Genomic DNA, 57,671 nt, shown 5'->3' with positions numbered 1-57,671 from the left:
CCTATCGGAGCCCGGGAGGACGTCGCGGAGAACAGGCGCATCCCAAGCCTGGCCACGACCCGCTCAGAGGCGTCGTTGCCGATCTGAACGATGCTGATGAGCCGTTCCAGTCGGCATTCCCGGAAGGCGAACGGGACCGTCGCCCGCGCAGCCTCGGTGGCCAGGCCGCGCCTCAGGACGAGCCGGCGAAGCTAGCGCAGGTGCTCGCCGAAGAACGCGTCGATCCGCGTCCACGCGTCGGCGGCGTCCGCCGGGTTCGGCCCGACACCCATGACGCGCTGCAGCGGCCGCGTGATGGCCGGCAGGTCGTCGTAGGCGTTCATGAATCGGTGCCCGGAGTTCGGATACTCCTTGACGTCGTGCGGGACGCCGTAGGCGGTCAGGGCGCATTCGAGCTTAGCGCTCGCACCCTCCAGGGAGCGATCGCGGGCGCCGTAGCTCGCGACCACGGGGCACCCGCCGCGCAGCACCTCCGGCGCCTGCGGGAGCTGCCCGTAGCAGGGGGCGCTCGCGTCGAAGCCCCGCGTCACCGTCTGCAGGGCGAACGCGCCGCCCATGCAGAACCCGATAATGCCGACGTGGTCGGTCACGTCGGGCTCGGCGAGTAGCCACCGGCGGGCCGCCTCGATGTCGGTGTACGCCTGGCCGGACCCGCTCGTCGCGGCCCGGAACGTCGGGACGAGGCAGCGTGCCGTGCCGCCCGCGGCGTACAGGTCCGGAGCGGCGACGACGTACCCGAGCGAGGCGAGGTGCTCGACCTGCCGCCGCGTCACGTCCTGCAGACCGAAGGCCTCGTGCAGGAGGACGACGCCCGGCCACGGCCCCGACCCGGCGGCCGGGCGCGCGACGTAGGCGGTCATCGAGGGCGTCGCGCCCTCGAGCGTGGCGCCGGCACCGATCGCGGCGGTGGACGTTCGGACGGGCGCCTCGGTCATGCCCTCACCTTCGCACCGGTGCGGGGCGGGCGCGAGCGCGCCGCCGGGTGCACACTTCTCGCCATGAGCGCAAAGAAGAGCCTGCTGTGGAGCGCGGGCGCCGGCCTGGCCGGGATCACGGGACTGGCGGCGCACGACGTCCTGCAGAAACGGCATGCGCTGCTGCGGGCCTTCCCCGTCCTCGGCCACGGCCGCTACTTCGTCGAGACGATCGGCCCGGAGCTGCGGCAGTACATCGTCGCGTCCAACGACGAGGAACGCCCCTTCAGCCGCGACCAGCGCCGCTACATCTACAGCGCCGCGAAGGGCGTCAACACGTACTTCGGGTTCGGGACCGACAACGACCTCGACGGCGCCGAGGGCTACCCGATCGTCAAGCACCGCACGTTCTCGGCGTACGCGCCGCCGACCCGCTCGGCCCATGCGCACGACGACGGCGCGGTCGTCCCGTGCGCGAAGGTCCTGGGGGCGGCGCGCGGTCGGCGCCACGCCTTTCGCCCGGCCTCGGTCGTCAACATCTCCGCGATGAGCTACGGCAGCCTGTCGAAGAACGCGATCGAGGCCCTCAACCGCGGGGCCGCCGCCGCGGGCTGCCTGCACAACACCGGCGAGGGGGGCCTGTCGCCGTTCCACCGCAAGGGCGGCGACCTCGTCCTGCAGATCGGGACGTCGTACTTCGGCTGCCGCGACGACGACGGGAACCTCGACGTCGACAAGCTCGTCGCCCTCTGCGCGTCCGCCCCGGTCCGGGCCATCGAGTTCAAGCTGAGCCAGGGCGCCAAGCCGGGCCTCGGCGGCGTGCTGCCCGCCGCGAAGGTCACGCCCGAGATCGCCGAGATCCGCGGTATCCCCCAGGGCCAGGACTGCATCAGCCCGTCCCGGCATACGGCGTTCGGCGACGTCGACAGCATGCTCGACGTGCTCGAGCGGATCGCCGAGCTCACCGGGCTGCCCGTCGGCATCAAGTCGGCCGTCGGCGACCAGGGGTTCTGGGACGACCTGGTGGACGCGATGCGCGACGGCACGCGCGGCGTCGACTTCGTCACGATCGACGGCGGCGAGGGCGGCACGGGCGCCGCGCCCCTCGTGTTCAGCGACAGCGTGTCCCTGCCGTTCAAGGTGGCGTTCTCGCGCGTCTACCGGACGTTCGCGGCGGCCGGCCTCGCCGACCGGGTCGTGTTCGTCGGGTCCGGTCGGCTCGGGCTGCCCGACAACGCCATGGTCGCCTTCGGGTTGGGCTGCGACCTGATCAACATCGCCCGCGAGGCCATGCTCGGCGTGGGCTGCCTGCAGACGCAGAAATGCCACACGGGTGCGTGCCCGACGGGGGTCGCGACGCAGAACCCGTGGCTCGTGCGCAGCCTCGATCCCGACGACAAGGCGCCTCGCGTCGCCCGGTACATCGAGACGCTCCGCCGCGACCTGCTCAAGGTCTCCGAGGCGGCGGGTGTGCCGCACCCCGGCCTCATTTCCCCCGACGACATCGAGCTGCTCCAGGGCCACGACGAGCCCGTCACCCTGCGGCAGGCGTACGGTTACGAGCCGGGGTGGGGTCTGCCGGGTGAGGCCGACCGCGAGGAGATCACCGCGATCATGAGGGCCATGTTCGCCGGGGACGCCGACGAGCACGACGAGGAACGCCGGGACGCAGGCGGGCAGGAGAACCTGGCGGTCGGCCAGGACGACACGGTCACGCAGACGTGACGCCGCGATCCCGCGGCCGCACCCGAGGTCCAGACCGATCGGTCAGACCAGCAGCGGCCCGCCGTTGCGTGGGCTGCCGTCCTTGATGGCGATGAGGTTGGCGGTGACGTAGGAGATGAGGTGGCTCTGGTGCCACTCGCTCGGGAAGTGCGTGACGAGCCGCGACGACTGCAACCTGGCGGTGATGCCGGGCACGAAGCGCCGGTAGGCGTCCGAGGTGTAGTAACAGAACGAGTTCTCGTTGTAGAACGACGTGGGTGGGGTGCTGGAACGCACCGCGCCCGTCGGTGCTCGGCGTCATCGACAGCAGCAGCCCGCCTGGCGCGAGGACCCGGTGCAGCTCGTTGATGAGCGAGACCTTGTCCACGCCGTGCTCGAGGAAGTCGACCGCGCGGATGACGCCCACGGAGTCGTCGGGCAGGTCGAGCCGCTCGGGCAGCGTCGCGACGATGTCGACGTCCGGCCCGGGGTACTGATCGACGCCGAGGTAGCCCGCGGGGCGGTTGTGGGCGGCCCCGAGGTCGAGCGCGTGCAGGCGGTTGCGCCGCGCCCAGGCGAGCGCGTCGCCCTCGATGTAGGTGTCGTAGAGCCGAACCGTCTCGGTCTGGATGTAGGCGTTCGTCTCGGCGTCCCGCTGCGTGTTCACCCCGTGCATCCGCTGGAGGTAGAGCACCTCCGGGATGTAATGGAAGGCCCCGACGCGGTAGAGGCGGCACATGAGGTCCTGGTCGTCGAGGACCACGCGGGAGGCGTCGTAGTCGCCGCTGCGCTCGTACGCCTGCCGGGTGAAGGCGCGGACGTGGTTCGGCGCGAACCAGATGTAGGAGACGTTGTGCGGCGTCGGCGGCAGGGCGCGCGCAGCACCGACCGCCCGTCGACCTCGACATCGTCGTACTCCCACCCCGCGGCCTCGTCGAAGCGGGATTCGTCGCGCCCCCCGTCCTCGGTGATCTGGGCGGTGTCGCTGTAGACGAGCGCCGCCTCCGGGTGGGCGCGGAACGCGTCGTCGAGGCGCTCGAGCGCGGTGCTCGCGAGGAGGTCGTCGTGGTCGAGCTCCACGAGGAGCTCGCCCCTGGCCTCCTCGCAGGCGCGCCGTTTGGCGGCGCCCACGCCGGTGAGGTCGTCGGCGACGACGAGCCGCACGCGCTCGTCCGGGGTCTCCGGGCGCCAGCGCGCGTTGCCGTTGAGGACGATGACCCACTCCCAGTCGCCGCGCGTCTGGGCGCGTAGGGAGGCGTAGCACTCGTCGAGATAGCGCGTCTTGTGGCTCGGGGTGAAGACGCTGAACCTCGGCGGGGTCACTTGGTCGGGGTCGCCGTGGCGGTCGCCTGTTTCGCCAGCGTGGGGTCGAGCTCGACGGCCTTCGCCTTCGCGGCGTTCGCCTTCTGCGCGTCGCCCTTCTTCGCGTAGGCGAGGTAGAGGCGGTAATAGGCGGTCGACGCCTTGGGGTTGATCTTGACGATGTTCTCGTAGATGCCGATGGCGTCGTCGGGCTTGGTGGCCTCGACCGCGATGGCCTTGTTGTATGGCGCCGGCGTGAACTTCGCGACGGCCGCGATCGCCTTGTCATAGGCGGCGACGGCCCCCGACGCATCGTTCTGCGTCTGCGCGATCAGCCCGAGGTTGTAGTGCGCGTACTTGTTCGTGGGGTCGACGGCGAGGACGTTGTTGAACGTCGTCTTCGCGGCGTCGAACTGCTGGCCCTACGCCTGGGTGATGCCCTGCTTGAGCAGCGTCACCACCTGCGAGTTCGTCGTCGCGGAGGCGTTCGCGGACGGGCTCGCGGAGGCGCCGCCCGGTCGCTGCCCGTGGAGCAGGCGGCGAGCGCGAGGACGGCGAGCCCGGCGGCGCCGGCCTGCCACAGTCGGAGAGTGTGTCGCGTGGTCATGGTTCTGTCCTTTTGGTCGGAGGAGCTGACTTACTTCGTGCAGCCGACGTAGACCCTGTAGGTGCCGGCGTTGATGCCGTTCCAGTCGTATTTCCACCCGGTCGGCGGAATCCCGCCCACGGGGCGGGAGATCGAGGCGGAGGCTCCAGAGCTGGTCTCGAAACCGCCGGAGACGGCGAACATCCCTGGCGGACATTTGACGATGAGGCCGGCCTGTCCGGCATTGGTCGTTTCGGCCGTCACGACGGTCGCCTGGGATCCGAAGAACGACGACCCCTTGACGCCCTGCGAGCCTTGAGACCCCTGCGCGCCCTGCGGCCCCTGGGACCCGGTGGCACCCTGCGCCCCCTGGACGCCGGCGCCGGTCTTGCCCTGCGCGCCCTGGGGCCGGTGGCTCCGGTGGCTCCCTGCGGCCCCGCCGCTCCGGTGGCACCGGTCGAGCCGGTCGCGCCCGTGGCGCCCGTGGCGCCCGTGGCGCCCGTCGAGCCGTCGGCGCCGTCGGAGCCCGAGGAACCGTCGGCGCCCTGGGGGCCGGTGGAGCCGGTCGCGCCCTGGTAGCCCTGCGGGCCCATGTCACCCTGCGGCCCCTGGGGGCCCACGGTCCCGTCGACGCCCGACATCCCGTCGATGCCGCCGGTCCCGTCGGCCCCGAACTCGCCCTGCGCCCCCTGGACACCCTGCGCGCCCTGGAAGCCCTGGGGCCCGATGTCGCCGGTCGCGCCCTGGGCGCCCGTGGCCCCCTGGGCTCCCTGCGCCCCGTCGATCCCATCCGTGCCGGAGGCGCCCGCAGACCCGTCGGTGCCATCGGTGCCGTTCGTACCCGACGCGCCCTGGGCTCCGTCCAGGCCGGCCGCGCCCTGCGCACCCGTCGCACCCAGGAAACCCTGCGGACCCATCGCACCCTGCGCCCCGGTCGCACCCTGAGCACCGTCCGTCCCGGCCGCACCCTGCGCACCGGTGGCGCCCTGAGCCCCATCGGTCCCGTCCGCACCCGAGGAGCCCTGCGCACCGGTCGCACCCTGCGTCCCGTCGGTCCCGGCGGCACCCTGAGCGCCGTCGACACCATCGGTCCCGGCCGCGCCCTGCGCACCCGTCGCACCCTGGAAACCCTGGAACCCCTGCGGACCCATCGCGCCCTGCGCCCCGGCCGCACCCTGAGCACCATCCGTCCCGGCGGCACCCTGCGCACCGGTCGCGCCCTGCGTCCCGTCGGTCCCGTCCGTGCCCGTGGCACCCTGGGCGCCGTCGACCCCATCGGCCCCGGCCGCGCCCTGCGCACCCGTCGCACCCTGGAAATTCTGATATCCCTGCGGACCCGCCGCGCCCTGAGCGCCGGTCGCACCCTGCGCGCCGTCAGTCCCGGCCGCACCCCGAGTGCCATCGGCCCCCGCGGCACCCTGGGCGTCGTCCGCCCCCGTCGCACCCTGAGCCCCGTCGCTTCCCGCGGCACCCTGGGCGCCGTCCGTCCCGTCGGCACCCTGAGCACCGGTCGCGCCCTGGAAGCCCTGCGGCCCCATGGCACCCATCGCGCCCTGACTCCCCGTGGCACCCTGGGCGCCGTCCGTCCCGGCAGCGCCCTGCGCGCCCGTCGCGCCGTCGGCTCCCTGAGCGCCGTCCGCCCCGTCTCGCCCTGAGCGCCCACGGCGCCCTGGAATCCTTGCGGCCTCACGGCATGCGCGGCGCCCTGAGCGCCCGCCGCGCCCTGAGCTCCATCGGCCCCGGCGGCACCTTGGGCACCGTCGGCGCCGGCGGCACCCTGCGAACCCGTCGCACCCTGGGCACCCGTCGCACCGTCGGTGCCGTCCGTGCCGTCGGTGCCGGCAGCACCCTGTGCGCCCGCGGCGCCCTGGGCACCCGTCGCGCCATCGGCCCCCTGGGCGCCTGCACTGTACGTCCTCGGCACCGAGCGGCACGAGTCCCGGCGCCCTGGGCCCCGTCGGCCCCGTCCGCCCCCTGAGCCCCGGTCGCCCCTGGAAGCCCTGCGGCCCCACGACGCCCGCGACGCCTTGTGCACCTGTGGCGCCCTGAGCACCGGCCGCACCCTGGAGACCCTGATAGCCCTGCGGCCCGGCCTCGCCCTGAGCGCCTGCCGCGCCCTGGGGACCCGCGGCACCCTGGGGGCCGTCGACCCCGTCCACGCCGTCGATGCCATCAACCCCGTCGATCCCGTCGGCACCCTGGAACCCCTGAGGCCCCTCGGCGGCGGCGGACCCGGCGCCGAGGCTCAGCGATCCGCCGGGGGCGCCCGGCGCGCCCTGGGCGCCCGTCGCCCCGCGGCTGCCGCTGCCGGTGGCGCCCTGCGCGCCGCCGGAACCCTGCGCCCCCTGCGCCCCCCCGGGCGCCCTGCGCGCCGGCGGGGCCCGGAACCCCGCTGCCACCGTCCTGGCCGGAGGATCCGTCGACGCCCGCGGCGCCGCCCGTGCCGTCCGAACCGGACGCCCCGTCCGCGCCGGCCGCCCCCTGGAAGCCCTGGGCGCCGTCCGCCTCGGGCGAGACGGTGTCGATGAAGGCCTGCGGTCCGGCCGCGCAGACGGTCGCGGGAGCCCCCGGGGAGCGGTAGTCCTGCGCGCCGAGACCACGCGAACGGCCGACGTAGGCGTCGATCCCGAACGGGTTCGGGCAGTATACGGCCCCGCTGTCACCCCACTGGAAGCCCTGGGAGCCGCACGCGTCCACTCCCCCATCGGTAGCCCTGGGGGCCCGAACCCTCGGCCCGGACCCGCCCCGCGCCCACTCCGGTGGCGGTGGAGACGGCGACGATCGGCGTCCCGAGGGGCAGCGCGGCAACGGGGTCGGCGCCGACGACGGCGGCGCCGGCGAGCGCCGCAGGCACGGCGAGCGCGGCCCGCACGGTGCGACCCGCGGTGCCGATGCGATCCGGCCGAGCCACGTATTGCCTCCTCGTTCACCGCGGTGGTCCTGACCGCGGCCGCGCCGCCTCGCACCGCGGACCGCGGTGGGGCGTGACGGGTTACGGGCGTCCACATCGGCCGCGACGCGGCCGAACTCAGCGGGTCACCCGATCACCGCAGGCGATCACGCACACTCGCGGCGCTCCGCGTCGGCGGCGGTCGAGGTGGAGGCTCGCGCCGTGGGCGCCTCTCCCGGGCTCGCGGGTCGGAGTCCGTCGCCGCTCCTCGGAGCGCCGATGCCAGGATGAGCGGCATGGACACCGCCCTGCTGGTCAAGGCCCTCGGTGGGCTCTTCGCGATCATGAACCCGTTCGTGGCCCTGCCCATGTTCCTGTCCCTGACAGCGGGCTACGACGCCGCGCGCCAGCGGTCGACGGCCGTGCGGGTCGCGCTCTACAGCCTCGTCATGGCGGTCGTCGTGATGATCGGCGGCACAGCGGTGCTCGGGTTCTTCGGGGTGTCGGTGAACGACTTCCGCGTCGCCGGCGGCATCGTCCTCATGACCATCGCGCTCGGCATGCTCGGCGGTGGGAACACCGCGCACAGCGGAACCCCGGCCGAGCAGGAGCACCAGCAGAAGCAGGCCGCCGTCGGGGACGTGTCGTTCTACCCGCTGACGTTTCCGATGATCCTCGGCCCGGGAACGATCACGACGATCATCGTCTTCTCCGGGCAGGCCCACGGCCCGGCCGGGTACGCCGCGGTCGGGGTCGCCCTCCTCGTCGTGCTCGCACTGCTCGCCGCCGTGCTGTGGTTCGCGCCGACGATCGGCCACCACATGTCGCAGACGATGCGCGTCATCATGACGCGTCTCATGGGCATGATCCTCGCCGCCATCGCGGTCGGGATGGTCGTCGCCGGCCTCGAGGGGCTCATCCCCTCGCCGGCGGGCTGACGGTCCCGGCGTGCGGAGCGACGCGGCAACGCGCTCCCCGACCCCGGCGAGTCGCGGCGCGCCGGAAGGCGCGCGCTCCGAGGGCCTACGGCGCCTCGCGCGGCTCCGGCTGCTCGCGGGTCCCGGGCTCGCCGTCGTCGTGGGAGGCCGTCGTGCGGTCAACGACGTCGGCAGGGTCAACGACGTCGGCAGGGTCAACGGCGTCGGCGGCGTCGGCAGGGTCGGCGGCGTCGGTCACCTCGTCCATGGCGACGACCTCGTCCTCCGCCTCGTCCGCCGACGGTCCGGCGTCCGAGGGCCCGGCAGCGGGCGACCCGGGGGCCGACCGGTGCAGCTCGGCCACCCGGGAGAGGAGGCCGCTGACGAACGCCGGCGAGCCGTCGGTGGACAGCGCGGTGGCCAGGTCGGCCGCCTCCGAGACGGCGACGGCGTCGGGCACGTCGTCGTTGTGGAGGATCTCCCAGGCCCCGACGCGCAGGATGGCGCGGTCGACGGCCGGCATCCGGTCGAGCGCCCAGCCGCGGCTGTACGTCGCGAGCACGTCGTTGACGGCCCCCCAGTTCGCGACGACGCCGCGGACGATCTCCACCGTGTAGTCGCGCAGCGGGCTCTGCGTCGTCGGGTGCGCGACGCGGTCGTCGAGCAGCGTCCCCGCGTTGATGCCCTTCTGTTCCGCCTCGAAGAGCAGCTCCAGCGCCGACCGGCGCGCCTTGCTGCGCGTCGAGGTGAGGATGCCGCGCTCGCCGGGCAGGGAGGGGACCGTGCGGATCATGCGCGCGCCCTCGGCCGGGAGCGGCAGGCCGCCGCTCCCGCTGAGTTCGGATGGAGCCATCAGGAGACGCGCGACAGGTACGAGCCGTCGCGGGTGTCGACCTTCACCTTGGTGCCGGTCTCGAGGAAGAGCGGCACCTGGATCTGGGCGCCCGTCTCCAGCGTCGCCGGTTTGGTCCCACCCGTGGAACGGTCGCCCTGCAGCCCCGGCTCGGTGTAGGTGATCGTCAGCTCGACGGAGGCGGGCAGCTCGACGAAGAGCGGGGAGCCCTCGTGCGTCGCGACGATCGCCTCCTGGTTCTCGAGCATGAAGTCGGCGGCGTCGCCCACGGTCGCGGCGGGCACCGTGATCTGGTCGTACGTCTTGCCGTCCATGAAGACGTAGTCGTCGCCGTCCTTGTACAGGTACTGCATGGTGCGCTTGTCGACGTTGCTCGTCTCGACCTTGGTGCCGGCGTTGAACGTCTTATCCACCGTCTTGCCCGAGAGGACGTTCTTCAGCTTCGTGCGCACGAAGGCCGGGCCCTTGCCGGGCTTGACGTGCTGGAACTCCACGACGGTCCACAGCTGACCCTCGAGGTTGAGAACCAGGCCGTTCTTGAGGTCGTTCGTCGATGCCACGTTCGTCTCTTTCGTCGTGGCGGAGGGCCCACCGGGGCGGCGGCGGTGCGCTGTGCGCACTCGGGTCACGTCACCCCGCTCGCTCGGGGGCGCGGATCCCGCACCGGCCCGGCGGCCCGTCCGCGCGATGCGTCCGGATGATCGCGGACCAGTCTATCGGCGCGACACCCGTGCTCCGCTCACCCGCCCGACGGCGGGCCCGCCGGGACCGACGTGTGCGCCGGCCCCCGGCCGACCGCCGCGTGCGAGCGCGTGCCGTGACAAGGTGAACCCATGCGCGCGAGGAACGTCCACGAGGGGGAGCACCGACTCCGCCGGGCGTCCGCGCGGATCCCGTCGCGCCCCCGCCGCGCCGCGACCGCCCTCGCCGTCGGCGTGCTCACGGCGGCGACCGGCCTGGCGGGTTGCTCGCCCGCGCCCGCCCCGTCTCCCCCGGCCACGCCGAGCGCGACGCCGACGCCCACGACCCCCGTCTCCGTCAACACCCGGGCCCTCGCCGGATCGCTCCTCCCGGCCGACGTCTCGGACGCGGCGACGGCCCGGGTGGCGGCCCTGCTCTTCCGCGGCCTCGTCCGCTACGACGCGAAGGGCAAGGCCCAGAACGAGGTGGCCGAGTCGATCACGACGTCCGACGACCGCGTCTACCGCGTGAGCCTCGAACCGGGCTGGACCTTCTCGAACGGATCGCCCGTCACGTCCTCGAGCTTCGTCGATGCGTGGAACCTCGCCGCCCGGCGCTCCTCCGGTTTCTACCGCGCATACGCCTTCTCGCCGATCGTCGGCTACGACGCGGTGCGCGCCCCCGCCGGACCCGCCGCCCGCGAGGACCTCGCCGGGCTCGACGTGCTCGACGCCCGGACGTTCACGATCACCCTCGACGACCCCGACCCGACGTTCCCCGAACGGCTCGGCGACCCCGCCTTCGCCCCCCTGCCCCCGGCGGCGCTCGCCGATCCCGCGTCGTTCGCCGCCGCCCCCGTCGGCAACGGGCCCTACCGCCTGCAGACCGGCCGGTGGCCGGCCACCGGCCCGGCAGCGTCCGCCTCGACCGGCGCCTCCTCTTCTCCCGCCGGCACCGGAAGCGCCCCCGCGACCTCGTCGACCCCCTCCGTCCCCCCCGAGGCGCCCGCCACGTCGGCGACAACGCAGGCGGCGCCGACGACGGCCGGCGCGAGGAGCGGGTCGCCGACCGTGCCGCCCGGCACTCGGGTGCGGCTGGCGCCGAACGCCTCGTACACCGGCGGCGAACCGGCCCGCAACAGCGCTATCGACCTCGTCGTGTACGCCGACCTCGACGCCGCGTACCGCGACTTCGTCGCCGGCCGGCTCGACGTCCTCGACGGCGTCGCCCCCGACCGGCTCACCGAGTACCGGCAGGTCGCCGAGAAGCGCGCCGTCAACCAGCCCGTCGGCGTGACCGACTCCCTCGTCTTCCCCCTGCAGCGCGCGCCGTGGACCGGCGAGGCGGGTCGGCAGCGTCGGCTGGCGGTCAGCCGCGCCGTCGACCGGGCCGCCATCGCCCGGGACACCTTCGCCGGCACCCGCCTCGCGGCCACCGACCTCGCCGCCCCCGTCGTGGAGGGGTCCTCGCAGGACCTGTGCGGCGCCGCCTGCACGCACGACCCGGCGGCGGCCGCCGAGCTGCTCCGCGAGGTGGGCGGCCTGGACGATCTGACCATCGCGTACGCGGGCGACGGTGATCACGGCGCGCTCGTCACCGCCCTGTGCGCCGACGTCACGACGGCGCTCCGGATCGGCTGCCGGGGCAAGCCGTACCCGAACGAGATCGCCCTGTCCGAGGCACTCGCCCTCGGCACGGAGACGGGCCCCCACCTCCAGACATGGCGGATGAGTCGGCCGGCGCTCGCGGCCTTCCTCGACCCCCGGTTCGTGCCCGGCGCGGCGCCCAACACGAGCGGGTACGCCGACGACGTCGTCGCCACCCACCTCGGCACCGCCGCCACCGCGTCGGCGGCGGGCCAGCCGCAGGCCTTCCAGGACGTCGAGCGCGAGATCATGGCCGACCTCCCGATCGTTCCCCTGTGGTCGGTCAACGCCACCGGGGCGTCGTCCGCCGACCTCGGCCCGGTCCGCACCGACGCCTTCGGCGCGCCGATCCTCGGCGAGATCACGCGCGGCGGGGGGTGACACGACGACGGGACGCCCGCGTCGCGGACGTCCCGTCGTCGTGCGGCCGGGCCTCACCCCGGATCGGGGGTCACTTCGCCTCCCGGCGCGCCGTGAGCCACAGCCCGAGCGCCGTGAGCAGCACGACCCACAGCCCGACCGACGTCCCGATCCGCTGCCACTCCAGCGCCGTCAGCGTCGCACCCTCCACCACGGGGGCGAGGGTGCGCTCGATGGCGATCCACGGCACGATCCGTTCCGTCGGCCCCCACAGCGTCGCGATCTGCAGGACGATCGGGAGGAGGAAGTAGGCGAGGATCCCCAACGCCCCGCTGGCGAGCACGAGGCCGAGCGCGAAGCCGCACAACACGTCGATGACCAGGGCGGCGGTCGAGCCGGCGAGCACCGCCGGCTCCACCTCCCACGCCCCGGCCGACGGACCGGAGGCCAGCGCCCCCGCCGCGGACAGGGCCCACAGGAGCAGGACGTAGGCGAGCGTCACGAGCACGACGGCGACGATCTTCGCGAACACGATCCGATGCCGCCGGGGCTCGAGGGCGAACGTCACCATCGCCGACCGGTGGGTCCACTCCCCCGCGGCGACGAGGACGCCGAGCAGCGGGAGGAACAGCGCCAGCGGCAGCTGGGCCACGCGGCGGATCGTGTCGAACGTCGACGGCCCCTCGAACACGACCGCGAGGACGACGGCGGCGACCGTCAGGGCGACGACGACGAGGTGGAACGCGGCCCCCGCCCGCGTGTCGACCATCTTGCGCAGCTCGACGGCGACGAGCCGCGCGAACCCGATGCCCATGCGGGCCTCGGCCGGCGGACCGGCGACGCCCCCCGGGGGCACGGCCGGGCCGGCAGGGGTCGATGGGGCATCCGGGCCCGCGCCGGGCGTGGCCCGCTCGGTGTGGTGCGGCGATGCGGCGGTACTCATGCGACGGCTCCTGTCGGGTCCATGGACCGGTCGGTGGTGCGGTCGGTGGCGGTGGTGAGCTGGAGGAACGCCTCCTCGAGGCCGGAACCCGTCGCCTCGCGCAGCTCGAGGAGGACGACGCCCGCGGCGGCCGCGGCGACCCCGACCTGCTCCGGCGTGGCGTCGACCCGGACGGCACCCCCCTCGTCGCGGGCCGTGAGCCCGGCTGCGGCGAGTGCGTCCGCCAGGGCCCTGGGGTCGCGGGCCCGCACCAGCGCGCCCCCGGCGCCGACGAGGTCGGCCTTGGTGCCCTGGGCGACGATGCGACCGCGCCCGATGACGACGATGTCGTCGGCGACGACCTCCACCTCGTGCAGCAGATGCGACGAGAGCAGGACCGTGCCGCCCCGGTCGGCGAAGGTGCGCAGCCGGCCCCGCATCCAGTGGATGCCCTGCGGGTCGAGCCCGTTGGCGGGTTCGTCGAGGACGAGGACCTCGGGCTCCCCGAGGAAGGCCCGGGCGAGCCCGAGCCGCTGCTTCATGCCGAGCGAGTAGCCGCCCACCCGGCGCTTCGCCTCGCTCGGCGTCAGCCCGACGAGGTCGAGGACCTCGTCGACCCGGGAGGCCGACAGCCCGAGCGTCGACGCGTCGACGCGCAGGCTCTCCCGGCCGGTGCGGCCGGCGTGCACGGCGCCCGCGTCGAGCAGGAGCCCGACGACCCGGCCCGGGTTGCGCAGCTCGGCGTAACGGGCCCCGAGGATCCGGGTGGAGCCCGAGGTGGGCCGGGTGAGCCCGACCATCGCGCGCATCGCCGTCGACTTCCCCGCCCCGTTGGGGCCGAGGAAGCCGGTGACCCGGCCCGGGCGGGCGACGAAGGACACGTCGTCGACGGCCCTCAGCGCTCCGTAGTGCTTCGACAGGTTCTCGACCTCGATCATGACTCCAGTGTGTGGCCGCCTCACGGGGACCCGCGTCAGCGCATGGTCGGCCCTCGCCCCCGCCGACCACGACTTTCGTCGCCCCGGCTCGCCACGCCCGGCCGAGGGAGCGCACCCTGTCGGCCACCTACGCTGGAGGCGATGCACGCTGTCCGCGCCCCGAGAGGACGTCGCCCGCCCGGCGACGCCCCTTCGCCTGCCCGGGCATCCGGACCCCACTCGCGCCGCGCGCTCCGCCCGGCCCGGGCGAGAGGCCGGGGCGAGACGTGGAGCTCGGTGTGGCGGCTCAGCGCCGCCGCCCTCATCGGCGTGTTCATCGCGATCACCAACGTCGCCATCCTCGCCGACGAGGGCGACCTCGAGGCGGTCGGCGGCGGGGCCATCCTGCTCGACATCGTGGTGGGGCTGGTCTGCGTCGTCCTCGTGGTGTGGCGGCGGCGCCATCCGCTGCTGGTCGTGTCCGTCCTCGGCCTCGCCAGCGCGGTCTCGACCTTCGCGGGCGGACCCTGGGCGCTCGCCGCGGTGTCGGTGGGCACGCGCCGCCGCTGGACGGACCTGCTCGTCGTCGCGGCCACCTCCATCGCCGGAACCCTCGTGTACAACCGGCTCTACCCCACCGACGAGTCGGCGCCCCTGTGGTTCACACCGGTGTTCGGCCTCGTCCTGGTCATCGCCGTCAGCGCGTTCGGGTGGTACATCGGGGCCCGCCGCGACCTGCTCGCGTCGCTGCGCGAGCGCGCCGAGACCGCCGAACGCGAGAAGACGGCCTTTCTCGCCTCCGCCCGCAGCAACGAGCGCGCCGCCATCGCCCGCGAGATGCACGACGTCCTGGCGCACCGCATCTCCCTCGTCGCGATGCACGCGGGGGCGCTGTCGTTCCGGCCCGACCTCGACGCCGCCCAGCGCGCGCAGATCGCCTCGACGATCGAGGCCAACGCGCAGCTCGCCCTCGCCGACCTGCGCGACGTGCTGGGCGTGCTGCGCAACCCCGACACGAACCTCGGCGGGCCCCCGGACCGGCCCCAGCCCACCCTGGCCGACGTGGAGGCCCTCGCGCAGGAGACCGTCGAGGCCGGGACCCCGGTGGCGTTGACGACGCATGTGCAGGGACAACCGCCGACGACGCTCGGGCGCCACGCCTACCGGATCGCGCAGGAGTCGCTGACGAACGCCCGCAAGCACGCGCCGGGGCTGCCGGTGCAGCTCACCGTCTCGGGCCGGTCCGGGCTCGGCCTGCGGGTCGAGACCGTGAACCCTCTGCCCCTGCGGCCGGTCCCGAGCATCACCGGCGCCGGCGTCGGCCTCACGGGGATGGCCGAGCGGGCCGCCCTCGCGGGGGGCAGCCTCGAGCACGGCGCCACCCCCGACGGCCGCTACCGCGTCGTCGCGCGGTTCCCCTGGGCGGACCCGGAGCACCCCGCCGCGCCGTCCACGGACGGGACGACCCGCGGCACCCCCGTCGACCACCTCGCAGACAAGGACCCGACATGACCACCACCGACTCCGAACGCCTCAGCGTCGTCCTCGTCGACGACGACGCGCTGGTGCGCACCGGGCTCGCCCTCATCCTCGGCGGGGCGCCCGACCTCGAGGTGGTCGCCGAGGCGAGCGACGGGGTCGAGGCGATCGCGGTCGTGCGTCGGCACCGGCCCGACCTCGTCCTCATGGACATCCGGATGCCGAGGCGAGACGGCATCGAGGCGGCGATCCTCCTCCGCGGGGAGCCGAACCCGCCGAAGGTCGTCGTCCTCACGACGTTCGACACCGACTCGCTCGTGCTGTCGGCCCTGCGGGCCGGTGCCGACGGCTTCCTCCTCAAGGACACGCCGCCCGCGGCGATGATCGAGGCGATCCGGTCCGTCGCCGCCGGGGAGCCCGTCCTCTCGCCCACGGTCACGCGCCAGCTCATCGAGTCGGCGACCGCCGGCGACGGGGACACCCGGCGGGCGGCCGCCCTCGCCGACCTCGCGCGCCTGACCGAGCGGGAACGGGAGGTCGCCACGGCCATCGGCCGCGGCCTGTCGAACGCCGAGATCGGCCGGGAGCTCTACATGAGCGTGGCCACGGTCAAGGCGCACGTCTCGCACGTGCTCGACAAGTTCGGCGCCGACAACCGCGTGCAGATCGCGATCCGCGTCCACGACGCGGGGCTGACCTGACCGGGGGCGACGCCCCCGCGCCGACCTGCGCCCGAGCGGTCAGTCCCGGGACGGGGCGGCGACGGCGTCGTACGCCCGGCGCAGCAGGTCCTCGTCCGGGCCCTCGAGCCGCTCCGGAGCCCCGACGGCCGACAGGACGACGAAGCGCAGCATCGCGCCCCGGGTCTTCTTGTCGCGGCGCATGACGGCGAGCAGGTCGTCCCAGGCGACCCCCTCCGGTGGCGCGTACGTCGTCGGCAGCCCCACGGCCTCCAGGACGGTCCGGTGGCGGGCGACCGTCGCGTCGTCGAGCCGCCCCGCGAGACGGGCCAGCTCGGCCGCGTAGACGAGCCCGACGGCCACGGCGTCGCCGTGCCGGACGCGGTAGCCCTCGACCTGCTCGATCGCGTGGGCGAACGTGTGGCCGTAGTTGAGGATCTCGCGCAGCCAGGACTCGGTGAGATCGGCCGTGACGACCTCCGCCTTGACGGCGATCTTGCGGGCGACGAGCTCGGCGAGGACCGGCGAGCGGGGGTCCGTCGCGGCCGCCGGATCGGCCTGCACGAGGTCGAGCACGACGGGGTCGGCGATGAATCCGCCCTTGATCACCTCGGCGAGCCCCGCGACGAGGTCGGCTCGCGGCAGGGAGTGCAGGACGCGCAGGTCGACGAGCACCCCGGCCGGGGGGTGGAAGGCGCCGACGAGGTTCTTGCCCTCGGGGGTGTTGATACCCGTCTTGCCGCCGACGGCCGCGTCGACCATGGCGAGCAACGTCGTCGGCACCTGGACGACCGCGACCCCCCGCAGCCACGTCGCGGCGACGAACCCGGCGAGGTCCGTGACGGCTCCCCCGCCGACCCCGACGACGGCGTCGGTGCGCGTGAAGCCCGCCCGGCCGAGGACGCCCCACAGGTGGACCGCGACGTCGGCCGTCTTGGCCGCCTCACCGTCGGGCACGACCTCGGTGTGCACCTGCACGCCTCGCGCCGCGAGGCCGTCGGCCACGGACGTCGCGAGGTGTTCGACGGCGGCCGCGTGGACCACGAGGACCCGCGCCACCCCCGCCCCGAGCAGTGCGGCGACCTCGGCCGGCGTGTCGCTCGCGCCGACGACGACGTCGTAGCCGTCCGGTCCGCCGACGCGGATGCGGCGGGTCCCGCCCTCGGACCGCCTCATCGGTTCCCCCTGTCCGCGCGGACGAGGTCGAGCACCTCGTCCGCGACCTCGCGTGCCGTGCGGCCGCCGGTGTCGATCCGCCACGACGCCAGCGCCTCGTACACCGGCCGCCGCTCGTTCATGAGGATCGTCCATCGGCCCCGCGGGTTGAGTGCGAGCAGCGGCCGGCCCTGGTCGAAGCCGGCGCGCCGCGCGGCGTCGCGCAGGGCCACGTCGAGGAAGACGACGCGGTGTCCGGCCAGGTCGGCGCGGGTCCGCTCGTCGAGGACGGCGCCGCCGCCGAGCGCGACGACTGCGGGGCCGCGGGCCAGGGCCGCGACGACGGCCACCCGCTCGTGGGCGCGGAACGCCTCCTCGCCCTCGTCGACGAACACCTCCGCGATGCTCGCGCCGGCCCGCTCGACGACGAGGTCGTCGGTGTCGAGGCGGGGCAGGCCGAGGTCGACCGCGAGCAGGGCGCCGACCGTGGACTTGCCGGCTCCGGGCGGGCCGACGAGGACGAGCGAGGGAGCCGTGCCGGGGTTCACCACGTGCGCATCCCCTCCGGGATCCCGTCGAGGTAGGCGCGCACGGAGGCGGCCGTGCCGGTGACGCTGTCGCCACCGAACTTCTCGGCCACCGCGTCGGCGAGCACCAGGGCCACCATGGCCTCGGCGATGACCCCGGCGGCGGGCACGGCGCACACGTCGGAGCGCTGGTGGATGGCGGTGGCCGGGTCGGCGGAGCGGACGTCGACGGTGTCGAGGGCGCGGGGCACGGTGCTGATCGGCTTCATCGCGGCCCGAACGCGCAGGACGTCACCCGTGGACATGCCGCCCTCCGTCCCGCCGGCGCGGCCCGACCGGCGCCGGATCACCCCCCCGGCGTCGCGCTCCATCTCGTCGTGGGCGGCCGATCCGCGGCGACGCGCGGTGGTGAACCCGTCCCCCACCTCGACGCCCTTGATGGCCTGGATGCCCATGAGCGCGCCGGCGAGGCGCGCGTCGAGACGGCGGTCCCAGTGGACGTAGGACCCGAGGCCGGGCGGCAGTCCGTACGCGAGGACCTCGACGACCCCGCCGAGCGTGTCGCCGTCGGCGTGCGCGGCGTCGATCTCGGCGACCATGGCGGCCGAACCCTCCGGGTCGAGCGAGCGCACGGGGTCGGCGTCGAGGGCGGCGACGTCGTCGGGGCCGGGCAGGACGGCGTCCGGGCCGACCTGCGCCGAGCCGATGCCGACCGTGTGCGAGACGAGCCTGATCCCGGCGGCCTGCTCGAGGTAGGCCGACGCGAGCGCCCCGAGGGCCACGCGGGCGGCCGTCTCGCGGGCGGAGGCGCGTTCGAGCACGGGCCGGGCCTCGTCGAAGCCGTACTTCTGCATGCCGACGAGGTCGGCGTGACCAGGCCGGGGCCGCGTGAGGGGCCGATTGCGGGCGATCTCCTTGGGGGCGTTGACGTCGTCGGAGGCCGCGAGGGCCGACTCCGGGACGGGGTCGGCGCTCATGACCGTCTCCCACTTGGGCCACTCACTGTTGCCGATGACGACGGCCAGGGGCGACCCGAGGGTGCGCCCGTGGCGCAGGCCGCCGGTGATGTCGACGACGTCCTGCTCGAACTTCTGGCGCGCCCCGCGCCCGTGCCCGAGGCGGCGACGGGCCAGGGCGGCGCGCACGTCGTCGGTGGTCACCTCCACCCCGGCGGGCATCCCCTCGAGGATCGCCGTGAGGGACGGTCCGTGCGACTCACCGGCAGTCAACCAACGCATGGCCGACATGCTCCCACGGCGCCCGCGCCGCCCGACCCGCCCGTTCAGTCGGTGGAACCTTCCCCGACCGGGCGTCAGGCCCCGGGCACGTGCGCGACGGCGCGGCGCATCGCGTCGACCGGCGGGGTGTGGCCGGTCATGAGCCGTACCTGCTCGGCGGCCTGGTGCACGAGCATCGGCACGCCGGAGGCGACGCGCGCCCCCGCCTCGGTGGCCCACGAGGCCAGCGAGGTGGGCCAGCCCCCGTAGACGACGTCCATGAGGACGGCGCCCGCGAGCCGGTCGGGCTCGAGCCGGGGCAGGCCGAGGCGGGTCCCGGTCGGCAGCGTCGACACGACGACGTCGGCGTCGCACAGGGCCCGGACGAGGTCGGCGGCGTCGGTGAGCCGGACGACCCCGACGTCGAGCCCACGCCGGCGGGCGAAGTCGAGGGTCTGCGGGCGCGGCGCCCGGCGCACCGCGAACGACAGCTCGCGGGCCCCGAGGCGCGCGGTCGCGTCGGCGGCGGACCGGGCCGTGGCCCCCGCCCCGAGGACGAGGACGCGACGCGGGTCGGCGACGCCGGCCTCGAGCAGGGCCTCGAGGAGGCCGGCGGCGTCGGTGCTGTCGGCGTACCAGCCGTCCTCGGCGCGCACCAGCGTGTTCGCGGCGCCGACGTCCCGCGCGTGCGCGGAGGCCGCGACGCCGGCGGCGAGGGCCGCCTCCTTGAGCGGCATGGTCACCGAGAACCCGACCCACTCCGGCCCGCATCCGGCGAGGAAGCTCGGCAGGTCGGGTTCGCCCGCCCCGCCGACCGCGAACCGGTCGTAGGCCCACTCGCGCAGGCCGAGCGCCGCGTACGCCGCCTCGTGCAGCGCCGGCGACAGGGAATGCTCGATCGGCGACCCCAGCACGGCCGCGCGGCACGTGGGCGCGACGGGGGACGCCTCCGGACTCGGGTGGGGCACGACGCCCACGGGCGTGACCTCGCTCTCGGTATCGGTCGGGGCACCCGGACCGCCGGCGGTCGCCGGCCCGGCGACGCTCAGCACTGGCCCGGGTGGGCCTGGCACCACTTCTGGAACAGCGCGACGTTGGCCTGGTGCTGCTCGCCGGTGACGGCGAAGCGGGTCGCACCGCTCGAGGGGTCCACCGTGACGAAGTACAGCCACGGACCGGCGGCGGGCGCCTGAGCGGCCTTGATGGAGGCGGCTCCCGGGTTGCCGATCGGCCCGGCGGGCAGGCCCGGGCGGACGTACGTGTTGTACCCGTTCTTCGCGGCGCGCTCGGCGTCGGTCGTCGTGATCGACTTGCGCTGCACCCCGTAGTTGACCGTCGAGTCGAACTGCAGCGGCATCTTCTTCGCGAGCCGGTTCTCGATGACCCGCGCGACCTTCGGCCGGTCGGCGTCGAGGCGTGCCTCGGCCTCGACGAGGCTGGCGACGATGACCGTCCGTTCCATCTCTGCGTCGTTGACGCCGAGCTGGCGCAACTGGCTCGTCGACTTCCCGACGAGGGCGCGCAGCTGTTCGGTGGCGGATGCCCCCGGCGTGAACTCGTAGGTGGCCGGGAACAGGTAACCCTCGACGTTGCCCTGCGCCGAGGCGGGCAGGCCGAGGCTGTCGGGCGAGGACTTCGCCGCCGCCTCGGCCTTGGTGTAGTCGGCGACGGGGAGGCCGGTGGCCTTCGACAGCGCGGCGTACACCTCGCGCTTCCACAGGCCCTCACGCAGCGTCACCTTGACGACCTGGCGCCCCTCGCCCCGCAGGAGCGAGAGCGCGTCGACGGCCTTCATCTGCGACCGCAGGTTGTACTGGCCGGGCTGGACCTCCGGCCCGGGGTGCTCGGCGAGGGCGTCGGTGAAGGCGGACGTCGTCATGACGACGCCGGCCTTCTGCAGACCGTCGGCGATCTGGCTGTAGGTGTCGCCGGGCCGGACCGTGTACGTCACCTGCCCGGTGCCGGGCCCCTCGTAGTCCTTGCTCGCCGTGAGAGAGCTGATGATCGGGAGCAGACCCGCCGCCGCCACGCCGATGCCCGCCACGAGTACGAGGACCGCCACGGCGATCGCGACGAGGCGGGTGCGACCCCGCCGGTTCCGCCGCGGCCGGTCGCCGATGACGCCCTCGTCGTCGTCTTCGTCGTGGCCGTCGCGCTCGTCGTATCCGTCGCGGTCGTACTCGTCGTAGAGCTCACGGTCGTCGTAGCCCGGTTCGTCGGCACCGGGGTGGTCGTGGCCCGGGTGGTCACGCTCGACGTGGTCGTGACGGTCGCCGTGGCCGGACGCGTGCTCGGCGCTTCCGCCGGAGCCGGCGTCGACGAAGACGTCGTCCCCGGACTCGTCGTAGCCGCGCTCTCCCGGCCCGTCGTCGAACCCCTCGCCGGTGCGGCCGCCCGAGGCCGGCTCGTGCCCGGGAGCGTCGTCGCGTCTGACCATGGTTCCCACTCTGCCTTGTCGGGGGGCCGGAGCCCACATCGGAGGTTTGCGTGTCGCTGCCGGTCGGAGCGATCGGGGCCGCCGTCAGCGAGCGCCGCGGTGCCGAGGCTTGCGCCCGGTCACGGCCTCCCCGGGGGCACGCCCCGACGCCCGTTCCGCGTCGAGGGCGTGCTGGAGGATCACCACGGCGGCTGCCTGGTCGACGACGTCGCGGGAGGTCCGTTCGCTGCGGCCGCTCGCGCGCAGGTGGCGCTGCGCGTCGACGGTCGTGAGGCGCTCGTCGACGAGCCGCACCGGCACCGGTCGCACGGCGGCCGCCAACCGGACCGCGAAGGCGCGGGCCGTCTGCGCCGCCGGGCCCTCCTGACCCGACAACGACCGCGGCAGGCCGACGACGATCTCGGCCGCCGGAGGCCGGCCGGCCGGGTCGTCACCGGACGCGAGGGCGGCCACGGCCGCCACCGGGTCGGGGGCCCCGTCACCCGCGGGCACGGTCGCCACCGGCGTGGCGAGGATGCCGTCGGGGTCGCTGCAGGCCACCCCGATCCGCACCGACCCCACGTCGACGCCGAGGCGGACGCCGGTGCGCACGCTCAGGCGGGGGCCGCGACGGCCAGGCCGACGGCGCGCTCGATCGCCGAGATCGCCTCGGGCAGCGCGTCGGCGTTCGTGCCGCCGCCCTGCGCGAGGTCGTCCTTGCCGCCGCCGCCGCCGCCGAGCGCCGAGGCGGCCGCCTTGACGAGGGCGCCCGCCTTGATGCCGGCGGAGCGGGCCGCGGCGTTCGTCGCGACGACGACGGCCGGCCGGCCGTTCGTCGCGGACGCGAGGGCGACGACGCTGCCGCGCTCCTCGCCGAGGCGCGCGCGCACGTCGGTGACGAGCCGGCGCAGGTCGTCGGCCGCGACGCCGTCCCCGACGTCGGAGGCCACGACGGACACGCCGCCGACGTCCCGCGCGCCGGAGGCGAGGGCGCCCGCCCCGGCCAGCACCTCCTTCTGCCGCACCGCGGCGATCTCGCGCTCGGCCTCCTTGAGCCGCGCGAGGATGCCCTCGATCCGCTCGGGCAGCTCCTCGGGGCGGCCCTTGAGCACGTCGGTGAGACGCGAGACGAGGACCGACTCGCGCGCGAGATGGCTGTAGGCGTCCATGCCAACGAGCGCCTCGACACGGCGCACGCCGGATCCGACGGACGACTCGCCGAGGAGCTTGACGACGCCGAGCTGCCCCGCGCGCTGCGCGTGGGTCCCACCGCACAGCTCCTTGGACCAGTCGCCGATCGACACGACCCGGACCTCGTCGCCGTACTTCTCCCCGAACATCGCGAGCGCGCCCGACTCCAGCGCCTGCTTCTTGTTCATGACCTCGGCACCGACGGGGAGGTCGTCGAGGAGCACCTGGTTGATGTGCTCCTCGATCTCGCCGAACACCGACGCGGGCACCGGCTTGCTCCAGCTGAAGTCGAACCGCAGCCGGCCCGGCGCGTTCTCCGAACCCGCCTGCGTGGCCGTCGAGGACAGCGCGTCGCGCAGGGACTGGTGCAGCACGTGGGTCGCGGTGTGGGAGCGCGACACCGACCGCCGCCGCTCGACGTCGATGCTCGAGTGCGCGACGTCGCCGACGCCCAGCTCACCCGAGACGACCCGCCCCTTGTGCACGATGAGGCCGGTGATGGGCTTCTGGACGTCGGTGACCTGCACGAGGGCCCCGCCGAAGCGCATGAGGCCGTGGTCGGCGAGCTGGCCGCCACCCTCGGCGTAGAAGGGGGTGCGGTCGAGCACGATCTCGACGTCGTCGCCCTCGCGGGCCCGGTCGGCGGGGACGCCCCCGGCGATGAGCCCGGCGACGCGGCCGTCGCCCTCGACGTCGGTGTAACCGGTGAAGGAGACCGGCCCGCCGACCGCGTCGAAGAGCGCGCGGTAGGCGTGCGTGTCGCCGTGGCCCTGCTTCTTCGCCTTCGCGTCGGCCTTCGCGCGGTCGCGCTGCGCGGCCATGAGCTCGCGGAACCCCGCCTCGTCGACGGACAGCCCCTGCTCCGAGGCCATCTCGAGGGTGAGGTCGATGGGGAAGCCGTACGTGTCGTGCAGGCTGAACGCATCCGACCCGGTGAGGATGCGCCCGCCCTGGGCCTTCGCCCTGGCGACCGCCGTGTCGAGGATGGTCGTGCCCGAGGCGAGGGTGCGGCGGAACGCCTCCTCCTCCGCGTACGCGATGGTCGAGATGCGGTCGAAGTCGCGCGCCAGCTCGGGGTAGGACTGGCTCATGCGCTCCATGCTCACGGGCAGCAGCTCGGGCAGGCACGGCTCGTCGACGCCGAGCAGGCGCATCGCGCGCACCGCTCGACGCAGCATCCGGCGCAGCACGTAGCCGCGGCCCTCGTTGCCGGGGGTGACGCCGTCGCCGATGAGCATGAGCGAGCTGCGGACGTGGTCGGCCACGACGCGCAGGCGGACGTCGTCGGGGTGGCTCGTCTGGGCCGTCTGCCCGCCGCCCGCCCCGTAGCGCTTCCCCGCCATGTCGGCCGCGCGCTCGAGGACCGGGTAGACCTCGTCGATCTCGTACATGTTGTCGACGCCCTGCAGGATCGAGGCGATGCGCTCGAGCCCCATCCCGGTGTCGATGTTCTTCTTCGGCAGCTCGCCGGCGATGTCGAAGTCGACCTTCGAGCGGACGTGCGAGAGCTCGTACTGCATGAAGACGAGGTTCCAGATCTCCATGAAGCGGTCCTCGTCGACCGCGGGCCCGCCGTCGGGCCCGTACTCCGGGCCCCGGTCGACGTAGATCTCGCTGCAGGGACCGCCCGGGCCGGGCACGCCCATGCTCCAGTAGTTGTCCGCGAGCCCGCGCCGGACGATGCGCCCGGCGTCGATGCCGGTGAGGTCGCGCCACAGCTCGGCCGCCTCGTCGTCATCCTCGTAGACGGTGACCCACAGCTTCTCGGGGTCGAGGCCGTAGCCGCCCCGACCCTGCGACGTGGTCAGCAGCTCCCACGCGAAGCGGATCGCGTCGGGCTTGAAGTAGTCGCCGAAGCTGAAGTTGCCGTTCATCTGGAAGAACGTGCCGTGGCGGGAGGTCTTGCCGACCTCCTCGATGTCCTGCGTGCGCACGCACTTCTGGACGCTGGTCGCCCGGCGGAACGGCGGCGTCTCCTGCCCGAGGAAGTAGGGCTTGAAGGGCACCATGCCCGCGTTGACGAACAGCAGGTTGGGGTCGTCGTAGAGCAGCGGGGCGCTCGGGACGACGGTGTGGCCCTTGCTCTCGAAGAAGCGGAGCCAGCGGCGCCTGATCTCGGCGGTTTCCATGACGGGTCCTTCGTCGGTGCGGGGAGGTCGGCCCCCGCCGCGCCGCGGGTCGACGGGCGACACGCGCACGGGCGGCGAGGGCTCTGCACCCTCCAGACTAGGCCCCGGCACCGACGACGCCCGCCGCGCCCCGCGGTGGCGGGGCACGACGGGCGCTGTGCGTCGCCGCATCGGGGCTCGGACGCGTCGGCCGAGGATCGGTGGCCGCGTCGGGGCCGGGCAGTGGGCCCCTCAGTGGGCGACGCGGACCCGGTGCGCGGGCCGGTAGACCTCGAGTCGGCCGAAGGTCAGGGCCAGGACCAGCTCGCGCACGCCGGTGCGCCAGGGGGTCGATCCGGGCTCCCGGTGCGCCCCGGGGCCACGCCGGCGCGAGCTGAGCAACATCTCCTGGGCCGTGGGGAGCCCGCTGACCCCGACGACGGGGCCGACCGGGAGGTCGCGACCCCGGGCCGGTGCCGCCACGTGCAGTTGGACGCTCATGGGTGTCACCTTCGCCTCGAGCGCCGCGACGAAGGAGGGGTGTCGCCGGCGCGATGCGGTGATGCTATCCACGCCTGGGGGTCGGGCCAAGGAGGCGCGCGGTCGGCGCCCGACCGGCACGGCCCGGTGGCGGCCCGGTGGCGGCCCGGTCGGTGCCCCGGCCCGAGGACGAGCAGTCCGACCGGCTCGAGCGCCCGAGGGTGGGCAGCGGGATCACGATTGCGTCTCGGAGTCCGGCATATCGCCGAATCGACAGTATCCGGCTGAAGGACGTCCTACCTTGATGCGCAACGCCACCGCACTCCAGGCTGCGCCGATCACGACGACACCGGACGCGAGGGCGGTTCGTCACACCCCGTCCCCGCGACCGCGGAGGACCCTTCCAGGAGGTCTCACAGATGCGAGCCAAGACCCGAGCGGCAGTCGTCGCAAGTCTTTCCGCCACGGCCCTGCTCACCGCCTGCGGCGGCGGCGGGGGCGGCGACGCCGGTGGCGGGGGCAGCACGGGCGGGGGCCAGGGCGCCGGCGGGGGCGAGATCGTCGCCAGGGGCTGCCAGCCGCAGAACCCGCTCATCGGGGGCGACACCGGTGAGTCCTGCGGCCACGACATCGTCGAGCTCTTCACCTCGACGCTGTACAAGTACGACCCCGACACGGCGGAGCCGAAGGCCGACATCGCCGAGTCGATCGAGACGACCGACAACACCAACTTCACGGTCAAGATCAAGCCGGGCTACAAGTTCCAGGACGGCACCGAGGTCAAGGCCAAGAACTTCGTCGACGCGTGGAACTACACCGCGTACGCCCCCAACGCCCAGTACCTCTCGTACTTCATGGAGCCGATCGCCGGCTTCGCCGACCTGCAGTCCGAGGACCCTGACGGCGACGGCCCCCAGAAGGGCCCGAAGCCGAAGGCCGCCAAGATGTCGGGCCTCAAGGTCGTCGACGACCACACGTTCACGATCAAGACGACGACCCCGGTCTCGAACCTCCCGGTCCGCCTCGGGTACACGGCCTTCGCGCCGCAGCCCGACGCCTTCTTCAAGGACCCGAAGACGTTCGCCGACAAGCCGATCGGCGCCGGCCCGTACCAGGTCGTCAGCTACGAGAAGGGCCGCCAGGCCGTCCTGCAGAAGTTCTCGGGCTACTCCGGCCAGTTCGGCGGCAAGGTCGACAAGATCACCTTCCGCATCTACCAGGACATCGAGGCCGCCTACAACGACCTCCTCGCCGGCAACCTCGACGTGGCCGACGAGCTCCCCGCCAGCGCCCTCGTCGCGAAGAAGTTCCAGTCCGACCTGCCCGACCGCTGGGCGCAGAAGGCGTACCCCGCGATCCAGACGATCATGTTCGCCCCCGACAAGGTGTCGCCGGACTACGCGAACCCGAAGATCCGCCAGGCCATCTCGATGTCGATCGACCGCCAGAAGATCATCAACGACCAGTTCGACGGCGCGCGTCAGCCCGCCACGGGCTGGGGCGCCCCCGGTACCCAGGGCTACGCCGAGGGCCTGTGCGGCGAGTTCTGCACGTACAACCCCACGAAGGCCAAGCAGCTGCTCGCCGAGGCCGGCGGCTTCAAGGGCAAGCTGACGATCTCGTACAACGCCGATGCGGCGCACAAGGACTGGGTCACCGCCACGTGCAACTCGATCCGCACGGCCCTCGGGGTCGACTGCGTGGCCGCCCCGGTCACCGACTTCGCGACGTTCCGCGACCAGATCGGCGGGGGCAAGCTCAAGGGCATGTTCCGGTCCGGCTGGATCGCCGACTACCCGCACATCGAGAACTTCCTCACCCCCCAGTACTCCACGGGCGGCTCGAGCAACGACAACAAGTACTCGAACCCCGCCTTCGACAAGAAGCTCGTCGAGGCCGGCACCCTCGAGGGCGAGGCGTCGCTCAAGGCCTACCAGGACGCCGAGAAGATGCTCGCCACCGGGATGCCGTCGATCCCGATGTGGTACTACACGGCGCAGATCGGCTGGTCCGAGAAGATGAACAACGTCAAGGTCAACGTAGCCTCCGGCCGACCCGACCTGCTCTCGGCCACCGTTAAGTGACGAGGTGACATCCCCGCTCGGTCGGCGTCCTCATCCGGACGCCGACCGAGCGGCGTCGTCCGGCGGCCTCACCGTGAGGCGACGCCGGCCCCTCCCCTCTTCACGCCGCCTGCGAGGATCGCGCCCCGGGCGGCCCCCGACAGCACCTGGAGGTGTCATGGGCAAGTACGTCATCCGGCGGCTGCTCCAGATGATCCCCGTGGTCCTCGGAACGACGTTCATCATCTACGCGATGGTCTTCGCCCTTCCCGGGGATCCGACGGCCGGCAAGTGCGGCGACCGCGGGTGCCCCCCGGCCGTCGTCGCCGAGATCCGCGAGCAGTACAACCTCGACGACCCCGTCCCCGTCGCGTACGTGAAGTACCTCGGCAAGCTCGCCACGGGCGATCTCGGCGAGAACACCTACGGCATCCCGGTCACGCAGGACCTGGCCCAGCGGTACGCGATCACCGGCAAGCTCGCGCTCATGGCGATCGCGATCGAGGCGGTGATCGGCATCCTCGCCGGGGTGCTGGCGGCGATCAGGAAGGGTTCGTTCCTCGACTCCCTCATCCTCGTGAGCACGCTCGTCGTCATCTCCGTGCCCGTGTTCGTCATCGGCGTGCTCGCCCAGTTCTACTTCGGCGTCCGGTTGGGCTGGTTCCCCGTCACGGTGACGAGCCGCAACCCGTCGATGTACCAGCTCCTCATGCCCGCGATCGTGCTCGCGTCGCTGTCGATGGCCTACGTCACGCGCCTCACGCGCACGAACCTCGCCGAGAACCTGCGGGCCGACTACGTGCGCACGGCCAAGGCCAAGGGGCTGACCCAACGCCGCGCCATCGGGCTGCACGCCCTGCGCAACTCGATGATCCCCGTCGTCACCTTCATGGGCTACGACTTCGGCGCCCTCCTCGGCGGCGCGATCGTCACGGAGCGCATCTTCAACATCCAGGGCATCGGCGGCTACATCTTCCAGAGCATCAACCACCGCGACGGGTTCGCCGTCGTCGGCGCCGTCACCGCGCTCGTCATCGTGTATCTCATCGTCAACCTCGTCGTCGACCTTCTGTACGGCGTTCTCGACCCGAGGATCAGCCATGACTGACACCCCTCAGCAGTCCGTCACCGCGACCGCCGGCATCGAGCCGGGCGAGCCCTCGACCGACGTCGCGCCTGCGCGCGAGGCGGCCGCGCCCGCCCGCTCGCTCACCTCCGACGCGTGGCGTCAGCTCCGGCGCAAGCCGGCCTTCTGGTTCAGCGTCGTCCTCATCGCCCTGTTCGTCGCGATGGCCGCCTTCCCCGGCCTCTTCACGTCGATCGACCCGAGGCAGGTGTTCGACGTTCGGCAGGAACCGAGCGCCGAGCACTGGTTCGGCACCGACGGGCAGGGCTACGACATCTATTCGCGCACCATCCACGGGGCCCGGGCGTCGATCCTCGTGGGCATCCTCACGACGGTCGCGACGACGCTCATCGGCGGGGCCGTCGGCATCCTCGCGGCCTACTTCGGCGGCTGGCTCGACACGATCGTCTCGCGGATCACCGACGTCTTCTTCGCGATCCCGGTGCTGCTGGGCGGCATCCTCTTCATGAGCGCCTTCCCGAGCGACCAGTCGACCCCGTACCTGTCGGTCGTGCTCAAGGTCGTCGCGGCGCTGACGATCCTCGGCTGGCCGAGCCTCGCGCGGCTCATGCGCGGGTCGGTGCTGCAGGTGTTGCCGAACGACTACATCCAGGCGGCCCGCGCCCTCGGCGCGAGCCCGTGGCGGATCATCACCAAGCACGTCCTCCCGAACTCGTTGGCGCCCATCCTCGTCGTCTCGACGATCAACCTCGGCGTCTTCATCGTCGCCGAGGCGACGCTGTCGTTCCTCGGGATCGGGCTCGTGCCGCCGGCGGTGTCGTGGGGAGTGGCCATCAACGAGGGCCTGACCTTCCTGCGCACCTTCCCGCACATCCCGCTGTTCCCCAGCCTGTTCCTCAGTCTGGGCGTCCTCGCCTTCATCATGCTCGGCGACGCCGCCCGCGACGCGTTCGACCCCAAGTCCCGGTGAGGGCAGGAAGCGAACCGATGACGACCACCACCCAGCCCCGCGGCCGCCGCGACGCGCAGGCCACCGCCTCCGACTACCGGCCCGGCCCCGACGGCCTGCTCCTCGAGGTCGACGACCTCCACGTCGAGTTCCACACCGAGGACGGCGTCGCCCGGGCCATCAACGGCGTGAACTTCGACCTGCACGCCGGCGAGACCCTGGCCATCCTTGGCGAGTCGGGCTCCGGCAAGTCCGTGACCGCGCAGGCGATCATGGGCATCCTCGACATGCCGCCCGCGAAGATTCCCCGAGGGGCCATCCGCTACTGCGGCCAGGACCTGCTCACGATGCCCGACGAGCAGCGGCGCAAGACCCGTGGCCCCGAGATCTCGATGATCTTCCAGGACGCGCTCAGCTCGCTGAACCCGGTCTTCCCGGTCGGCTGGCAGATCGCCGAGATGTTCCGCAAGCACCGGGGCATGAACAAGTCCGACGCCACGGCGCAGGCCGTCCGGCTCATGGAACGCGTGCAGATCCCGGCGGCCAAGCAGCGCGTCCGGGCGTTCCCCCACCAGTTCTCGGGCGGGATGCGTCAGCGCATCATGATCGCGATGGCCATCGCCCTCGACCCGGCGGTGCTCATCGCCGACGAGCCGACGACCGCACTCGACGTGACGGTGCAGGCCCAGATCATGGCGCTGCTCGCCGAGCTGCAGGAGGAGCGCCAGATGGGGCTCATCCTCATCACGCACGACCTCGGGGTCGTCGCCGACGTCGCCGACCGCATCGCCGTCATGTACTGCGGGCGGATCATGGAGCGCGCCGACGTCCTCGAGCTGTACCGCCGACCCGCCCACCCGTACACGCTCGGGCTGCTCGAGTCGATCCCGCGGCTCGACCAGAAGGGCCAGGAGCTCTCGGCCATCGGCGGTCTCCCGCCCAACCTGCTGCGACTGCCCAGCGGGTGCGAGTTCCACCCGCGGTGCCGCTTCGTCCAGGACGTCTGCCGACGCGACCGCCCGGAGCTCACCGCGGTCGTCGGTGCCGCCCCCGGCCGCGAGAGCGCCTGCCACTTCAGCGAGGAGGTCCACCGTGGCTGACACCGCCACCGACCCGATCCTGGTCGCCAAGGACCTGGTCAAGCACTACCCCATCAAGGGTGGCGTCCTGCGCCGGACGGTGGGCCACGTCAAGGCCGTCGACGGCGTGAGCTTCGAGCTGCGCCGCGGCGAGACGCTCGGCATCGTCGGCGAGTCGGGCTGCGGCAAGTCGACCCTCGGCCGGCTGCTCATGCGGCTCGAGGAACCGACGAGCGGCACGGTCGACTTCGACGGCGTCGACCTGTTCTCGAAGAGCGGGTCCGAGATGCGCCGGCTGCGCCGCGACATCCAGATCGTCTTCCAGGACCCGTACACGTCGCTCAACCCGCGCAAGACGGTCGGGGACATCGTCGGCGAGCCCTTCGAGATCCACCCCGACGTCGTGCCGCGGCGCGGCCGGCGCCAGGCCGTCGAGGAGCTCCTCGAGCTCGTCGGTCTCAGCCCCGAGCACATCAACCGCTACCCGCACCAGTTCTCGGGCGGGCAGCGTCAGCGCATCGGGATCGCCCGCGGCATCGCGCTCAAACCGAAGGTCCTCATCTGCGACGAGCCCGTCTCGGCGCTCGACGTGTCGGTGCAGGCGCAGGTCGTCAACCTCATGGGTCGGCTGCAGAAGGAGATGGGGCTCGCCTACGTCTTCATCGCCCACGACCTGTCGGTGGTGCGGCACATCTCCGACCGGGTCGGGGTCATGTACCTCGGCAAGATGGCGGAGTTCGGCACCGAGGACGAGATCTACGAGCGGCCGACCCACCCGTACACGCAGGCGCTCCTGTCGGCGGTGCCGGTGCCCGACCCGACCCTGCGGGGCCATCGCGAGCAGATCATGCTCAAGGGCGACGTCCCGTCGCCCGCGAACCCCCCGTCGGGGTGCCGGTTCCACACGCGCTGCTGGAAGGCCACGGAGATCTGCACCACCGACGTGCCGGAGCTCGTCGACCGGCCCGACGGCCTCGGAGCCCACCGCAGCGCCTGCCATCACGCGCAGGTGCGTCAGGTCATCGAGACGGTCGACGTCTCGGGCGACGCGGCGACGACGCGGCTCGAGCGCATCGAGGCGCACGTCGCCGGCGAGAAGGCGCCCGGCGACGGCCTGCTCGACAAGGTGGCCGGTGGTCTCGCCACCGCCGCCCACGAGGTCCGCGAGTCGGCCGGATCGCTCAAGGAGCGGCTCACCGCCGAGAGCTCCGACGACGACACCACCCTCGACCCCGCCTCCCCGGAGGCGCAGGAGGCGTTCCGGCGCCACCGCGACGACCCGACCGGCTAAGTCCGCGCGACCCGAGTCCGCGCGGCCGACCCGACCAGCACCGCCCGTCCCCGACAGCACGAGGGGCGGGCTGCGTCGGCGTGCCCGGACGCGTCCGGGGCCGGCCCACCTGACGCGTCCGGGTCCTGCGCACCTCGGGTTCGAGAAGGCCGTCACGGAGAGGGCCCGAACACCCGGGCCTGCGTCGGAGATCAGCCGGGCCGCCTGCGGATCCGCCCACGGAGCCACCGCCAGCGCTCGACCATGCGCTCCTCGAAGCCGCGGGCCTTGGGGTGGTAGTAGTCGGCCCCGGCGAGGTCGTCGGGCAGGTACTGCTGCGCGGCGACCGAGTCGGTCTCGTCGTGGGCGTATACGTACTCACCCGGCCGTTCGCCCGGGCGGCCCGGCGTCCCCGCCTTGCGGGCGGTCGCCGTCCCCCGCAGCGGGGCCGGGACGGCGCCGCCCTTGCCGGCCCGCACGTCGGCGATGGCCGCCCCGATCGCCGTGTAGACGGCGTTCGACTTGGGCGCGAGGCAGTTGTGGACCACCGCCTGGGCGAGGATGAGCCGGGCCTCGGGCATCCCGATCTGCGCGACGGCGTGCATGGCGGCGACGGCCGTCTGCAGGGCCGTCGGGTCGGCCATGGCGATCTCCTCGCTCGCGCTGATGACGATGCGGCGGGCGATGAAGCGGGGGTCCTCCCCCGCCTCGAGCATGCGGGCCAGGTAGTGCAGCGCGGCGTCGACGTCCGAGCCGCGCATCGACTTGATGAAGGCGCTGGCCACATCGTAGTGCTGACCGCCGGCGCGGTCGTAGCGCACGGCGGCGACCTCGACGGCCTGTTCGGCGTGGGCGAGCGAGATGGGTGCGGGGTCGTCTCGGTCGGGCGCGCCGCGGCCGGCGGGGCGGTCGTCGAGGGCGACCCCGGCGGCCGCCTCCAGCGCGGTGAGCGCCCGCCGCGCGTCCCCGCCGGCCATGCGCACGAGGTGCGCGAGGGCGTCGTCGGCGAGGTCGTAGGCACCGTCGAGCCCGCGCTCCTCGGTCAGGGCGGCGCGCACGACCTCCTCGACGTCGGCGTCGGTGAGGGAGGTGAGCGTGACGAGCATCGAGCGCGACAGGAGCGGGGCGATGACGGCGAAGGTCGGGTTCTCGGTCGTGGCCGCCACGAGGATGACGACGCCGTTCTCGACCCCGGGCAGGAGCGCGTCCTGCTGCGCCTTGGTGAACCGGTGGATCTCGTCGAGGAAGAGGACGGTGCGCCGCTGGTACAGATCGCGTTCCCGGGCGGCGGCCTCCATGGCGGCCCGCACGTCCTTGACCCCGGCGGTGATGGCCGACAGCTCGACGAACCGGCGCCCCTCGGCCTTCGCCACGAGGTGCGCGAGGGTGGTCTTCCCCGTCCCCGGCGGTCCCCAGATGATGGCCGACGCCGGGCCCACCCCGCCCGCCGCGCCGCCCTCGACGAGCCGGCGCAGGGGGCTGCCCGGTCGCAGCGCCTCGGCCTGGCCCCGCACCTGCGCGAGCGAGGCGGGCCGCATGCGCACCGCGAGCGGCGGACGGGTCGCCTCGCTCGGCGCGTCGTCCGGGGCGGGGGCGAAGAGGTCGGGCTCGGTCACGCCCGTCAGGCTACCGACGTGCACCCACAGGGTCGGGTCGCCGAGCCTCGTGCGCCCGGGATCGCCTGCCCTGCAGGCCCCCTCACATGCACCGTGACCTGGGGCTTCGCCCCGGCGAGAGTCTTGTCCGAAACCTAGACTGGCCCCCATGCTCTCCACCCGAGGGCGGCGGGACCGCACCGTCGCCGGCCCGCGCCGCGCCGCGCCGCTCCTCACCGCGTTCGTCGTGGCGGCCGCGGCCGGAGATCTCACCCTGCGCCCGCTCATAGCCGCGCACCTCGCGACCGTGCTCGCCTGCGGGGCCGCCGCCGTCGCGCTGTGGGCCGCCCGCGGGTCCGCCTGGCGTCGCCCGGCCCCCTCGGCGCTCCTCGCGTTCGCCGTGCTCGCCCTCGCGTGGGTGCCGATCGCGTCGGGGCGTGCCCCCGACGCGGCCGAGGGCCGCGCCGAGGTGAGCGGTCTCGTTGCGGGCCTCGCCGTCGCGGTCGGCGTGGCCGCCGCGTCGCGCGGCACGTGGAGCGGCCTCGTCGCGATGCGGCGCGGGTGGGCGCTCGCCCTCGCCCTCTCGTGCGGCGTCGCCCTCGTCGAGCTCGTCACGGACGCGCACCTGTGGATCCCCGCCGGTCACAGCTGGGCCGAGACGAGCCGCACCATCGTCGCCGGCGCCTTCCGCAACCCCAACGACTTCGCCGTGGCGCTGACCGCGATGATCTCGGGCACCCTGGCGTGGCGGCGCGACGCCGGGCCGCCCGGCCGCCGTGTCGCGGTGGCCCTCGCCGCGCTCGGCGCGGGGTTCGTCCTCCTCACCGAGAGCCGCGCCGGGCTGCTCGCGCTGCTCGTCGTGTTCGGGCTCCACGCGGCCGGCGCACGGTCCGGGCGCCGGGAGGGCCGCCCCGTCAGGGGGTCGGCGCGGCGCCCGCACCGGTTCCTCGTCCCGGCTCTGGCCGCGCTCGTCGTCGCGGTCGGCGTCGCCGCGTTCACACTTCCGGCGCTGGCCGCCCGCAACCCCGTGGCGCGATTGATCGCCGCCGCGGCCGACCCCGGGACCTCCCGCTCCGACGGTCTGCGCGTCGGCCTCCTGCGCGCCGCCGCCCGCTACGCGGCCGACTCCGACGGGCTGGGGACGGGGGCCGCGAGCTTCGAGCCGCTGCTGGCCGCCGACCCCTCCCCCGGCGTGAGCACGCGGACGTGGCTGCACAACACCTTCGCGGAGCTGGCCCTGCAGTACGGAGTCCTCGTCGCCGGGGGCCTGCTCGTCCTCCTCGCGGTCCTCACGCTCGGCCTGCGCCCCCGCCGGCGCGGGCGGCGGCCCGCGGTGGCGCACCCGTCGCGGCCCCGGGCGCGGCGCCTCGTCACCGCCCGGGTCGAGGGGGCCGCCGCCCTCGTCGCGTTCGTCGCCCTGGGCTGCGTGGCGAGCACCGCCCTGACCACCCCGATCTGGTGGCTCGTGCTCGGCCAGGCCGCGGCCTCGGCGTGGTGGTGCTCCGTCCCGCCGCGGGGGCCGTCGCAGCACGCGCCCGGCCCGTCGGCGCGAGGGGCGCGGCGCGCCCCGGCCGAGACCCTCTCGGCTCCGCGCACCGCCCCCGCACCGGCGCGAGCGCTGCGAACCGTGCGAGCCGTGCCGGTCATCGCCCCGGGCGGCGTCTTGCCCGCCCGCGGCGGACGGTGACGCATGCTGGGGCGGTGACGATCCGAGCCGTGCGCGACCGGCACGACCTGGAACGGGTCGTGCCCGGCGACGTCTTCGCCCGCCTCGACCCGCCGCGGGAGGTCGACGGATGGGTCGGCGTCGCGGCGGCCGCCTACGTCCGCGCCTCCGCCCGTCGGGCGCCGAGCCTGACGGTCTGGGGGCCGGGCGCGGCGACCCTCGCTGGGGAGGTGCTCCGCGGCCGGTCGGCGGCGGGTGCGCGGGTGCGTGGCCTCACCCTCCCCCGCGCGGTCGGCGACGCGGTCCGGTCCGGCGGATCGACCGGCACGCCGGGCGCCACGGACGCCGCGGCCGAGGACGCCGCCGACGCGATCGCGTCGGCGGGCGCGCGTCTCGGCGCGGGCGCCGACTGGGACTGGATGTGGACCGACGTCGTCCCGGACAGCGTGCCCGGTGAGGAGCGGCTCGTCCCCCTCGACGACGTCGCCGACGCCGCCGAGATCCAGGCGTTCGGCGCCCGCATCAACCCGCGCTTCGAGGGATTCCCCGGCACGGGCCACAGCGAGGGCTGGCTGGCGCACCGGGACGCGGCGGGCGACCTGCGCGCCTGCGGCACGATCCAGCGGCTGCCCTCGGGCGTGGCGCACCTCGGCGGCATCGTCGTCGACCCGGCCCTGCGCGGGACCGGTCTCGGCCGGGCCGTCGGCTCGGCGCTGACCCGCCGCGTCGTGGCCGCCGAGGGGGTGTGCACCCTGGGGGTGTACGCCGACAACGCCGCCGCGGTGGGCCTGTACCGGTCGCTGGGGTACCTCACCGACAAGGCGTGGCACAGCGTCACGCTGCGCCGCGCCTCGTGACCCGGCGGCCGCGGGAGGAGACCCGCGCGGTATGCCCCGTCTCGCTCCCGGCGATCGCCGCGGGCACCGCGGTCGCCGTCGCCGACACCACCGCCCACCTGCAGGAGGACCCCTTGACCGCCCCCCGTCTCACCGACGTCGATCTCACCGACGTCGTCGCCCTGCTCGTCGACATGGACGGCACGCTCGTCGACTCCGACGCCGCCGTCGAGCGCCTGTGGCGGCGCTGGGCGCTCGAGCACGACGTCGATCCCGACGCCGTCGTCGCCGTCTGCCACGGGGCCACCGGCGAGGAGACGATGCGGCGCTTCCGCCCGGACCTGTCCCCCGCGGAGCTCGTCGCCGAGAACCAGGTCCACCTGCGGCGCGAGACCGCCGACACCGACGGCATCGTGGCCGCCGTCGGGGCGGCGGAGCTCATCGACGCCCTGGCCCGGATCGGGCTGCCCTGGGCGGTCGTGACCAACGCCGACCGCGGCCTGGCGCGGGCCCGGCTCGCCGCAGCCGGCGTCGAGGTGCCCGAGCTCGTCACCGTCGACGAGGTCGAGCTCGGCAAGCCCGACCCGGCGAGCTACCGGCTCGGGGCGGCCCGCCTCGGCGTCGACGTCGAGCGCTGCCTCGTCGTCGAGGACAGCGGCACGGGGATCGCGGCGGGACGCGCCGCGGGCGCCCGCATCGCCTCCCTCCGGCGCGACGACGGCGACCTGCCCGTCGCCGACCTCACCGAGCTCGCCGCCCTCCTGCTCACGGCCCGCCCGAGCCACTGACCGCGCGACCTGTCCGACCGGTCAGGGCCGGCGCTCGACCCGACCGGTCCTCGTGACGGCTGTGCCGCCGGGCTCAGGTCGCCGGCCCGGCGGACACCGACGCGGCGACCTCCTCACTGGTCAGCGGGTCGAGGAGGTCGCTGACGAGCCACTCCCGCGGGATCGCGAACGCGTCGACGAGCGTCCGGACGTGCGGGCGGACCGCCACGAGGAGGTCGTCGACGTGGCGGGTCAGGTCCTTCGCCTGCTCGGGCGACATGCGCCCGTGTTCGAGGTACCACGCCCGGTTCGCCTCGATCGTCGAGGCCGCGTAGAGGTCTCCGACGAGGTCGAGCAGGTCCCGGGCCGGCCCGGCGGGGGTCGAGTCGACGGCGGCGGCGAAGGCCTCGAGCAGGATCCGGTCGATGTGGGCGCGGGCCGCCTCGAGCACGTGCTCCTGGGCGTCGTTGAACGTCTCCCAGGCCTGGTGCGGGTCGTCCTTGCGCGCGCGGCGCACCCGGCCGGCGAGCGTCTCGAGGACGTGCCGCTCACGATCGGTGAACAGGTCGAGCTGGCCCCCGCGGTCGCGCAGCGCGTCGTCGGCGTCGCGCCCGCGCGATCCCGTGACGAGGCGCTGCACGAGGGAGCCGCTGATCGTCCGCTCGAGCAACGCCTCACCGGCCTGGCGCGCGACGGCCGCCACCGCCTGCACGTGGTTCATCGCCTCGAACTGGTCGGCGTAGGCCGTGAGCAGGCTCTTGCCGACGAGCTGCAGGAGCACGGTGTTGTCGCCCTCGAAGGTCGTGAAGACGTCGGTGTCGGCCCGCAGCTTGCCCAGCCGGTTGAAGGACAGATAGCCCGCGCCGCCGCAGGCCTCGCGGCACGTCTGGATCGTCGCCGACGCGTGCGAGGTGTTCGCCACCTTCAGTGCCGCGGCCCGGGTCTCCAGGCGGCGGCGGTCCCGCTCCCCCGGCCCGGGGCCGTGCTCGCCCTCGACGCCCTCGGCTCCCCCGCGGTCCGCCCGCTCGTCGGCGTGCAGCACCTCGTGCATCGCGGCCGTGAGCTCGTTCTGGGCGAGCATGAGCGCGTAGGACCGGGCGAGCGCCGGCAGGAGCTTGCGCTGGTGGGCGCGGTAGTCCAGGAGCACGACGTCCTGCCCGTCGGGTCCGGCGAACTGGCGACGCGCCAGGCCGTAGACGACCGCGAGGGTCAGCGCGTTGCGGGTGGCCGACCCGGCGGCGGCGCCGACGGTGATGCGACCGCGCACGAGCGTGCCGAGCATGGTGAAGAACCGCTTGCCGTCGGAGGCGATGGGTGAGGAGTAGGCGCCGGCCGCGTCGATCGAGCCGTACCGGTCGAGGAGGTTCGCGCGCGGCACACGCACGTGGTCGAACGTGAGGCGGCCGTTGTCGACCCCGGGCAGGCCCGCCTTGCCTCCGCAGTCACCGATGAGCACGCCCGGCATCGCGGCGCCGGCCTCGTCGCGGATGGGCACGAGGACGCAGTGGACCCCGTGGCCCGTGCCGTCGGCGGTGACGAGCTGGCCGAACACGGCGGCCAACCGGCCGTCCCGGGCGGCGTTGCCGATGTAGTCCTTGCGCGCCGACGGGTCGGGCGTGTGCACGACGAGCTCGTCGGTCGCCGGGTCGTGCGTGATCGTCGTCCGCAGGGACTGCACGTCCGAACCGTGGCCGGTCTCGGTCATCGCGAAGCACCCGAGCAGGCGCGCCTGCGCGATCGGCTCGAGGTAGAGCTCGTGGTGACGGGCGGTGCCGAGCGCCGCCACCGCCCCGCCGAACAGCCCCCACTGGACCCCCGCCTTGACGAAGAGCGAGAGGTCCCCGTGCCCGATCATCTCGAAGGCGGTGACGGAGGCGCCCTGATCGGTCCCCTCCTGGTCCGCCGAGAGCCCGAGGCCGGCAAATCCGAGGGAGGCGAGGTCGAGGAGCTGGTCGTGGACCCGGGCGCGGTACTCCTCGATCGGCAGGTCGGCCTCGGGCGGCCCGAACCGCCCGGGCTCGGTCTGGGTCCGGGCGCGCTCACGAACGCGGGCCCAGGGGCCGTCGAGGGTCTCGCGGATGACGTCGCTGACATCGCTCATGCCTCCATGGTGGGCCCGCACCACCCCGGACGCCCAGGGCCGGTGGGCGTGAGACCGGACACGCACGGACCTCGCGCGCCGCACCGGCGACCGTAGGGTGGCGGCCATGACCTGGGAGCGGATCAACGCGGGCGGCATCGGCTACGGCGGCGACTACAACCCCGAGCAGTGGGACGCCGCGACGTGGCGCCAGGACGTGGACCTCATGCGGCGGGCCGGCGTCACCTTCGTCACGGTGGGCGTCTTCTCCTGGAGCCACCTCGAGCCCCGCGAGGGCGAGTACGAGTTCGAGTGGCTCGACGAGGTCATGGACCTCCTAGGCGGGCACGGGATCGCCGTCGACCTCGCGACCGCGACGGCGACCCCACCCCCGTGGCTGAGCCGCGCCTACCCGCAGATCCTGCCCGTCGACGTCGACGGCCGCACCCTGTGGCCCGGCAGCCGGCAGGCGTGGTGCCCGACGTCGCCCGTCTTCCGGGAGAAGGCGGTGGCCCTGGCCGGGCGCGTCGCGCAGCGCTACGCCGACCACCCGGCTCTCGCGATGTGGCACGTCTCGAACGAGTACGCCTGCCACAACCTGCCCTGCTACTGCGACACGTGCGCCGCCGCATTCCGGGTCTGGCTCGCGCGGCGGTACCCCGACCTCGACGCCCTCGACCACGCCTGGGGCACCGCGTTCTGGTCGCAGCGCTACGGCGACCTCGAGGAGGTCCTCCCGCCGCGGCGCACGACGACGATCGCCAACCCCACCCACGTGCTCGACTACCGGCGGTTCTCCTCCGACGCCCTCCTCGATCAGTTCCGGGCCGAGACGGCGGCGGTGCGCGAACACTCGCCCGACGTGCCACTGACGACGAACTTCATGACGATGACGCACTTCGACCACCTCGACTACCACCGCTGGGCCCCGCACGTCGACGTCGTCTCGACCGACCACTACGTCGTCGACACCCTGCCGCACCGTCACGCCGAGCTCGCCTTCTCCGGCGACGTCACCCGCGGCCTGGCCGGCGGCGGGCCGTGGATGCTCATGGAGCACTCGACGTCCGCGGTCAACTGGCAGCCGACGAACCCGGCCAAGCGCTCGGGTCAGACGCTGCGGGACTCCCTCGCCCACGTCGCTCGCGGCGCCGACACCGTCGGCTACTTCCAGTGGCGGGCGTCGCGCGCCGGCGCCGAGAAGTGGCACTCGGCGATGCTGCCCCACGCCGGGGCGGACAGCGCCCGGTTCCGGGAGGTGTGCGAGCTGGGCGCCGTGCTGGGGCGCCTGCGTGGGGTGGCCGGGAGCCGCGTCGAGGCGCCGGTGGCGATCCTGCACGACACGCAGGCGCGGTGGGCCGCCGAAGGGCCGGCGATGCCGGACTCCGCGCTGGGCCAGGTCACCACGGGGCAGGAGATCCACCGGGCGTTGCGCGCGATGGGGGTGAGCGCCGACCTACTCCACCCCGACGTCGACCTGTCCGGCTACGACGTCCTCGTCGTGCCGACGCTCTATCTCGTGACCGACGAGAACGCCCGGCGCATCGGGCAGGCCGCGCGGGCCGGCGCGCACGTCCTCGTCACCTTCTTCTCGGGCGTCGTCGACGAGCACGACCACGTCCGCCTGGGCGGGTACCCGGGGGCGTTCGCCGACCTGCTCGGCGTGCGCGTCGAGGAGTTCGACCCGCTCCTGCCCGGCGACGTCGTCGCGCTCGCGGGCGGCGGCTCCGGCTCGGCCTGGACCGAGCACGTCACGCTCGCGTCCGAGGCCGAGGCGGCGGTGCTCGACTCGTACGCGTCCGGGCGCCAGGCCGGCCGCCCGGCGATGACCCGGCGCGACCTGCCCGGTGGCGGATCCGCCTGGTACTGCTCCACGCTGCCCGACGAGGAGACCCTGCGCGGCCTGCTCGCCGGCGTGCTCGACGCGGCCGGCGTCGCCCACGCCGCCCTGCCCGACGGGCTCGAGATCGTGCGGCGCACGGACCGCACGACCACGTGGACGTTCGCGCTCAACCACGCTCCGGCGGCGGTGCGCGTCCCCTGCACCGGTCACGACCTCGTCTCGGGCCGGGAGATCACGGAACCCTTCGACCTCGAGGCCGGGGGCGTCGCCGTCCTGGCGCGGGCCCGGGCCTGAGCCCTCACCGACCGCCCTCGGCCCCCACGGAGGTGCCGCGGGGCGATCGGGCGGCGACTCAGGCGCCGGGCACCCCCGCGGCCCGCAGCACGCCGCGCAGCCCCTCGGCACCGGTCGACGGGTCGTGGACGTGGGCGTCGAGGCCGACGGATCGGGCCGCCTCCACGTTGTCGACGCGGTCGTCGACGAAGACGACGCCGTCGGGCCCGGCGTCCAACCGGGCCAGGATCGCCCGGAAGTACTCGGGATCCGGCTTGGCGTGCCCGAGGTCGCACGAGTAGAAGGCGTGCTCGACGAGGTCGCCGTAGCCGAGGTCGATCATCAGATCCCGGCGGTAGCTCTGCTGGTTCGTCGCGAGGTGGCAGGCGACGCCGGCGTCGGCCACGTCGCGCACGAGCTGCCAGGCCTCCTGGTCGACCTCGATGTTGTCCCACAGGGCGCACACCTCGTCGGCGCGTCCCTCGTCGAGGCCGCGAGAGGCCAGGAGGCGGGTCACGCTGTCACGCAGCGTCTCCCGCCCCTCCAGGGCCGGCCGCTCGGCCTCCCACAGGGCGACGAGGAACCCCTCGGGGTCGCCGTCGTCGAACCCGGACAGGCGCTCCGCCCACCCCGCGGCCGGGTGCTGCAGCAGCCCGTCGGCGTCGAAGAGCACGGTGTGGACGGAGCGACCCGCCACGATCAGCTCTCCTTCGGCGCCACGGCGGAGGTGTCGAGAGTCGCCTCGCCGGCGGTCTCGGTCTTCTTGGGCTTGGCGTCGATGCCCGCCTCCTTGCGCTGGGCCGCGGTGATCGGCGCCGGCGCGTCGGTGAGCGGGTCGTAGCCGCCGCCGGACTTGGGGAAGGCGATGACGTCGCGGATCGAGTCGTAACCGCCGAGCAGCATGACGATCCGGTCCCACCCGAAGGCGATGCCGCCGTGCGGCGGCGCGCCGAAGGCGAACGCGTCGAGGAGGAAGCCGAACTTCTCCTGCGCCTCCGCCTCGCTCAGGCCCATGACCTTGAACACGCGTTCCTGCACGTCGCGGCGGTGGATACGGATCGAGCCCCCGCCGATCTCGTTGCCGTTGCAGACCATGTCGTAGGCGTAGGCGAGCGCCGGGCCGGGGTCGGTGTCGAACGTGTCGAGGAACTCGTCCTTCGGCGAGGTGAACGCGTGGTGGACCGCGGTCCACGCGCCGGAGCCGACCGCGACGTCACCCGAGGCGACCGCGTCCGAGGCCGGCTCGAACAGCGGGGCGTCGAGCACCCAGAGGAAACTCCACGCCGACTCGTCGATGAGCCCGCACCGCTTGCCGATCTCGAGGCGGCCGGCTCCGAGCAGCGCGCGAGCGGCCCGCGTCGTGTCGGCCGCGAAGAAGATGCAGTCGCCGGGCGTCGCGCCGACGTGCGCGGCGAGGCCGTCGCGCTCGGCGTCGGAGAGGTTCTTGGCCACGGGCCCCGCCAGGGTGCCGTCCTCGGCGACCGTCACGTACGCCAGGCCGCGGGCGCCGCGCTGCTTGGCCCACTCCTGCCAGGCGTCGAACTGTCGACGGGGCTGGCTCGCGCCGCCGGGCATGACGACGGCGCCGACGTACTCGTTCTGGAAGACCCGGAACGTCGTGTCGGCGAAGTACGCCGTGCAGTCGACGAGCTCGACGCCGAAGCGCAGGTCGGGCTTGTCGGTGCCGTAGCGCGCCATCGCCTCGGCGTACGTCATCCGCGGGAACGGCGTGGGCAGGTCGACGTCGATGAGGGCCCAGATCTTCTTGGCCAGCGCCTCGCCGAGCTCGAGGACGTCGTCCTGGGTGACGAAGCTCATCTCGATGTCGAGCTGGGTGAACTCGGGCTGGCGGTCGGCGCGGAAGTCCTCGTCGCGGTAGCAGCGCGCGATCTGGTAGTAGCGCTCCATGCCCGCGACCATGAGGAGCTGCTTGAACAGCTGCGGGCTCTGCGGGAGGGCGTACCAGGAGCCGGGCGCGAGACGGGCGGGCACGAGGAAGTCGCGGGCGCCCTCCGGGGTCGAGCGGGTCAGCGTGGGCGTCTCGATCTCGACGAAGTCGCGTTCGCCGAGCACCGAACGGGCGGCCTGGCTCACCTTGGAGCGCAGCCGGAGCGCGGCGGCGGCGCTCTGGGCGCCGGGGCGGCGCAGGTCGAGGTAGCGGTGCTTGAGCCGGGCCTCCTCGCCGACGGTGACGCGCTCGTCGATCTGGAACGGCAGCGGCGCGCTCGGCGAGAGCACCTCGATGGCGGTGGCGACGACGTCGATCTCACCCGTCGGGAGGTTGGGGTTGACGTCCTTGGGGTCGCGGGGCGCGACCTCGCCGACGACCTTGACGCAGTACTCGTTGCGCAGGTCGTGCGCCGCCCCCGTGAGCACCTCGTCGCGGGCGACGACCTGGACGACACCGGAGGCGTCCCGCAGGTCGATGAACGCCACCCCACCGTGATCGCGCCGCCGCGCCACCCAGCCGGTGAGCGTGACGGTGGTGCCGGTGTCGGCGGCACGCAGGGTTCCGGCGGAATGGGTGCGCAGCACGGTGTTCCTTCCTGGCCCCCGCATAGACGGTGCGGGGCGCGATGGGGGCTCGGACCCGCGGTCACCGCGGGACTGTCACCTCATCGTACGGACCCCGCCGGGCCCGCCCCGACCCTCAGTCGTCGATGTCGCCGTCGACGTAGACCCAGCGTCCGCCGCGGCGGGTGAACCGGGCGCGCTCGCGCAGTGCGTGCGCCCTCCCGTCGGCGCCCACGGACCGGGCGACGTAGGTCACCTCGCCGGTCTCGTCGGTCGGCCCGCCCGCGAGGGTGTCCACGACCTCGAGCCCGGTCCACCGGTCCCCGGCGTCGAGGCGCACCTGCTCGGGGCGGGTGCGGGGGTGCCAGGTCCGCAGCAGGTACGGCGCGTCGCCGACGGCGAACGCGGCGTACCGGCTGCGCATGAGCGCCGCGGCGTCCGGGGCCGGCGCGCCGGCGTGGTAACGGCCGCAGCACGCCGCGTACCCGCGGCTCGACCCGCACGGGCACGGATCGCCGGGCCGGGTCGGGGTGATCGTCGCCGACCCGACGCCGGCGGCGCGCCCGCCGAACGCCCCGCCGCGGCTCGGCCGGCTCGCATCGGTCGGCATCATCGGCCCGCCGACATCAGAACGGGTACGGCGCGATGTCCGGGCGCACCGTGAGCCACTGCGTCTCGGTGAACAGCTCGACGTTCGCGGTGGGGCCGCCGATGCGGGTGCCGTTGCCCGACGCCTTGACCCCGCCGAACGGGGCCTGCGCCTCGTCGCTGACGGTCTGCTCGTTGATGTGGATCTTGCCCGAGTCGATCCGGTCGGCGAGGGCCATCGCCTGCCCCACGTCGCCGAGGATGCCCACGGACAGGCCGTACTCGGAGTCGTTCACGAGGGCCGCCGCCTCGTCGAGGGTCGAGAACGTCGTCACGGGCGCGACGGGCCCGAAGATCTCCTGCGTCCACGCCGGGTTGTCGGGGGCGACGCCCGAGAGCACCGTCGGGCCGTAGAACAGTCCCTCGCGCGGACCGCCGGCCTCGAGCGTGGCGCCCGCGGCGACCGCGTCGTCGACGATCGTGCGGATCCGGTCGTACTGCGTCGCGTCGATGATCGGGCCGAGCGCGACCTGCTCGGTGGCCGGGTCGCCCACGGGCAGGTGGCGCGCCTTCTCCGCGAGCGCGGCCACGTACTCGTCCGCGATCGACTCGTGCACGAGGTGTCGACCCGTCGTCATGCAGATCTGACCGGAGTGCATGAAGGAGCCGAAGGCCGCGGCGCTCGCCGCCGCGGCCACGTCGACGCCCGGGAGGACGACGAGCGCGTTGTTGCCGCCCAGCTCCAGGGACACCTTGATCAGGTGCTCACCCGCGAGGCGCCCGACCGCGCGCCCGGCGGCCGTGGAGCCCGTGAACGCGACGACCCCGACGTGGGGGTCGACGACGGCGGCCTGGCCGACGTCGGCGCCGCCGGGCAGGACGTGCAGAAGACCCTCCGGCAGCCCGGCCTCCTCGAAGACACGCGCGAGGACGACGCCGCCGCACACGGCCGTCCGGGGGTCGGGCTTGAGCAGCACGGCGTTGCCGAGCGCGAGCGCCGGGGCGACGGCGCGGATCGAGAGGATGAGGGGAAAGTTGAACGGTGCGATGACGCTCGCCACGCCCACCGGGCGCCGACGCGCGAACGACCAGCGCGGCTCGTTGGAGGCGAGCACGTCGCCCTGGGGCAGGGTCGGGAGGGCGGAGGCCTCGAAGCACTCCGCCGCCGCGACGTGCGTCTCGAGGCCGGCCTTGGGCGGGATCGACCCGGCCTCCGAGACGATCCACGAGCCGATCTCGTCGGCGTGGGCCTCGAACAGCTCACCGGCCCGGCGGAGGACGGCCGCGCGTCGCTCCGGCCCGGTCGCGGCCCACTCGACCTGGGCGCGGGCCGCGGTGGCCGCCGCGGCGGCCACGTCCTCGATCGAGGCCAGGGCGACCCGGCCGAGAGACCGGCCCGTCGCGGGGGCGACCGCGTCGGCCGTCCCGCCCCCGGGCTCGGCGCGGCCCGCCGAGAAGAGCCGGCCCTCCCAGCCGGATCCCTCCAGCAGGCCCGTCCGGGCCGCGGGCGAGTCGTGCGGAACGTTCTCGGACTGTTCGGGCAGCTCGGGCACTGCGCACCTCCATCGACGTCGACGTATCCCCCCAGTGTGGGGCAGCCCACCGCCCCGGTCGCGCCGTCGCGCTCGACGCCCCTTTCCGATGCCGATGCCGCCACGGGGTGCGGGTCCGGGCCGACGAGGCCGGGCCGGTGTCGTCGCCCGGCGGCCCGGGCCGGAACTCGGTGGACGGCCCCGGCCCGCCGAGCCAGGGTGGAGCCCATGTCGACGCCCGCCCTGCCCCTGTCCGGACGCACCGCCCTGGTCACCGGCGTGAGCCGCCGTCAGGGCATCGGTTTCGCCGTGGCCCGCCGGCTCGCGGCGGCGGGGGCCCAACTGGCCGTTCAGCACTGGGCCCCGCACGACGCGCGGCAGCCCTGGGGCGCGGACGATCCCGCCGCCGTCGTCGAGCTGCTGCGGGACGCCCTGACCCCCGGGGCCCGGCTGTTCGACGTCTCCCTCGACCTCGCCGACCCGGCCGCCCCCGACCGACTCGTCGCGGAGGCGGAGGCGGCCCTCGGGCCCCTCGACGTCCTCGTCGCGAACCAGGCGCGCTCGGGCGGCGACGGCCGTCTGGCCGAGATCGACGCCGCGGACCTCGACGCCCACTGGGCCGTGAACGCCCGCGCGACGCTGCTGCTCACGCGCGCCTTCGCCGCCCGCCACGACGACACCCGTCCCGGCGGTCGGGTCATCTGGTTCACCTCGGGCCAGGGCCTCGGTCCCATGAGCGACGAGATCGCCTACGCGACGTCGAAGGCGGCCCTCGCCGGGATCACGCCGTCGATCGCCGCCGATCTCGCCCCCCGCGGCATCCTGCTCAACACGGTCAACCCCGGGCCGGTCGACACGGGCTACCTCGCGCCCGCCACCACCGATCGGCCCGACCGGCTGGAGGCGCTCCTGTCGGCCTTCCCCGCCGGACGGTACGGCGAGCCCGACGACCCCGCCCGGCTCGTCGCCTGGCTCGTCTCCGACGACGGGTGCTGGGTCGTCGGCCAGGTCATCGACTCCGAAGGCGGGTTCCGCCGCTGAACGCCGGCGTCAGGACCGGCCGGCCGAACCGCTCGTGCCCTCGAGGCGCGACAGCTCGTCGAGGCCCTCCAGGGTCGAGCAGTCGGGTTCGTGGCGCAGGGTCGGGTCGAGGCGGAGGTAGGCCTTGGTCTCCCGGGCGATGAGACCGGCGCAGATGATGAGCCCGATGAGGTTGGGCAGGGCCATGAGCCCGTTCGCGATGTCGGAGAACGTCCACACGAGCGTGAGCTCGGTGGTCGCGCCGACGAACACGACGACGGTGAAGACGACGCGGTAGGGGACGACTCCGCGGATCCCGACGAGTCGTTCCATGCAGCGCTCGCCGTAGTAGGCCCACCCGAGCACGGTCGAGAACGCGAAGAAGATGACCGACACCGTGACGACGAGGTGCCCGGACGTGCCGGGCAGGCCGCGGGAGAACCCCTCGGCCGTCATCCCGGCCCCCTCGATCCCGCTCTGCCAGGCGCCCGTCGAGATGATGACGAGGCCGGTCATCGACACGACGATGATCGTGTCGATGAAGGTCTGCGTCATCGACACGAGCCCCTGGCGCACCGGGTGGCGGGTCTGGGCGGCCGCGGCCGCGATGGCCGCCGAGCCCAGGCCCGACTCGTTGGAGAAGATGCCGCGGGCGATGCCGTACTGCAGCGCGAGGATCATCGTCGACCCGGCGAACCCGCCGACCGCGGCCGTGCCGGTGAAGGCGTCGGAGACGATGAGCGCGAACGCCGCCGGGAGCGCGGTGACGTTGACCACGAGGACGACGACCGCGGCGAGGACGTAGAGGACGATCATCAGCGGGACGAACGCGCTGGTCACCTTGCCGATGGACGAGATCCCCCCGACGAGGACGAGGCCCGTCGCGACCGCGAGGACGATGCCGGTCACGACCGTCGGCACCCCGAAGGACTCGGACATGCTCGTCGCGACGGTGTTCGACTGGGTCATGTTCCCGATGCCGAAGCTCGCGAGGACCGCGAACACGGCGAAGAGCAGGCTGAGGGTCACGCCGAACGCGCCGGGGATCGCGCGGGTGAGGTAGTACTGGGGCCCGCCCGAGACGCGGCCGGTCGCGTCGATCGTGCGGAAGCGCACCCCCATGAACGCCTCGGAGTACTTCGTCGCCATCCCGAACAGGGCCGTGATCCACATCCAGAAGAGCGCGCCGGGCCCGCCGAGGTGGATGGCGGTCGCGACGCCGGCGATGTTGCCGACGCCGACGGTCGCGGCGAGCGCCGTCGTCAGCGCCTGGTAGTGCGAGATGTCGCCCGAACCGCCCTCGTCGCCGCGGTCCACGAACGCGAGCCGGAGCGCCGGGACGAGCTTGGAGAACTGCAGGCCGCCGAGGCGGATCGTCAGGTAGATGCCCGCGCCCAGCAGCAGCGGGATGAGGAGGAAGGGCCCCCAGATGAACGTCGAGACGGCATCGAGCACTGACTCCATGGGCGTGTCCTTACGGGAGGGGTGGGGGGCGGGCCTCAGCTCGGGGAGATCGCGTCGGGGCGCGACCTCGGGTGCTCGGGCCAGGGGGTGTCGGCCCGGCGCAGCGGGGCCCAGTCGGCGGCCCGGGCCGCGTGCGCGGCGAAGGTGCCGACGACGAGGCCCGGGTTGGTGTAGCGGCCGGCGAGGACGGCGGCGTGCAGGTCGTCGAGGTCGACCCACGCCGTCGGCATGTCGGCCTCCTCGCCCTCCCGCGCGAACGCCTCCGAGTCGGGAACGTCGCGCAGGTCGCGGGCGAGGAAAATCCGCACCGCCTCGGTGCTCGCCCCCGGCGAGGGTGCGTAGCCCGACAGCAGGTCCCAGCGCTCCGCCCGCAGGTCGGCCTCCTCGGCGAGCTCCCGGGCGGCGGCGTCGACCGGCGCCTCGCCGTCGACGTCCAGGAGCCCGGCGGGGTACTCCCACTCGGTGATCCCGAGGGCGTGGCGGTACTGGCGCAGGACGAGCACCTCCGCGCGGCCGGCGTACTCGCGCAGGGCGACGACCATGACGGCGCCCGGGTGCTCGACGTACTCGCGCGTCACGCGGCCCGCGTCGCCCAGGTCGACCCGGTCGCGGACGACGTCGAAGATCGCGCCCTCGAAGGCGGTCTCGCGCTCGAGCGGGGCCCGCTGCCCGACGGCGTCGCGCAGCTCCTCGACGCCGGTCGTGGGATCGGCGACGCTCACGCGCCCGCCTCCGCGCCGGCCGGAGCACGCACGCCGCCGGCGTCGGCCGTCGGAGCGGCCGACCGCGCCGCGAGGGCGGCGCCGACGAGCCCGGCGAAGAGGGGGTGCGCCCGGTGGGGCCGGGAGAGGAACTCGGGGTGCGCCTGCGTCGCGACGTAGTACGGGTGGACGTCGGCCGGCAGTTCCACGAACTCCACGAGACGCCCGTCGGGCGAGGTCCCCGAGAACGACAGCCCGGCCTCCGAGAGGCGGTCCCGGTAGCCGTTGTTGACCTCGTAGCGGTGCCGGTGCCGCTCGGTGACCTTCGTCGTGCCGTACGCGCCCGCGACGACGGACCCCTTCGTCAGCTTCGCCGGGTAGCCACCGAGACGCATCGTGCCGCCGAGGTCGCCCGCACCCTGCACGAACGCCTTCTGCTCCTCCATCGTCGCGATGACGGGCTCGGGCGTGTCCGGGTCGAACTCGGTACTCGAGGCACCCTCGAGGCCGGCGACGTTGCGGGCGTACTCGATGACCATGCACTGCAGGCCGAGGCAGATGCCGAGGGTGGGGACGCGGTTCTCGCGGGCCCACCGCAGCGCGCCGAGCTTGCCCTCGATGCCCCGGACGCCGAAGCCGCCCGGCACGAGGACGGCGTCGACCCCGCCGAGCGCGGCCTGCGCCCCCTCCGGGGTCTGGCAGTCGTCGGAGGCGACCCAGCGGATCTTGACCTTCGCGTCGTGGTGGAAGCCGCCGGCGCGCATCGCCTCGGTGACCGACAGGTAGGCGTCGGGGAGGTCGATGTACTTGCCGACGAGGGCGATCTCGACCTCGTGCGCAGGGGCGTGCACCCGCTGCAGCAGGCGGTCCCAGCCGGACCAGTCGACGTCGCGGAAGCTCAACCCGAGGCGGCGCACGACGTAGGCGTCGAGCCCCTCGGCGTGGATGACCTTCGGGATGTCGTAGATGCTCGGGGCGTCCCGGCAGGCGATCGTGCCCTCGACGTCGACGTCGCACGCGAGGGCGATCTTGCGCTTCATGCCCTCGGGGATCTCGCGGTCGGCGCGCAGCACGATCGCGTCGGGCTGGATGCCCACCTGGCGCAGGGCGGCCACGGAGTGCTGGGTCGGCTTCGTCTTGAGCTCGCCGCTGGGGGCGAGGTAGGGCACGAGCGACACGTGCAGGAAGAAGCAGTTGTCGCGCCCGAGGTCGTGGCGCACCTGACGCGCCGCCTCGAGGAACGGCAGCGACTCGATGTCGCCGACGGTGCCGCCGATCTCGGTGATGATGACATCGGGGCTCTTGCCGGGAGCGTGCGCCTGCTCGCGCATGCGCTCCTTGATCTCGTTGGTGATGTGCGGGATCACCTGGACCGTGTCGCCGAGGTACTCGCCGCGGCGCTCCTTGGCGATGACCTGGCTGTAGACCTGGCCGGTCGTGACGTTCGCCTGCGCCGAGAGCGGCACGTCGAGGAAGCGTTCGTAGTGTCCGATGTCGAGGTCGGTCTCGGCCCCGTCGTCGGTGACGAACACCTCCCCGTGTTGGAACGGGTTCATCGTTCCGGGGTCGACGTTGAGGTAGGGATCCAGCTTCTGCATCGTCACGCGGAGTCCGCGTGCGCGCAGCAACAGTCCGAGGCTCGAGGCGGTGAGGCCCTTGCCGAGCGACGAGGCAACGCCTCCGGTCACGAAGATGTGTTTCGTCTGCACCACGGGTTTCGAGCTTACGTCATCGCCGGACGCGTCGACGCCGGGACACTCCCCACGCGCCCCGCCCGCCTCATGCCGCGCATCCGCGGGTGCGGGCCGCAGCCTGCCGGCGCCGCGCGGCCGGGGCCTGCGCGACCCTCGACCGGGGACCCTTCGCCGGTGCCGCGACGGCCGCCGCGGCATCGGCGCGGTGCGGCGCGGCGTCAGGGGCGGCAGCGGCGGGAGCGGCGTCGACGGCGCGCCGGTCCTGGGCCTGGTCGAGGAGCTCGGCGGCGTGGTCGAGGGCCACCCGGGAGTCGGCGCCGGCCATCATCCGGGCGAGTTCGGCCAGCCGCTCGTCGCCGTCGACGGCGCGCACCCCGCTGCACGTGACGTGCTCGTCGTGGCTCTTGTGCACGACGAGGTGGCGGTCGGCGAAGGCCGCGACCTGGGCGAGGTGCGTGACGACGACGACCTGGGCGTGCCGGGCCAGGACGGCGAGCCGGGCCCCGATGTCGAGGGCCGCGCGGCCGCCGACGCCGGCGTCGACCTCGTCGAAGACGAACGTCGGGACGGTCCCGGGCGCCCGCCCGTCGAGCGCTCCGCCGGTGACGACCTCGAGCGCGAGCATGACGCGCGAGAGCTCGCCGCCGGACGCGGCCTTGGCGACGCTGCGCGGGGTGGCCCCCGCGTTGGCCGCCAGACGGATCTCGACGTCGTCGACCCCGGAGGGCCCGAAGCGCAGCGGCGCCTCGACCCCGGGCACCGCGAGACCCTCCGGCACCGCCTCGTCGGCGGCCGGTCCGCGGGGGGCGACGGCGGGAGCGGCCCGGTGCTCGACGGCCACCTCCACGACGGCCCGGCCCATCGACAGGTGGGCGAGCTCGGCGCTCACCCGCCGCCCGAGCTCGGCGGCGGCCCGGATCCGCTCGGCGCTCAGCGCGGCCGCCGCGGCGCCGAGGCGCGTCCGGAGGTCCTCGAGCTCCTGCGCGATCCGCCCGGCGCGCTCCTGGGCGCCGTCGAGGTCGGCGAGCCGGGCGGCGGCGCGGCGCCCCCACTCGAGCACCTCGGCGTTCGTGGCGCCGTACTTGCGGTGCAGCCGGGCCAGCTCGGCGCGGCGCTGCTGCACCTGCTCGAGCCGCAGCGGATCGGCCTCGACCGACGCGAGGTAGGCCGCGAGGTCCCCGCCGAGATCGGCCGCCAGGTAGGAGATCTCGTCGACGCGGCGCGCGAGGTCGGCAAGGCGCTCGTCGTGGCCGGCCGCCCCCGTCAGCGCGGCGGAGGCCCCGGCCAACGCCTGGGCCACCCCGGCGTCGCCGGTGCCGTCGATGTCGTCCCCGCCGGCGAGGACCTCGTGGGCGCGGGCGGCGGCGACCCGCAGGCCGTCCGCGTTCGCGAGGCGCTCGTCCTCGGCCCGCAACTGCTCGTCCTCGCCCGCGAGCGGGTCTGCCGTTTCGAGTTCCTCGAGACCGGCGCGCAGGACGTCGACCTCGAGGGCCCGGTCCGCCTCGAGACCGCGGACCCGGGCGAGCTCCGCGACCAGACGCGTGTGCTCGTCGAACAGGCCGCGGTAGGCGACCGCCGCGCGGTGCAGGGGGTCGCCGCCGAAGGCGTCGAGCATCTCGCGGTGCGCCTCGGGGCGACGCAGACGCCACTGATCGGCCTGCCCGTGCACGGCGACGAGCATCTCGCCCAGCTCCCCGAGCACCGCCACCGGCGCGGAGCGGCCGCCCACGTGCGCCCGCGACCGGCCCTGGGCGGAGAGCGTGCGGGCGAGGACGAGGTCGTCGGTGGCATCCCCGCCGGCGTCCTCGACCCGCCGGCGCGCCGGGTGCGCCGCGCCGACGTCCAGGCAGCCCTCGACGCTCGCGGAGTCGGCCCCGGGGCGTACGAGGCCGGCGTCGGCCCGGGCGCCGAGCAGCAGCGACAGCCCGGACACGATCATCGTCTTGCCGGCCCCGGTCTCGCCCGTGAGGACGTTGAGACCGGGCGACAGATCGAGCGTCGCGTCGTCGATGACGCCGAGGTTGCGGATCCTCATGTGGCTGAGCATGTCGCCAGAGTAGGGAGGACCACCGACAGGTTCGTGGCGACGCGCCCGCCGCACTCGAACATTCTTCCGACGTACGCGTGTTCGATTCTGGGGAGAGCGGCGGTCAGCGGTGGTGGCGTCGGGCGCCGCGCCAGCCCTGGACGGAGAGGTCGAACTTCGCGACGAGGCGGTCGGTGAAGGGCCCGCGCGTCAGCCGGGCGAGGCGCACCGGGTGCTCGCCGCGCTGGACCTCGACGCGCGCGCTCGGCGGCAGGTCGACCGGTCGGGCGCCGTCGCACCACATGACCGCCCGTCCCGGCGCCTCGGGGGTGAGCTCGACGGCCACCCTGGACCCGGGACCGACGACGAGGGGGCGGGCGAAGAGGGCGTGGGCCGAGATCGGCACGAGGAGGAGGGCCTCGACGTCGGGCCAGACCACCGGCCCGCCCGTGGAGAACGCGTAGGCGGTCGACCCGGTCGGGGTCGCCATGATGACGCCGTCGCACCCCCACGTCGACAGCGGCCGACTGTCGATCTCGAGGACGAGCTCGACCATCCGCTCCCGGGCCGCCTTCTCGACGGTCACCTCGTTGAGGGCCCAGCTCCTGGCCAGCACCCCGTCGGGCCCGCTGGCGACGACGTCGAGCGTCATCCGGTCCTCGACGGTGTAGTCGGCGCGGACGATGTGGTCGACGACGGCGCCGAGGTCCTCGCGTTCGGCCTCGGCGAGGAAGCCGACGTGGCCGAAGTTCACGCCCAACAAGGGCGTCCCGGAGCGGCGCGCCAGTTCCGCGCCCCGCAGGATGGAGCCGTCGCCGCCGAGGACGCAGACGAGTTCGCACCCCTCGCTCGGGACGTCGGCGTCCGCGACGCGCAGGACCCCGTCGGCCACGTCGTGGTGGGCGGCGTCACCCACCGGGACGACGGTCTCGATGCCGTGCTCGGCGAGGGCCCGCGCGACGACGGCGGCCTGCTTCTGGAGGTCGGTGCGGACGGCGTGCGAGACGAGCAGCACTCGGCGTGTCATGCGTCCTCCGTGTCGTCGGTCGGCCCGGAGTCGAGCCGGGCGATGCGCTCGGCCAGGTCCACCCTGGCCGGAGCGGGTCGGTCCCCGGCCGTGAACCAGCCTAGGTACTCCCGGTTCCCGCCGCCGCCGGGCAGGGGGCTGGCTCGGACGTCGAGCGCGCGCAGGCCCGCCGCGCGGGCCGCGTCGACGACGCGGGTCACGCTGTCGAGGCGGTCGCTCGAGGAGCGCACGATGCCGTTCTTGCCCAGCCGCACGCGACCCACCTCGAACTGCGGCTTGACGAGGAGGACGAGGTCGCCCGCGGGTGCCACCTGGCCGGCGAGCGCGGCGACGACGAGCGTGAGCGAGATGAAGGAGAGGTCTCCGACCACGAGGTCGAAGGGGTCCCCGAGGTCGCCGGGCGCGACGTCGCGCACGTTGACCCCGCTGCGCTCGAGCACGCGCGGGTCGTCCGCGACCGCCGCGGCGAGCTGGCCATGGCCGACGTCGAGCGCGACGACCTCGCGGGCCCCACGCTCGAGGAGCACCTGGGTGAAGCCGCCGGTGGACGCGCCGACGTCGAGGCACCGGCGACCGGCGACCTCGAGCCCGAGCGGCGCGAAGGCGTCGAGCGCATAAAGCAGCTTGTGCGCCGCGCGACCGACGTAGGCGTCCCCCGCCTCGACGGCGACCTCCGCTCCCGGGCCCACCCGCAGCGCCGGGCGGCGGGCCGGGCGCTCGTCCACCCGGACGCGCCCGGCCTCGACGAGGTCACGGGCGTGGCCGCGTGACCGCGCGAGACCACGCTCGACGAGGGCGACGTCGAGACGCGCCCACCCCTCAGGACCGGCCGAGCTCATCGAGGCGGTCCCGGAGTCGATCGTGCAGCGCCGAACCGGCCGTCGCGGTGCCGTCGAGGTCGTCGACGGGACGGGACTCCAGGTCGGCGAGCGCCGCCTCGAGCCCGGGCGCCCCGTCGTCCGGACCGGGTCCGGGCGTGGCGGACGGCGGACCCGGCCGGATCGGCGCCGGGTGCGGTGAAGGCGCCGGGTGCTCCGGCGGCCCGGAGGGCCCGGGCATCGCGTCGCTCCCGCTCATCGGGGGCCCCCGGCGTCGTGCGCGGCGAGGATGTCCGCCTCGGCCCGGGCCCAGGCCTGGGCGTCCACGTCGAGGTCGCCCCCGGCGTCGAGCACGGACCAGGCGGCGGCGACGAGGGCGCGGGCGGCGCCGGTGGGGTCGGTCCCGATCTCGACGTCGAGGCGCCCGGACGTCAGGGTCGCGCGGGCGTCGCCGACGACGGCCCGCGCGCCGTCGCCGGAGCGGTCGACGACCGGCTCGGCGTAGGGCTGATGCAACGCCCGCAGGTCGAGAACGACGTAGCGGGGGCGGCACCGCTCGTCAGCGAGCGCGACGTCGCGCAGCCGACTGACCCCGGTGAGGACGAAGAGCCCGTCCATGCCGATGCTCACCGCGCCCTGCAGGTCGGTGTCGAGGCGGTCGCCGACGGCCAGGACGCGATCGACGGGGGTGTGCAGGACGTCGGCGGCGAGTTCGTACAAGGGCGTCTCCGGCTTGCCAACCACGAGCGGATCGACGTCGACGGCCTCCCGGACGACACCCACGAGCGCCCCGTTGCCCGGAGCGAGGCCGCGCGCCTCGGGAAGGGTGAGGTCGGCGTTGGTCGCGACCCAGGCGGCCCCGCCCTGGATCGCGAACGCGGCCTCGGCGAGGTCACGCCAGGTCACGTCCTTGCCGAGCCCCTGCAGCACGGCCGCGACGGGCCGGCCGAGGTCGGCGACGTCGGCGGTACGGACCGGGCGAAGGCCGGCGGCCTCGAGAGCGACGCCGACCCCCTCACCACCGACGGCGAGGACGGGCGACCCGGTGTCGAGGACGGACGCGAGATGGACCGCCCCGGCCTGGGAACTCGTGACGACGTCGGCGACGTCGAGGTCCAGGCCGAGCTCCGCGAGGTGGCCCGCGACGTCGCCGGGGGTGCGTGACGCGTTGTTCGTCGCGTAGACGATGCGGGTGCCGCCGGCGCGGGCGGCGCCGAGGGCATCGACGGCGTGCGGGACCGCCGAGGGCCCGCGGTAGACGACCCCGTCGAGGTCGCAGACGATCCCCTCGTAGGCACTGAGCAGGGTCCCGCTCACGCCGGGTCCTCCCCCGCGTCGGGGCGTCCGGACGACCCGTCGTCGCCGCGGCGCTCGGCGGAGTCGTCGGTGGCGGGTGCGGCACGGCTCCACCGGCTCGGCGCGGACCCGGACCCGGACCCGGGCGCGTCCGCCGCCTCGTGGGGCGCGGCGTCGGACAGCTCCAGCCGGGCACCGGGGCGGCCGGCGCGTCCGGTGGCCACCGGCTGCTGGGGATCGGACCAGGTGAGGCCGTAGGGCGACGCGGGCGCATCCGGTTCGGAGGCCGGCGATTCCGGCTCGGGCGTGGCGCGCGGCGACAGCACGCCGGGGTCCGAGTCTCCAGCGTCGCCCGCGACACGGGTCACCTCGGCCGGACGGGCAGCACCCGCCGGGCTCTCGACCGGGCCGGCGAGGTCCGCGCCGCCCTCCGGCGGGCCGCCCGCGGGCACAGCGGCGGCGACGTCGTCTCCCTCGTCGTCCTCGTCCTCCTCGTCGCCAAGGAGGTCGGTGAGCACGATCCCGTCCAACTCGTCGAGGCGCTCGGCCGCGTCGGTCTCGAGCTCGGTGTCGGCGTCGACGGCGTGGGCGAACCACGTGCGGGCCGCGGCCTCGTCGCCCTGGGCGAGCAGGACGTCGGCGTAGGCGTAGAAGAGCCGACCCGACCACGGCTTGCGCGCCGAGGGGTCGAGGCCGACGTTGCGCAGCTCCAGCGCGGCCGCGTCGAGGCGCCCGAGGTCGCGCCGGATCCCGGAGACGACGATGCGCAGCTCCACCTTCTCGGCCGCGGTCAGCTCCTGCGCCTCCGGGCCGGAGGCCAGCTCGAGGGCGCGCTCGGGCCGGCCCAGGGCGCGCTCGCAGTCGACCATGAGGGGCAGCAGGTGCTGGTCGCCGGCGATGCGGCGGGCGGTCCGGAATTCCGCGAGGGCCTGGGCCCACCGGCCGGATCGGTACTCGACGAGGCCCAGGGTCTCCCGGGCCGCGGCGACGCGGCCCGCCCGGCGGACCGCCGTCTCCGCGTGGGCGCGGGCGCCCTCGAGGTCGTCGTCGAGCAGTCGCCCGACCATGACGAGGTGGGCGGCCACTCCCGCCGCGTTGTCCCTGCTCAGGGTACGCAGTTCGCGCCGCACGGCGCGGTCGAGCTCGGCCCCGGTGACGTCGTCGTCGATGCGGGGTTCGGGCAGGCGGGGTGAGGTCGGCGCCAACCGCGTGCCACTCCCGCGCGCCTCACGCTCGGCACCGCCGCGCTCGGCGTGACCGCCCGGGCGACCGCGCTGCGGGCCTGAACGGCTTGCACCGCGATCGTCGCGACCGCGGAACGAGCCCGCGTCCCGCCGTTCGCCGGGGCCACGTCGATCGTCCCCGTAGCGGGAACCTCCGCGGTCGTCACGGCCACGGAACGAGCCGGCTCCGCGCGCGTCGCCCGATCCGCGGCGCTCCTCGCCGTAGCGGGAGCCGCCCCGGTCGTCGCGGCGCTCTCCGGAGCCCCGCCGGTCGTCCCCATAACGGGAACCTCCCCGGTCGTCACGGCCACGGAACGAGCCGGCGTCGCGGCGCTCTCCCGAGCCCCGCCGGTCGTCCCCATAGCGGGAACCTCCCCGGTCGTCACGGCCCCGATCGCCCCCCTCGCGCCGTTCCTGACCGTACCGCGACCCGCCGCGGTCGTCGCGGCCCCGGAACGATTCCGCACGGCCACGCTCGCTGGATCCGCGCCGCTCCTCGCCGTACCGCGACCCGCCCCGATCGTCACGGCCCCGGGACGGCCCGGCGTCGCGACGCTCCCCCGGGCCGCGCCGGTCGTCTCCGTACCGCGAGCGGCCCCGATCGCCACCCTCGCGCCGCTCCTCGCCGTACCGCGACCCGCCGCGGTCGTCGCGGCCCCGGAACGAGTCCCCGCCGCGGCGTTCGCCTGCCGCCCGACGCTCCTCCCCGAAGCGAGGGCCATCACCCCGGTCCTGCCGGGCACCGGACGGTCCACTGCCCCGCCGATCGCCCCCGTGGGCGCGTCCATCGCGCGCCCCACCCCGATCGTCGCGGCCGGAGAAGGAGCCGTCGGAGCGACGCTCACCCGCGCCGCGGCGCCCCTCGCCGTACCGGGCTGCACCACGATCGTCGCGGGCGCGGGAAGCCGAACCGTCGCGCCGTTCCCCGCCGCGGGCACCCCCGCCGGACCGAGGGCCCTGCGAACGGTCACCGGACGTGGATCGACCGGCGGAACCGGACCGCCGTGCGGACGACCACCGGCCCCCGCCGGCCTGGTCACCGTGATCGGAATCGTGATCGGACACGTCATGCTCCTCGCTCGCTATGCAGATGGCTCCGGACCACCGCAGGGGCGACCCGTTGCAGGGTCAGCCTCTCACGCCGCGATCGGTCCGGACATGACAGTAGGGGCCGCACCCGAAGATGCGACCCCTACCATGCAAATATTGTCCGGCGGCGTCCTACTCTCCCACACCGTCACCAGTGCAGTACCATCGGCGCTGTTGGGCTTAGCTTCCGGGTTCGGAATGGGACCGGGCGTTTCCCCAACGCTAT

General features: G+C 74.3%; 48 protein-coding genes, 1 rRNA gene and 1 pseudogene (1 of these 50 running past the window's edge). 15 read left to right on the top strand and 35 right to left on the bottom strand.

The annotated features are described in order from the left end of the window. Positions 1-164 carry the 5' portion of a GNAT family N-acetyltransferase gene (locus ICW24_RS19895; RefSeq protein ID WP_226345075.1) on the bottom strand. 34 nt of this gene lie to the left of the window's left edge, so only the first 164 of its 198 coding nucleotides appear in the window; it begins with the start codon at positions 162-164; its stop codon lies off the left edge, out of view. Between the two features lie 27 nt (positions 165-191). Further along, positions 192-935, bottom strand: a complete 744-nt coding sequence (locus ICW24_RS06065) for a dienelactone hydrolase family protein (protein WP_226344825.1) — start codon at positions 933-935, stop codon at positions 192-194. A 63-nt stretch (positions 936-998) separates the two neighbouring features. On the opposite strand from ICW24_RS06065, the gene ICW24_RS06060 reads away from it, so the two are divergent. Beyond that, positions 999-2,639 (top strand): FMN-binding glutamate synthase family protein, encoded by a 1,641-nt coding sequence (locus tag ICW24_RS06060; RefSeq protein ID WP_226344824.1) that lies wholly within the window; start codon positions 999-1,001, stop codon positions 2,637-2,639. On the opposite strand, the gene ICW24_RS06055 is transcribed toward ICW24_RS06060, so the two are convergent. The 5 genes and pseudogenes from ICW24_RS06055 to ICW24_RS06030 all read right to left on the bottom strand — a co-directional run bounded on the left by ICW24_RS06055 (position 2,626) and on the right by ICW24_RS06030 (position 7,417). Then, positions 2,626-3,381 (bottom strand): methyltransferase domain-containing protein, encoded by a 756-nt coding sequence (locus ICW24_RS06055; RefSeq protein ID WP_226344823.1) that lies wholly within the window; start codon positions 3,379-3,381, stop codon positions 2,626-2,628. The two genes, ICW24_RS06060 and ICW24_RS06055, sit on opposite strands and share 14 nt — an antisense overlap. After that, positions 3,282-3,941 carry a glycosyltransferase gene (locus ICW24_RS06050; RefSeq protein ID WP_226344822.1) on the bottom strand — a complete coding sequence of 220 codons (660 nt, stop codon included), beginning with the start codon at positions 3,939-3,941 and terminating at the stop codon, positions 3,282-3,284. Before ICW24_RS06050 ends, ICW24_RS06055 begins: the two co-directional genes overlap by 100 nt. Next, a pseudogene (locus ICW24_RS19890) lies at positions 3,938-4,327 on the bottom strand (tetratricopeptide repeat protein); the annotation flags it as partial. The gene ICW24_RS06050 and the pseudogene ICW24_RS19890, both read right to left, overlap by 4 nt. A 230-nt stretch (positions 4,328-4,557) precedes the next feature. Beyond that, a complete protein-coding gene (locus tag ICW24_RS06035) occupies positions 4,558-4,770 on the bottom strand; it encodes a hypothetical protein (RefSeq protein ID WP_226344821.1) in 213 nt (70 codons plus the stop codon). A 2,395-nt stretch (positions 4,771-7,165) separates the two neighbouring features. After that, positions 7,166-7,417 carry a hypothetical protein gene (locus ICW24_RS06030; RefSeq protein WP_226344820.1) on the bottom strand — a complete coding sequence of 84 codons (252 nt, stop codon included), beginning with the start codon at positions 7,415-7,417 and terminating at the stop codon, positions 7,166-7,168. Between the two features lie 275 nt (positions 7,418-7,692). Between ICW24_RS06030 and ICW24_RS06025 the strand changes: the two genes are divergently transcribed. Further along, entirely contained in the window at positions 7,693-8,334 is a 642-nt protein-coding gene (locus tag ICW24_RS06025; RefSeq protein WP_226344819.1) for a MarC family protein, read from the top strand. An 85-nt stretch (positions 8,335-8,419) separates the two neighbouring features. Here the strand turns inward: ICW24_RS06025 and nusB are convergent, their stop codons facing one another. Then, complete coding sequence (nusB, locus tag ICW24_RS19645; protein WP_307781297.1) at positions 8,420-9,106, bottom strand: transcription antitermination factor NusB; 687 nt, start codon at positions 9,104-9,106, stop codon at positions 8,420-8,422. 59 nt (positions 9,107-9,165) lie between these two features. Beyond that, on the bottom strand, positions 9,166-9,726 hold the full coding sequence (gene efp / locus ICW24_RS06015; protein WP_226344818.1) for an elongation factor P: 561 nt from the start codon (positions 9,724-9,726) through the stop codon (positions 9,166-9,168). Positions 9,727-9,999: 273 nt separating this feature from the next. Here efp and ICW24_RS06010 point away from each other — a divergent pair, with 273 nt between their 5' ends. Continuing rightward, on the top strand, positions 10,000-11,874 hold the full coding sequence (locus ICW24_RS06010) for a peptide ABC transporter substrate-binding protein (RefSeq protein WP_226344817.1): 1,875 nt from the start codon (positions 10,000-10,002) through the stop codon (positions 11,872-11,874). A 70-nt stretch (positions 11,875-11,944) separates the two neighbouring features. Here ICW24_RS06010 and ICW24_RS06005 read toward each other — a convergent pair whose 3' ends face one another. Further along, a complete protein-coding gene (locus ICW24_RS06005) occupies positions 11,945-12,796 on the bottom strand; it encodes a hypothetical protein (protein ID WP_226344816.1) in 852 nt (283 codons plus the stop codon). After that, a complete protein-coding gene (locus ICW24_RS06000) occupies positions 12,793-13,713 on the bottom strand; it encodes an ATP-binding cassette domain-containing protein (RefSeq protein ID WP_226344815.1) in 921 nt (306 codons plus the stop codon). Before ICW24_RS06000 ends, ICW24_RS06005 begins: the two co-directional genes overlap by 4 nt. Positions 13,714-13,989: 276 nt before the next feature. Here ICW24_RS06000 and ICW24_RS05995 point away from each other — a divergent pair, with 276 nt between their 5' ends. Together ICW24_RS05995 and ICW24_RS05990 are read left to right on the top strand one after the other, a co-directional pair. Then, entirely contained in the window at positions 13,990-15,204 is a 1,215-nt protein-coding gene (locus ICW24_RS05995; RefSeq protein ID WP_226344814.1) for a sensor histidine kinase, read from the top strand. Continuing rightward, a complete protein-coding gene (locus tag ICW24_RS05990; protein WP_226344813.1) occupies positions 15,201-15,872 on the top strand; it encodes a response regulator in 672 nt (223 codons plus the stop codon). The genes ICW24_RS05995 and ICW24_RS05990 overlap by 4 nt, the downstream gene beginning before the upstream one ends. Before the next feature lie 39 nt (positions 15,873-15,911). Here ICW24_RS05990 and aroB read toward each other — a convergent pair whose 3' ends face one another. The 8 genes from aroB to ICW24_RS05950 all read right to left on the bottom strand — a co-directional run bounded on the left by aroB (position 15,912) and on the right by ICW24_RS05950 (position 24,966). Continuing rightward, positions 15,912-17,027: a 3-dehydroquinate synthase gene (aroB, locus tag ICW24_RS05985; protein ID WP_226344812.1), complete on the bottom strand. Its 1,116-nt coding sequence runs from the start codon at positions 17,025-17,027 to the stop codon at positions 15,912-15,914. After that, positions 17,024-17,557 carry a shikimate kinase gene (locus ICW24_RS05980; RefSeq protein ID WP_226344811.1) on the bottom strand — a complete coding sequence of 178 codons (534 nt, stop codon included), beginning with the start codon at positions 17,555-17,557 and terminating at the stop codon, positions 17,024-17,026. The genes aroB and ICW24_RS05980 overlap by 4 nt, the downstream gene beginning before the upstream one ends. After that, positions 17,551-18,771 (bottom strand): chorismate synthase, encoded by a 1,221-nt coding sequence (gene aroC / locus ICW24_RS05975; RefSeq protein WP_226344810.1) that lies wholly within the window; start codon positions 18,769-18,771, stop codon positions 17,551-17,553. Before aroC ends, ICW24_RS05980 begins: the two co-directional genes overlap by 7 nt. Positions 18,772-18,845: 74 nt before the next feature. Beyond that, positions 18,846-19,727: a shikimate dehydrogenase gene (locus tag ICW24_RS05970; RefSeq protein WP_226344809.1), complete on the bottom strand. Its 882-nt coding sequence runs from the start codon at positions 19,725-19,727 to the stop codon at positions 18,846-18,848. Positions 19,728-19,795: 68 nt separating this feature from the next. Beyond that, the gene (mltG, locus tag ICW24_RS05965) at positions 19,796-21,187 is read right to left on the bottom strand and encodes an endolytic transglycosylase MltG (RefSeq protein WP_226344808.1); all 1,392 of its coding nucleotides are present in this window, start codon (positions 21,185-21,187) and stop codon (positions 19,796-19,798) included. Between the two features lie 84 nt (positions 21,188-21,271). Further along, positions 21,272-21,778: a Holliday junction resolvase RuvX gene (gene ruvX / locus ICW24_RS05960; RefSeq protein WP_226344807.1), complete on the bottom strand. Its 507-nt coding sequence runs from the start codon at positions 21,776-21,778 to the stop codon at positions 21,272-21,274. A gap of 2 nt (positions 21,779-21,780) precedes the next feature. Next, the gene (gene alaS, locus ICW24_RS05955; RefSeq protein ID WP_226344806.1) at positions 21,781-24,486 is read right to left on the bottom strand and encodes an alanine--tRNA ligase; all 2,706 of its coding nucleotides are present in this window, start codon (positions 24,484-24,486) and stop codon (positions 21,781-21,783) included. A gap of 231 nt (positions 24,487-24,717) precedes the next feature. Next, positions 24,718-24,966, bottom strand: coding sequence for a hypothetical protein (locus tag ICW24_RS05950; protein ID WP_226344805.1), 249 nt, complete (start codon positions 24,964-24,966; stop codon positions 24,718-24,720). Positions 24,967-25,364: 398 nt separating this feature from the next. Between ICW24_RS05950 and ICW24_RS05945 the strand changes: the two genes are divergently transcribed. The 5 genes from ICW24_RS05945 (at position 25,365) to ICW24_RS05925 (ending at position 31,414) form a co-directional block, all read left to right on the top strand. Beyond that, entirely contained in the window at positions 25,365-27,029 is a 1,665-nt protein-coding gene (locus ICW24_RS05945) for a peptide ABC transporter substrate-binding protein (RefSeq protein ID WP_226344804.1), read from the top strand. A 157-nt stretch (positions 27,030-27,186) separates the two neighbouring features. Continuing rightward, entirely contained in the window at positions 27,187-28,116 is a 930-nt protein-coding gene (locus tag ICW24_RS05940; RefSeq protein WP_226344803.1) for an ABC transporter permease, read from the top strand. Continuing rightward, complete coding sequence (locus tag ICW24_RS05935) at positions 28,109-29,065, top strand: ABC transporter permease (RefSeq protein WP_226344802.1); 957 nt, start codon at positions 28,109-28,111, stop codon at positions 29,063-29,065. Before ICW24_RS05940 ends, ICW24_RS05935 begins: the two co-directional genes overlap by 8 nt. A gap of 17 nt (positions 29,066-29,082) precedes the next feature. Continuing rightward, positions 29,083-30,144, top strand: a complete 1,062-nt coding sequence (locus ICW24_RS05930) for an ABC transporter ATP-binding protein (protein ID WP_226344801.1) — start codon at positions 29,083-29,085, stop codon at positions 30,142-30,144. Beyond that, complete coding sequence (locus tag ICW24_RS05925; RefSeq protein WP_226344800.1) at positions 30,137-31,414, top strand: ABC transporter ATP-binding protein; 1,278 nt, start codon at positions 30,137-30,139, stop codon at positions 31,412-31,414. Before ICW24_RS05930 ends, ICW24_RS05925 begins: the two co-directional genes overlap by 8 nt. A gap of 191 nt (positions 31,415-31,605) precedes the next feature. On the opposite strand, the gene ICW24_RS05920 is transcribed toward ICW24_RS05925, so the two are convergent. Next, on the bottom strand, positions 31,606-33,009 hold the full coding sequence (locus tag ICW24_RS05920) for a replication-associated recombination protein A (protein WP_226344799.1): 1,404 nt from the start codon (positions 33,007-33,009) through the stop codon (positions 31,606-31,608). A 148-nt stretch (positions 33,010-33,157) separates the two neighbouring features. Between ICW24_RS05920 and ICW24_RS05915 the strand changes: the two genes are divergently transcribed. The 3 genes from ICW24_RS05915 to ICW24_RS05905 all read left to right on the top strand — a co-directional run bounded on the left by ICW24_RS05915 (position 33,158) and on the right by ICW24_RS05905 (position 36,278). Then, complete coding sequence (locus ICW24_RS05915; protein WP_226344798.1) at positions 33,158-34,675, top strand: O-antigen ligase family protein; 1,518 nt, start codon at positions 33,158-33,160, stop codon at positions 34,673-34,675. A gap of 14 nt (positions 34,676-34,689) precedes the next feature. Next, the gene (locus ICW24_RS19640; RefSeq protein WP_226344797.1) at positions 34,690-35,511 is read left to right on the top strand and encodes a GNAT family N-acetyltransferase; all 822 of its coding nucleotides are present in this window, start codon (positions 34,690-34,692) and stop codon (positions 35,509-35,511) included. 113 nt (positions 35,512-35,624) lie between these two features. After that, the gene (locus tag ICW24_RS05905; RefSeq protein ID WP_226344796.1) at positions 35,625-36,278 is read left to right on the top strand and encodes an HAD-IA family hydrolase; all 654 of its coding nucleotides are present in this window, start codon (positions 35,625-35,627) and stop codon (positions 36,276-36,278) included. Positions 36,279-36,351: 73 nt separating this feature from the next. On the opposite strand, the gene ICW24_RS05900 is transcribed toward ICW24_RS05905, so the two are convergent. Then, complete coding sequence (locus ICW24_RS05900) at positions 36,352-38,358, bottom strand: acyl-CoA dehydrogenase family protein (RefSeq protein ID WP_226344795.1); 2,007 nt, start codon at positions 38,356-38,358, stop codon at positions 36,352-36,354. A 106-nt stretch (positions 38,359-38,464) separates the two neighbouring features. On the opposite strand from ICW24_RS05900, the gene ICW24_RS05895 reads away from it, so the two are divergent. Further along, entirely contained in the window at positions 38,465-40,474 is a 2,010-nt protein-coding gene (locus ICW24_RS05895) for a beta-galactosidase (protein ID WP_226344794.1), read from the top strand. Positions 40,475-40,532: 58 nt separating this feature from the next. Here ICW24_RS05895 and ICW24_RS05890 read toward each other — a convergent pair whose 3' ends face one another. From ICW24_RS05890 to ICW24_RS05875, 4 genes are all read right to left on the bottom strand, one after another. Next, positions 40,533-41,150 carry an HAD family hydrolase gene (locus ICW24_RS05890; protein WP_226344793.1) on the bottom strand — a complete coding sequence of 206 codons (618 nt, stop codon included), beginning with the start codon at positions 41,148-41,150 and terminating at the stop codon, positions 40,533-40,535. Between the two features lie 2 nt (positions 41,151-41,152). Continuing rightward, positions 41,153-42,988 (bottom strand): aspartate--tRNA ligase, encoded by a 1,836-nt coding sequence (aspS, locus tag ICW24_RS05885; RefSeq protein ID WP_226344792.1) that lies wholly within the window; start codon positions 42,986-42,988, stop codon positions 41,153-41,155. A gap of 115 nt (positions 42,989-43,103) precedes the next feature. Then, a complete protein-coding gene (locus ICW24_RS05880; protein ID WP_226344791.1) occupies positions 43,104-43,580 on the bottom strand; it encodes a YchJ family protein in 477 nt (158 codons plus the stop codon). A gap of 13 nt (positions 43,581-43,593) precedes the next feature. Continuing rightward, positions 43,594-45,108 carry a benzaldehyde dehydrogenase gene (locus ICW24_RS05875; protein ID WP_443588040.1) on the bottom strand — a complete coding sequence of 505 codons (1,515 nt, stop codon included), beginning with the start codon at positions 45,106-45,108 and terminating at the stop codon, positions 43,594-43,596. Between the two features lie 207 nt (positions 45,109-45,315). Here ICW24_RS05875 and ICW24_RS05870 point away from each other — a divergent pair, with 207 nt between their 5' ends. Then, on the top strand, positions 45,316-46,128 hold the full coding sequence (locus tag ICW24_RS05870; protein WP_226344790.1) for an SDR family oxidoreductase: 813 nt from the start codon (positions 45,316-45,318) through the stop codon (positions 46,126-46,128). 9 nt (positions 46,129-46,137) lie between these two features. Here ICW24_RS05870 and ICW24_RS05865 read toward each other — a convergent pair whose 3' ends face one another. The 10 genes from ICW24_RS05865 to rrf form a co-directional block, all read right to left on the bottom strand. After that, positions 46,138-47,571 (bottom strand): alanine/glycine:cation symporter family protein, encoded by a 1,434-nt coding sequence (locus tag ICW24_RS05865; RefSeq protein ID WP_226344789.1) that lies wholly within the window; start codon positions 47,569-47,571, stop codon positions 46,138-46,140. A gap of 35 nt (positions 47,572-47,606) precedes the next feature. Next, positions 47,607-48,293 (bottom strand): NUDIX domain-containing protein, encoded by a 687-nt coding sequence (locus ICW24_RS05860; RefSeq protein WP_226344788.1) that lies wholly within the window; start codon positions 48,291-48,293, stop codon positions 47,607-47,609. After that, positions 48,290-49,984 (bottom strand): CTP synthase, encoded by a 1,695-nt coding sequence (gene pyrG / locus ICW24_RS05855; RefSeq protein ID WP_226344787.1) that lies wholly within the window; start codon positions 49,982-49,984, stop codon positions 48,290-48,292. Before pyrG ends, ICW24_RS05860 begins: the two co-directional genes overlap by 4 nt. A gap of 67 nt (positions 49,985-50,051) precedes the next feature. Next, positions 50,052-52,013: a DNA repair protein RecN gene (recN, locus tag ICW24_RS05850; RefSeq protein WP_226344786.1), complete on the bottom strand. Its 1,962-nt coding sequence runs from the start codon at positions 52,011-52,013 to the stop codon at positions 50,052-50,054. Between the two features lie 103 nt (positions 52,014-52,116). Continuing rightward, the gene (locus ICW24_RS05845; protein WP_226344785.1) at positions 52,117-53,019 is read right to left on the bottom strand and encodes an NAD kinase; all 903 of its coding nucleotides are present in this window, start codon (positions 53,017-53,019) and stop codon (positions 52,117-52,119) included. Beyond that, entirely contained in the window at positions 53,016-53,858 is an 843-nt protein-coding gene (locus ICW24_RS05840) for a TlyA family RNA methyltransferase (protein ID WP_226344784.1), read from the bottom strand. The genes ICW24_RS05845 and ICW24_RS05840 overlap by 4 nt, the downstream gene beginning before the upstream one ends. Further along, positions 53,839-54,096: a hypothetical protein gene (locus ICW24_RS05835; RefSeq protein WP_226344783.1), complete on the bottom strand. Its 258-nt coding sequence runs from the start codon at positions 54,094-54,096 to the stop codon at positions 53,839-53,841. Before ICW24_RS05835 ends, ICW24_RS05840 begins: the two co-directional genes overlap by 20 nt. Next, complete coding sequence (locus tag ICW24_RS05830) at positions 54,093-55,154, bottom strand: HAD-IIA family hydrolase (RefSeq protein ID WP_226344782.1); 1,062 nt, start codon at positions 55,152-55,154, stop codon at positions 54,093-54,095. Before ICW24_RS05830 ends, ICW24_RS05835 begins: the two co-directional genes overlap by 4 nt. Then, positions 55,151-56,338 (bottom strand): tetratricopeptide repeat protein, encoded by a 1,188-nt coding sequence (locus ICW24_RS05825; RefSeq protein ID WP_226344781.1) that lies wholly within the window; start codon positions 56,336-56,338, stop codon positions 55,151-55,153. The genes ICW24_RS05830 and ICW24_RS05825 overlap by 4 nt, the downstream gene beginning before the upstream one ends. Before the next feature lie 1,226 nt (positions 56,339-57,564). Continuing rightward, positions 57,565-57,671: ribosomal RNA gene (rrf, locus tag ICW24_RS05820) — 5S ribosomal RNA — on the bottom strand; the annotation flags it as partial.

The organism is Agilicoccus flavus, from assembly GCF_014857905.1.
Lineage (GTDB): Bacteria > Actinomycetota > Actinomycetes > Actinomycetales > Dermatophilaceae > Agilicoccus > Agilicoccus flavus.
Note: the sequence above shows the minus strand (reverse complement) of the source record. Positions and strands in the feature narration are given on the sequence as shown.

Excerpts from the sequence above, each read along its gene's own strand:
- ICW24_RS06010 (WP_226344817.1), top strand. The coding sequence starts at position 10,000 with ATGCGCGCGAGGAACGTCCACGAGGGGGAGCACCGACTCCGCCGGGCG.
- ICW24_RS05835 (WP_226344783.1), bottom strand. The coding sequence starts at position 54,096 with ATGAGCGGGAGCGACGCGATGCCCGGGCCCTCCGGGCCGCCGGAGCAC.
- ICW24_RS06000 (WP_226344815.1), bottom strand. The coding sequence starts at position 13,713 with ATGATCGAGGTCGAGAACCTGTCGAAGCACTACGGAGCGCTGAGGGCC.
- ICW24_RS05895 (WP_226344794.1), top strand. The coding sequence starts at position 38,465 with ATGACCTGGGAGCGGATCAACGCGGGCGGCATCGGCTACGGCGGCGAC.
- ICW24_RS05840 (WP_226344784.1), bottom strand. The coding sequence starts at position 53,858 with ATGAGCTCGGCCGGTCCTGAGGGGTGGGCGCGTCTCGACGTCGCCCTC.
- mltG (WP_226344808.1), bottom strand. The coding sequence starts at position 21,187 with ATGGTCAGACGCGACGACGCTCCCGGGCACGAGCCGGCCTCGGGCGGC.
- ICW24_RS06065 (WP_226344825.1), bottom strand. The coding sequence starts at position 935 with ATGACCGAGGCGCCCGTCCGAACGTCCACCGCCGCGATCGGTGCCGGC.
- ICW24_RS05950 (WP_226344805.1), bottom strand. The coding sequence starts at position 24,966 with ATGAGCGTCCAACTGCACGTGGCGGCACCGGCCCGGGGTCGCGACCTC.
- ICW24_RS06025 (WP_226344819.1), top strand. The coding sequence starts at position 7,693 with ATGGACACCGCCCTGCTGGTCAAGGCCCTCGGTGGGCTCTTCGCGATC.
- ICW24_RS05870 (WP_226344790.1), top strand. The coding sequence starts at position 45,316 with ATGTCGACGCCCGCCCTGCCCCTGTCCGGACGCACCGCCCTGGTCACC.
- ICW24_RS06005 (WP_226344816.1), bottom strand. The coding sequence starts at position 12,796 with ATGAGTACCGCCGCATCGCCGCACCACACCGAGCGGGCCACGCCCGGC.
- ICW24_RS05935 (WP_226344802.1), top strand. The coding sequence starts at position 28,109 with ATGACTGACACCCCTCAGCAGTCCGTCACCGCGACCGCCGGCATCGAG.
- ICW24_RS05940 (WP_226344803.1), top strand. The coding sequence starts at position 27,187 with ATGGGCAAGTACGTCATCCGGCGGCTGCTCCAGATGATCCCCGTGGTC.
- aroB (WP_226344812.1), bottom strand. The coding sequence starts at position 17,027 with ATGAGGCGGTCCGAGGGCGGGACCCGCCGCATCCGCGTCGGCGGACCG.
- ICW24_RS05900 (WP_226344795.1), bottom strand. The coding sequence starts at position 38,358 with ATGAGCGATGTCAGCGACGTCATCCGCGAGACCCTCGACGGCCCCTGG.
- ICW24_RS05930 (WP_226344801.1), top strand. The coding sequence starts at position 29,083 with ATGACGACCACCACCCAGCCCCGCGGCCGCCGCGACGCGCAGGCCACC.
- ICW24_RS05865 (WP_226344789.1), bottom strand. The coding sequence starts at position 47,571 with ATGGAGTCAGTGCTCGATGCCGTCTCGACGTTCATCTGGGGGCCCTTC.
- ICW24_RS05880 (WP_226344791.1), bottom strand. The coding sequence starts at position 43,580 with ATGATGCCGACCGATGCGAGCCGGCCGAGCCGCGGCGGGGCGTTCGGC.
- alaS (WP_226344806.1), bottom strand. The coding sequence starts at position 24,486 with ATGGAAACCGCCGAGATCAGGCGCCGCTGGCTCCGCTTCTTCGAGAGC.
- ICW24_RS06060 (WP_226344824.1), top strand. The coding sequence starts at position 999 with ATGAGCGCAAAGAAGAGCCTGCTGTGGAGCGCGGGCGCCGGCCTGGCC.
- ICW24_RS05990 (WP_226344813.1), top strand. The coding sequence starts at position 15,201 with ATGACCACCACCGACTCCGAACGCCTCAGCGTCGTCCTCGTCGACGAC.
- nusB (WP_307781297.1), bottom strand. The coding sequence starts at position 9,106 with ATGATCCGCACGGTCCCCTCCCTGCCCGGCGAGCGCGGCATCCTCACC.
- recN (WP_226344786.1), bottom strand. The coding sequence starts at position 52,013 with ATGCTCAGCCACATGAGGATCCGCAACCTCGGCGTCATCGACGACGCG.
- ICW24_RS05945 (WP_226344804.1), top strand. The coding sequence starts at position 25,365 with ATGCGAGCCAAGACCCGAGCGGCAGTCGTCGCAAGTCTTTCCGCCACG.
- ICW24_RS05845 (WP_226344785.1), bottom strand. The coding sequence starts at position 53,019 with ATGACACGCCGAGTGCTGCTCGTCTCGCACGCCGTCCGCACCGACCTC.
- ICW24_RS05915 (WP_226344798.1), top strand. The coding sequence starts at position 33,158 with ATGCTCTCCACCCGAGGGCGGCGGGACCGCACCGTCGCCGGCCCGCGC.
- aroC (WP_226344810.1), bottom strand. The coding sequence starts at position 18,771 with ATGCGTTGGTTGACTGCCGGTGAGTCGCACGGACCGTCCCTCACGGCG.